This is a genomic window from Pseudomonas sp. GW823-FHT05G12, from assembly GCF_058795575.1.
In genome coordinates this window covers 5055510-5110644 of sequence record NZ_CM179501.1, presented here as the reverse complement: position 1 = coordinate 5110644, position 55135 = coordinate 5055510, and the positions used below count along the sequence as shown (strand labels likewise).

Sequence of the window (55135 nt, the reverse complement as noted above, 5' to 3'; positions counted from 1 at the left end):
GTATTTCGAGGGTGAGTCCGATGGCCGCCTGCGCTTGCTGCGGGCGGTCAAGAACCGTTTTGGCGCGGTCAACGAGCTGGGCGTGTTCGGCATGACCGATCGTGGCCTCAAAGAGGTATCCAACCCGTCGGCGATCTTCCTCAACCGTACTCAGGAAGAGGTGCCGGGTAGCGTGGTGATGGCAACCTGGGAGGGGACCCGGCCAATGCTGGTCGAGGTGCAGGCGCTGGTCGACGATAGCCATCTGGCCAACCCGCGGCGGGTGACCTTGGGCCTGGACCAGAACCGTCTGGCCATGTTGTTGGCGGTGCTCCACCGCCATGGCGGTATCCCGACCCATGATCAGGATGTGTTTCTCAACGTGGTCGGCGGGGTGAAGGTGCTGGAAACGGCTTCGGACCTGGCGCTGCTGGCGGCGGTGATGTCGAGCTTGCGCAACCGGCCACTGGCCCATGGTTTGCTGGTGTTTGGCGAGATCGGCTTGTCGGGCGAGGTACGGCCGGTGCCCAGTGGCCAGGAGCGCTTGAAGGAAGCGGCCAAGCACGGCTTCAAGCGTGCCATCGTACCTAAGGGCAATGCGCCGAAAGAAGCGCCTGCGGGGTTGCAGGTGATTGCCGTTACCCGGCTGGAACAGGCGCTGGATGCATTGTTCGAATAGCGTGCAGGAGCGAGCAAGCTCGCTCCTGCAACCCGTCAGTGCTCGGCAACGGCCGTGCGCCTGACCGTTTCATTGCCGTGCTCGTCCAGTTCCAGCATCGGCACTTCGTTACCCTCGGCATCGAACAGCTTGCCATCTTTGAAGTAGTCCCCATCACGCAGCGCGGAAATGTCCGAATACTGGATGGTGCGCTCGTAGGCTGCAGCGAACACTGACTGGTTTTCGGAGTTGCCGGTGGTGAAATGGTTGAAGATCAGGTTCAGCAGGATGGCCATGATCGCCGCCGAGCTGATGCCGGAGTGGAAGATGGTCTCGAACCAGTTCGGGAAGTGGTGGTAGAAGGTCGGCGCGGCAATCGGGATCATGCCGAAGCCCAGCGAGGCCGCGACGATGATCAGGTTGACGTTGTTCTTGTAGCTGACCTTGGACAGGGTGCGGATACCGCTGGCCGCCACGGTGCCGAACAGCACGATACCGGCGCCGCCCAGTACCGGGGTAGGCACGGCGGCAATCACCCGGCCCATGACTGGCAGCAGGCCGAGTACCACCAGAATCACGCCGCCGGTAGCCACCACGTAGCGGCTCTTGACCCCGGTCACGGCCACCAGGCCAACGTTCTGGGCGAACGCGCTTTGGGTGAACGAACCGAAAATCGGCGCCAGGATGCTCGAGGCCATGTCGGCGCGCAGGCCGTTGCCCAGGCGCTTGGAGTCCACCTTGGTGTCGATGATCTCACCCACGGCGAGGATATCGGCCGACGTTTCCACCAGGGTGACCATGATCACGATACACATCGACAGGATCGCGGCGATGTGGAACTCCGGCATGCCAAAGTGGAAAGGCGTGGGGAAGGCGAACATCGGGCCTTCGCTGACCTTGCTGAAATCGGTCATGCCCAATGCCCAGGCGATCAGCGTGCCGACCACCATGGCCAGCAGGATCGACAGGCGTGAGATGGTGGCGCTGCCAAGCTTGCTCAGCAGCAGCACGATGGCGAAGGTCAGCCCGGCCAGGCCGATGTTGGCCACGCTGCCGAACTCCGGCGAGGCGCTGTTGCCACCCATTACCCAGCGTGCGGCAACCGGCATCAGGGTCAGGCCGATGGTGGTGATGACGATACCGGTCACCAGCGGCGGGAAGAACTTGGTGATGCGCGAGAACACCGGTGTGATCAGAAAGCCGATCAGCGACGCAGCCATGACCGCGCCGAGCACCCCAGGCAGGCCACCGCCCCCCTCGCTGCTCAGGATCGCACCCATGGTCGCCACACCGGCGAACGACACGCCTTGCACCAGTGGCAACTGGCAACCGAAGAACGGCAGGCCAAGGGTCTGCAGCAGGGTAGCAAGGCCACCGGCGAACAGCGAGGCGGCGATCAGCATGCCGATTTCGGCACCATTCAGGCCCGCGGCCTGCCCCAGGATCAGGGGTACTGCGACGATCCCACCATACATGGTCAGCACATGCTGCAGACCATAGGCCAGGTTGGCACCAAGGCCGAGGTTTTCATCCTCGGGTCGCTTGGCGGGAGACGTGCTAGGGGACGTAGTCATGGAGCAGGCTCTCTGTTTATTGTTGTGCCGCTACTGTAGACACTTCCTACAAATGATTGCCACAAGAATTGTATACAATATTTTGATCGGAGCGCGAACAGGTCTGGCTGCAGGGTGTGCTAAAACCCAATGCAGAAGGCGTACCAACTTGGCAGAAGCTGTATTAGAAGGGTGTGTACAAAGCATCGCTACCCAGGCTTAAAGCTGTCTGGGTAGACAAGAAACACCAGGCGGGAAGGCTATTAGCTAGCTAAGAGATTTTATTATTCGATGAGTTCGCGCAGCTCACGCATCATTTCGGTGCTGTCAGCCACGTTCAATTCCACAAGACGGTGCAAATGGGTCATCGAATCGACGTCGATGTACAGGCAAATGAAGCCCAGGCGGTCCGGTTCTTCGTGGCGCAGTTCGACCTGCATCTGCACACGGACCTCGTTGTCCAGGTCGATGATGGCGTCGAAGTCCTGGGTCAGGTCGGCATCCCAGTCTGCCGGGCGTTCGATCAGCAAGCCTTTGAGTGAAAGGTCCAGCAGTTTTGCAGGCCAGCGTTTCAGCCCCTGGCGCAGCTCGGTGGGGGCATCGAAGTCGATGCGTTGAAAGCGGCGGCGTTCGTCATGATCGCTCATGGCATGGATCCTCGAATAGGTCATCAGGTGTCATCCTGACTATAGTTAGAGTTGCATGTGCATCAGGTACTGCAATCTGGCCGCAGAGGCTCTAGAACGAAGCAAGTGTGGCAATGCCGCTTGACTGGCCCTAGACTCGGTGGGCGGTCTTTCCAATCCACCAGCTGGAAGCTAACCATGAACAACAATAATAGCCTGCTACGCCATATTCCGTGGCTGGCGCTGGCAGTCATAGGCGCCTGCGCACTGGGTGTGGTTGCCCTGCGTCGCGGCGAGGCGATCAACGCCTTGTGGATCGTGGTCGCGGCAGTGGCCATCTACCTGGTCGCCTATCGTTACTACAGCCTGTTCATCGCCACCAAGGTGATGCAACTCGACCCCCGCCGTGCCACCCCGGCGGTGCTCAACAACGACGGCCTGGACTACGTCCCGACCAACAAACACATTCTTTTCGGTCACCACTTCGCTGCCATCGCCGGCGCAGGTCCCTTGGTCGGGCCGGTACTCGCCGCGCAAATGGGCTACCTGCCCGGCACGCTCTGGCTGATCGCCGGCGTGGTGCTGGCCGGTGCGGTGCAGGACTTCATGGTCCTGTTCCTGTCTACCCGCCGCAACGGGCGCTCGCTGGGCGACATGGTGCGCGAGGAAATGGGCAGAATCCCGGGCACCATCGCCCTGTTCGGCTGTTTCCTGATCATGATCATCATCCTCGCGGTGCTGGCGTTGATCGTGGTCAAGGCCCTGGCCGAAAGCCCATGGGGCATGTTCACGGTGATGGCGACCATCCCGATCGCGATGTTCATGGGCATCTACATGCGCTACATCCGTCCGGGCCGTATTGGCGAAATCTCGGTCGTTGGTGTGGTACTGCTGCTGGCCTCGATCTGGCTGGGCGGCGTGATCGCTGCGGACCCGGTGTGGGGCCCGGCGTTCACGTTCACCGGCGTGCAGATCACCTGGATGCTTGTGGGCTACGGTTTTGTCGCCGCCGTGCTGCCAGTGTGGCTGGTGCTGGCACCGCGTGACTACCTGTCGACCTTCCTCAAGATCGGCACGATCCTTGGCCTGGCCATCGGTATCCTGATCATCGCACCTGAGCTGAAAATGCCGGCGCTGACCCAGTTCACCGACGGCACCGGCCCGGTGTGGAAGGGGACCCTGTTCCCGTTCCTGTTCATCACCATTGCCTGTGGTGCGGTGTCCGGCTTCCACGCGCTGATTTCCTCGGGGACCACTCCCAAGCTGCTGGATAACGAAACCAACGCCCGCTATATCGGCTACGGCGGCATGCTGATGGAATCGTTCGTTGCCATCATGGCCATGGTTGCGGCCTCGGTGATCGAACCGGGCGTGTACTTCGCCATGAACAGCCCGGCTGCAGTGGTAGGTACCGATGTCGCGTCGGTGGCGCAGACCGTCAGCAGTTGGGGCTTCCTGATTACACCCGAGCAGCTCGAAGCCGTTGCCCGTGACATCGGCGAGCACACCATCCTGGCCCGTGCCGGCGGTGCGCCAACCCTGGCGGTCGGTATCGCGCAGATCCTGCACCAGGTGTTGCCAGGTGAAAACACCATGGCCTTCTGGTACCACTTCGCGATCCTGTTCGAGGCGCTGTTCATCCTCACGGCGGTAGACGCTGGTACCCGTGCCGGGCGCTTCATGCTGCAGGACCTGCTGGGCAGCTTCGTGCCTGCACTCAAACGCACCGAATCGTGGGGGGCCAACCTGCTCGCCACCGCTGGCTGCGTGGCACTCTGGGGCTATCTGCTGTACCAGGGCGTCATCGACCCACTGGGTGGCATCAACACCCTGTGGCCGCTGTTTGGTATCTCCAACCAGATGCTGGCCGGTATCGCCTTGATGCTCGGTACTGTGGTGCTGATCAAGATGAAGCGTCAGCGCTACATCTGGGTCACCCTGCTGCCGGCCGTATGGCTGCTGATCTGCACCACGGCTGCAGGCCTGATCAAGCTGTTCGACCCCAACCCGGCTGTCGGCTTCCTGGCCTTGGCCAAGAAGTACAGCACTGCGCTGGACGCCGGCCAGGTACTGGCCCCGGCCAAGGACATCGGGCAGATGCAGCACGTGATCTTCAACGCCTACACCAACGCGGGCCTGACGATCTTGTTCCTGCTGGTGGTCTTCAGCATCCTGTTCTTCGCCATCAAGGTCGGCTACGCCGCCTTGGGCCGCAAAGAACGCAGCGACAAGGAAACCCCGTTCCAGGCGTTGCCTGACGCGTAATCGAGAGGACTGCAATCATGTTCAACGACTTGGGTCGACTGGGCAAATACCTGGGGCAGGCAGCCCGCCTGATGGTCGGCATGCCCGACTACGACAACTATGTCGAACACATGCAGAAAACGCATCCGGACAAGCCGGTGATGAGCTACGAGGCGTTCTTCCGCGAACGTCAGGAAGCACGTTACGGTGGCAAGTCCGGGCCCAAGTGCTGTTGAGCCTGCGGTACGTGTAAACCTGTGGGAGCCTGGGTAACCGGCTCCCACAGTCATTTTCAGATTCAGGAGTATTTTGCGTGCAGACGCCCATTCCCGTAACCGTCCTTACAGGCTTCCTCGGTGCCGGCAAGACCACCTTGCTCAAGCACATGCTCAAGGCCGAGCATGGCCTGAAGCTCGCCGTGATCGAAAACGAATTCAGCGAGGCCGGCATCGACAGCCAACTGCTGGGGGACCAGCCGGTGCAGGTCATGACCTTGGCCAACGGGTGTGTATGCTGCAGCATCCATGGCGACCTGACTCGCGCTCTTTACCTGCTGCTTGAACGCCTGGATGCGGGGGAAATCGCCTTCGATCGCCTGGTGATCGAATGCACCGGCCTGGCCGACCCGGCGCCGGTCGCGCAAACGTTCTTCATCGACGAAGAGCTGCGTGAGCGCTACATCCTCGACGGCATCATCACCCTCGTCGATGCCGCGCATGCCGAACTGCACCTGACCCAGACCATCGCTCAGGCCCAGGTCGGCTTTGCCGACCGTCTGCTGCTGAGCAAGACCGACCTGGTCGAGCCGGCTGCTGTTGAAGCCCTGCGCGAACGCCTGGCCCGCATCAATAGCAGGGCTGCGATCCGTGTGGTCGAACACGGCTGCATCGACCTGGCTGAGTTACTGGATGTGCGAGGTTTCAACCTCAACCCTGACCTTGGGGTGAACCTGAAACCGATGTTGCGACCGGTGCTCAAGCCTGCCACCCCGGACCGTATCTCCACGATGGTGCTGCGTACCGAAGCCCCGCTGGATATCGACCGCCTCAGCAGCTTCATGAACGAGCTGCTGGAAACCCACGGCAAACAGCTGCTGCGCTACAAGGGCGTGCTGAACATTGCCGGCGAGGAGCGCAAGCTGGTGTTTCAGGGCGTGCTCAAGCTTTATGGCTTCGACTGGGACGCCGAGTGGGCTGCAGGCGAAGCGCGCGAGAGCGTGATGGTGTTCATTGCCGATGAACTGCCCGAGGCTACGATTCGGGCTGGCTTCGAGGCAATGGCTGCGGGCTGAGCCGCTGCGGCGCCTGCCCTGCGAACCACTGCGGCCATGAGCTGCGGTGGCGGGTTTCGACCTCGATGCACGGGATCAGGCGTTCGGTCAGCACAGCGGTTTGCCGCACTGCTTTGGCGGTGCGGTACTTGACGCTGTGGATGCACTCGCGGTCGCCGAACTCGCAGCGGTTCAGGGCGGTTCCGCCGCAAGGGCCATTGGCCAGGCCTTTAGGGCAGGTTTCCGGGCAGATATACAAGGTGTCTTCCAGGCGGCAACGGCCGCAGGTGTCGCAACCCACCAGCGGGCGCTTCACACTGCGCTCCAGCGTGTGCAGCACGTGTGCGCCGACGCGTGTACCCCACAGAGGCTGGCGCACCGCCCAGCCGAAGGCCTTGCTCAGGCTGTTGCGCCGGCTGAACAGCAGTGCGTGCATGCCATGCATCAGATGATAGCGGGCTTTTTCCTTGAATGAGGCATCGACCCGTGACTCGTCCAGGCGCCAGCCAGCCTGTGGCGGATGGAAGGTCACCGCCGGCAGGCCAGGCATCTGCCAGCTGGCGTGCCAGGCCGGTGCCCATTGCTCCAGGGACTGAACCTGGGTTTGCCAGTACTCGATACGGGCCTCCAGGGCCAGCAGCTGTTCGAGCGTGTGAACCCCTGACAGGTGCACACCGGCGTAGCCCATCAGCTTTGTACCGATAATCTGCAAGGCCAGGCGGTCAACACTGCGCGCCTGGGCAAAGGCCTTGGACTGCGCCGTCTCCGCTTCGAGCATGTCGCGCATGGATGGCGTGACAGTGACGCCGGCCACGTGGTCGAGCATCGCCGCGCGCCCGTGGGTGAGGCTCATGAGGCAGGCCAGCATGGGCTTGGGTGAGGCCTGACGGCGCATCCAGTGTATGGCTTCCTGATGCTTGGCGGCATCGAAGCCCAGCTGCAAGGTGAGGAAGTCAGCCCCCGCTGCCAGCTTTTTCTCGGCCTTGAAGTACTGGGCGCCGCCTTCTTCCTCGTGGTACTTGAACGGGTTCAGCGCCGCGCCCAGCAGCCAGTGCGGGCAGGCCTGGCGGGCAACCTGCAGGGCGGCGACCGATTCCAGATAACGCACCGGGCGCTGGCCTGGTTCATGGCCGGGCAGGCGGTCGCCAGTCAGCAGTAACAGCTGGTCGAGGCCGGCGGCGTCCATGCGCTGCAGTTGGGCGAGCAGGTGGTGGCGTTCGCGATCCTTGCCTGAAAAATGCGGCAGGGCGGGCACCGGGTTGCTGAACGAGGCGAGGGCGTCCAGCGGTGACATGTCCAGCGGGCTGCCGACACGATCACCGATGGCCACGGTCATGGGCCAGCCGCACAGGTGCGTACGGGCCATGATCGCTTCCATGGCGGCAAAGCGTTCTGCGGAAGGCTTGGGGACGAACTCCATTACGCAGACGAAGTTCTGTTCGCGCAGGGCGGTTTTCAGCAGGCTCATATTGGCCGGGCACCTGGTGTGGTCAGGGTGGCATTGTGCGGCAGAAGGCGAGCTGGGTCATGTCCGGATGCGCAAGGTGGTGATCTGAATGAGACATGGGGGCGTGAAGATCATGACAGTATGATCATGAAGATTTCTTGGGTTCATCTCAAATTTAATGAGTTTGTCTCAATACCCCGCCAGCCGGAGAATCCCCCTCATTCATTCAAGCATGCTGAAGGGACAAGACATGGCACTGGCACATAACCTGGGCTTTCCACACATCGGCCGTGACCGCGAGCTGCGTGCTCGCCATTGGCAGGTGCAGAAAGACGCCGGCATCGAGCTGGTGCCGGTCGGTGACTTCGCCTGGGACAGCCACGTGCTTAGCGCAGGCGATCAGCCGTTCGTTCTGAACTGGGAACCACTGTTCGAAGAAGTGGAGCACGCCAAGGCCCTGGGCCTTGCAGTCAAGCCGGTGGTGATCGGCCCCTTGACCTATCTGTGGCAGGGCCAGACCCTGGGCGGTGACTTCGACAAGCTGGAGCTGCTTGACCGCCTGCTGCCCGTGTATGACCAGCTCCTCAACCGCCTGGCCGCGCTGGGCGTTGAATGGGTGCAGATCGATGAACCCATCCTCGCTCAGGCGCTGCCCCAGGACTGGAAAAACGCCTATGAACGTGTCTACAACATCCTTCAACGCGCACCGTTGAAGAAGCTGATCGCCACGTACTTCGGCGGCCTGGAAGGCAACCTCGGCCTGGCCGCCAACCTGCCGGTCGATGGCCTGCACGTCGATCTGGTTCAGGCGCCCGAGCAGTACCAGACCATTCTCGATCGCCTGCCGGCCTACAAGGTACTGTCGCTGGGCCTGGTCGACGGTCGCAACGCCTCGCCTTGCGATCTGGGCAAGACCTTGGGGCTGCTGCACGAAGCCCATGAACGCTTGGGTGAGCGGCTGTGGTTGGCGCCGGCTTGTTCGTTGCTGGAGAGTCCAGTGGAACTGGCCGTGCAGAAGTGCCAGGAAGTGGCGGTGCTGGCCGCGTCGCTGGAGCAGGACCGAGCCGCGGCTTGATCAGATGCTGCCTGTGCCGGCCTCTTCGCGGGTAAACCCGCTCCTACGACGGCCTGCGCCCGATCACCGATGAGTGTCCACCACCAGTGTAGGAGCGGGTTTACCCGCGAATACGGTGGCAGCTGCAACGGTGAACGGCTGGTGGAAATTGGCCAGCAGGCCCGGCCCTTTCGCGGGTGAACCCGCTCCTACACGCGGCCTGCGCCCGATCACCGATGTGTGTCCGCCACCGATCAGTGGTAGGAGCGGGTTTACCCGCGAATACGGTGGCAGCTGCAACGGTGAACGGCGGGTGGAAATTGGCTAGCAGGCCCGGCCCTTTCGCGGGTGAACCCGCTCCTACACGCGGCCTGCGCCCGATCACCGATGTGTGTCCGCCACCGATCAGTGTAGGAGCGGGTTTACCCGCGAAGAGGCCGGGCCTGCTTGAATCAATCAGCGCTCGATGGCCAGCGCCACCCCTTGTCCACCACCAATGCACAAGGTCGCCAGGCCTTTCTTGGCATCCCGTTTGATCATCTCGTGCAACAGGGTCACCAGCACCCTGCACCCGGAAGCACCAATCGGGTGGCCCAGGGCAATCGCCCCTCCATTGACGTTAACCCGCGCGGCATCCCATGCCAGCGCATTGCCCACGGCCAGCGCCTGGGCGGCAAAGGCTTCGTTGGCTTCGATCAGGTCCAGTTCGGCCAGTTGCCAACCGGCCTTGTCCAGGCAACGCTGGGTCGCCGAAACCGGACCAATGCCCATGATCGCGGGGTCTACCCCGGCACTGGCGTAGGCGGCGATCTTCGCCAGTACCTGCAAGCCCAAAGCCTCGGCCTTCGCTGCGCTCATCAAAAGCACGGCGGCGGCGCCGTCGTTCAGGCTGGAGGCATTGCCTGCGGTGACGCTGCCGTCCTTCTTGAAGGCCGGACGCAGTTTGGCCAGGGACTCGGCGGTGGTGTCCGGGCGTGGTTGCTCGTCACGGGCAAAAACCTTGGGCTCTCCCTTTTTCTGCGGCAGCACGATGGGGGTGATTTCAGCGTCGAAACGGCCAGCCTCGATCGCTGCCACTGCCTTGCGCTGCGATTCGGCAGCGAAGGCATCCTGCTGCTCACGGCTGAGGCCGTACTTGTCCACCAGGTTTTCGGCAGTGATGCCCATGTGGTAGTCATTGAAGGCATCCCACAGGCCGTCCGTGATCATGCTGTCGATCAGTTGGCCATGGCCCATGCGCTGGCCGGTGCGGGCCGAGGGCATGACGTAGGGGGCAAGGCTCATGTTCTCCTGGCCACCGGCAATCACCACTTCGGCATCACCACAGCGGATCGCCTGGGCGGCCAGGTGCAGGGCCTTGAGGCCCGAGCCGCAGACCTTGTTCAAGGTCAGGGCCGGTACGCTGAAGGGTAGGCCAGCCTTGATCGCTGCCTGGCGTGCCGGGTTCTGTCCGGCACCGGCAGTGAGCACTTGGCCGAGGATGACTTCGTCGACCTGCGCCGGGTCCAGCCCGGTTTGTTTCAGCAGTTGCTTGATCACGGCGGCGCCGAGGTCAACTGCAGGCACAGTGGCCAAGGCGCCCTGGAAGCTGCCGATGGCGGTACGGGTTGCGGCGACGATCACCACGTCGTTCATGTTGTTGTTCTCCGTGCAATGGGCGTAGTGCCGCCAGCATCGGCGGGTTTGGCTTATTTGTTAAGTTTGTTTTTCTTTCTGATTGATGTGAAAAGCAAATCAATGGCTGGCGAAGGTTCTAACCAGCCAATCTGGATTTCCTGCAGCCATGACCCTCCTGCACAGACGAACTCTGGTTTTGCATCCCTCTGATCACCCCGTAATATGTGTCGGATAACCTGCGGGGGTAGTCTCACCCTCTGATCAATCGGAATCGCCCCAAGCGGCGCTTTCCTGGCATAAACCTGACGAGGTACAGACATTGGCCATCATTCATCCTAAGGTTCGCGGTTTCATCTGCACCACGACTCACCCGAAGGGCTGCGAGCTCAACGTCCGTGACCAGATCGAAGCCACCCGCAAGCTGGGCGTACGCGAGGATGGCCCGAAGAAGGTCCTGGTCATCGGTGCTTCCAGCGGCTACGGCCTGGCTGCCCGCATCACGGCGGCCTTCGGCTTCAAGGCCGACACCCTGGGCGTGTTCTTCGAAAAACCAGGCACCGAGACCAAGGCCGGCACTGCTGGCTGGTACAACGCTGCCGCCTTCGACAAGTTCGCCAAGGCCGAGGGCCTGTACAGCAAGTCGATCAACGGTGACGCCTTCTCCGACGAAGCCCGCGCCAAGGTCATCGAGCTGATCAAGAACGAAATGGGTGGCAAGGTCGACCTGGTCATCTACTCGCTGGCTTCGCCCGTGCGCAAGCTGCCGCAGACCGGTGAAGTCATTCGCTCGGCACTCAAGCCGATCGGCCAGCCATACAAGTCGACCGCCATCGACACCAACAAGGACACCATCATCGAGGCCAGCATCGAGCCGGCCACCGAGCAGGAAATTGCCGACACCGTCACCGTCATGGGTGGCCAGGACTGGCAGCTGTGGATCGATGCGCTGGCTGGCGCCAATGTACTGGCCGAAGGCGCTCGCACCGTGGCCTTCAGCTATATTGGCAGCGATATCACCTGGCCGATCTACTGGCACGGTGCTCTGGGCCAGGCCAAGCAGGACCTGGACGAAACCGCCCTGCGTCTGAACCAGAAGCTGGCCGGTGAAGTGAAAGGCGGCGCCAATGTGGCGGTGCTCAAGTCGGTGGTTACCCAGGCCAGCTCGGCCATCCCGGTGATGCCACTGTACCTGTCGATGGTCTTCAAGATCATGCAGGAGAAAGGTGTTCACGAAGGCACCCAGGACCAGCTCGACCGCATGTACCGCGACCGTATGTACCGTACCGACGGTGCGCCGGCAGAGGTCGACGAGAAGGGGCGCCTGCGCCTGGACGACTGGGAACTGCGTGACGACGTGCAAAACGCCTGCAAGGCCCTGTGGCCACAGGTGACCACCGAGAACCTGTTCGAGCTGACCGACTATGCCGGTTACAAGAAGCAGTTCCTCAACCTGTTCGGCTTCGAGCGCGCTGACGTCAACTACGACGAAGACGTGGCCACCGATGTGAAGTTCGACTGCGTCGAGCTGTAATCGGATCAGCCTGCACTGGCCTTTTCGCGGGTGAACCCGCTCCTACGGGTTCCCCACCCCTGTAGGAGCGGGTTCACCCGCGAAGAGGCCGGTACAGGCTACAAAATATTTGCTAGTTTTGGCGCACAACGACAGGGAGTGCGCCATGAGTAGCCTCACCCAACCTGCTACCCCGTTTCGCCACCCCGCGGCCGACGGCTACCGCCTCGGCGGCTTCTGCTGGCGCCACGCCCAACCTGACCCCCAGCGCCCGCTGGTGATCATCAACGCTGCCACTTCGGTACGCTGCCGCTATTACGCCCGCTTTGCCGACTACCTGTTCGCCCACGGCTGCGATGTGCTGACCTACGACTACCGTGGCATCGGCGAATCCCGGCCGGCGTCGCTGCGTGGTTTCCAGGCCTCCTGGAGCGACTGGGGCCGGCTGGATTTCGAAGCCATGCTGGCGCATGCGGCAGCGCATTTTCCAGGTCAGCCGGTGGACGTGGTGGGGCACAGTTTCGGCGGTTGTGCAGTAGGCCTGGCACCGTCGGCTGGCCTGATCCGTCGGGTCGTGATGGTTGGCGCGCAGTTCGCCTACTGGCGCGACTACGCGGCCAACCAACGCTGGCAGCTGTTCGGCAAGTGGCATGTGGTCATGCCGCTGCTGACCCGGGTATTCGGCTATTTTCCCGGCAAGCGCCTGGGTTGGCTGGAAGACACGCCATCCGGCGTGGTGCACGACTGGACCACGCGTACCCCACGTTATGAGCACCGCCCCAGCGGGCGGGCGTTGGCGGCGCTACCGTTCGCCCAGGTGCGTGCGACGACGCTGGCCATCAGTCTGACGGACGACCCTTTCGGGACCGTGGCGGCGACCGAGCGTTTGTTGGGTTATCTACAGGGTGCCGAGCGAAAGCACCTGCGCATTGCACCTGTGGATATCTCGGCCGAGGAAATTGGCCATTTCGCGTTTTTCCATGACCGGTTTCGCGAAAGCCTGTGGCCGGTGGCCTTGCAGTGGTTGCGGCAGGGGAGGCTGGAAGGCGGGGGGCCTGGCACCATCATGGATTGAGGGTGGGCGCGGGATCGTGGGGCCGCAAAGCGGCCCCGGCAATCTCAAGCCTTGCGCGCAAGCGGCTGCGCAGCAAACTTCACACCCGCCAGACCGTGTTTGATCAGTGCACGGATGTTGCCATGGTCGCTGCCCTCAGGCGTGGCCAGCACATCACGGTAGTGTTCGCCGAAGGCCAGCAGTGCTTCCTGGTCGCTCAGCCCTTCAAGCAAGGCCAGGCCCAGGGTTTTGCACGAACCTTCGTTCTGCCCTGCCGCATTCTCTACGCCGCCGTTGTTGAAGGCCTGCGGCTGGTAGCTGTAGTTGTCGGCAATGAACGCCAAGGTATCGGCAAATACATGTTGGCCGCTGGCCAGGCTTGCGCGCAGGGTATTCAGGTCAGTCACGAGGTTTTCCTTTTTCGAACGCCGCTTGTTGTTCGGCGCTGGCTTCTTTCTGGTATTGGGCTTTCCACTCGGCGTAGGGCATGCCGTACACCGCTTCGCGGGCATCATCCAGGCTCAGGTCCAGCTGACGCTCGTCAGCGGCGGCCTTGTACCACTTGGACAGGCAGTTGCGGCAGAAACCGGACAGGTTCATCAGGTCGATGTTCTGTACATCGGTGCGCTTTTGCAGGTGTTCGATCAGGCGCCGGAACGCGGCGGCCTCGAGCTCGAGCTGTTGCTGTGGGGTCATGGTCTTCTCTCAAGTCATGCGGTTCTTCAGGTGGCGGCCACCGTTGATGACCACCTGGCTGCCGGTGCTGTACTGGCTGGCGAGCAGATACTTGACGGTCTCGATCAGCGGGCCGGCGCCGGGTTCGAACTCCAGCAGGGCCTTTTTCAGGGTTTGCTGACGGTAGGCGTCGTCACCCCCTTCCTTGAGGATCAGCAGCCCAGGCAGGATACCGTTCACACGCACCTTGGGCGCATATTTTTCGGCGAATGACAGCACCATATTCTGCAGCGCGGCCTTGGTGGCGGCGTAGCCGATGTGGCTTTTACTGCCGCGCGAGGAGGTTTCGTCGCAGATGTGGATGATGTCGGCCTTTTCCACCTTGGCCAGCAGGTCGCCCAGGGCCAGGTTGAGATGGTAGGGCGCTTCGACGTGCAGGCGGAACATGGTCTCGAGGTTGTCGAGGCTGTCGTCGAGCCATAGCGAGGCGTTGTGGATGATGGCGCGCAGTCCGTCGTAACGATCGTGCAGGTGATCGATCAGCGCCTGGCGGTCGCCCGCCTGGCACAGGTCGGCCTGAAACTGCACGATGTTGGGGTGGGCTGCCTGCGGCTGGATGCTGCGGCTGGCACTGACCACCGTATGGCCGGCCTGTGCCAGTTCGAGGGCCAGGGCCAGCCCGACGCGCTGGCTGGCTCCGGTAACGAGAATGGGGCTGTTCATGTTCGGGGTGGTCAACTTGTCTGTCCTTTGGTTGCCACCCAGCATACCCGAACTGTTTCCCTGTTGTATGGCCTGGCCTCAGCGGCTGCGCAAGGCGCCGGCAGTGGCCGGGGAGGCATGCAGCCAACTGGCTAGCAGGCGGGTGGACAGCGGGATGAACAGGTACACCATGACCGGCGTCAGGGCCAGGGTGCTGAGCAGTACCCGGGGCACGAGGTCGAGTGCCGTCAACCAATGGCCGAACAGCAGGTTGAAGGCCAGCGAAACTGGGAAAAACGCCAGCCAGATGGCCACGGCCTGCTTCCAGCGTGGCGGTTTCCGCACCGTGTTGGTGCCGAACCAGTCGTCGATACCGCTAACGCGCGCCTCTTTGGGGCGTTCGAACAGACCGTTGCCGCGTTGTAACCATGCGCGGCGAGAGGCGGAGTGCTCCCAGGCATGCAGCGTCGGCTCGTCGCTGAAGCGGAAGATGATCTGAAATTCGTCGCCATCCCGGGGCGGGGCAAGGATGCCCGAGCCGAGGTAGCCAGGGAAGTCGGTGGCCAGCTGTTCGCCTTCGTGCAGCCAGGCCAGCAGGTCCTGGTAGCGGCCATGGGCGGCGCGGCGCGACACCATGAGGGTGACGGGTGGGGTAGACATTGTGTATCTCCTGGCAACGGGGCTGGCGGGTAGCTGGCCCTTTGGCTGTGTGGCCCGGGGTGGTGGGCGACGCAGTCGTGCATGCAAGAATCGGGCACGCATTATCGCGAAGTTGCGTTCCTCGGCAACTATCAGCTGGCAAACGGTGGGTCCAACAGACCGACACGGTCGTAGTAAGCTATGTGCACAGTTTTTACGCACTCAGGGTACTTCGTGCAGATGAACGAGCAGGGACGTAAACCGGTGATCGATGCGAGTTTCGAGCAGCAGGAGCTGTTTCCGATTCGTGAAGTGTCACGCTTGACCGGTGTCAACGCCGTGACCCTTCGCGCCTGGGAACGCCGTTATGGGCTGATCCAGCCCATCCGTACCGACAGTGGCCACCGCCTGTATTCCCTGGCTGATATCGATGAAATCCGCCGTATCCTCGGTTGGCTGGAGCGCGGCGTGGCGGTCAGCAAGGTGGGCAGCATTCTCGCTCGCGACAATGCGCTCTCCGGGCAGGCTGGCGGCGCGGTGGACGCCTGCCTGCGCTGGCAAAACCAGATTCGCCTGGCGGTACAACACTTCGATGTGGCGAGCCTGAATCGCCTCTATGACGAGGTGTTCGCGGCCAGCACCCTGGACCAGGTTTTCGCCGATGTGTTCATGCCGGTTTGGCATGACATGGTCGTTCGGCAAGGCGGCTATGGGCAGGCCAGCGAATGGCTGTTCTATGACCAGTTCCTGCGCGGTCGGGTTTTCGCCCGCTTGCAGCTGGCCCGTGTGCCGTGTAGCCGCACCGTGCTCTTGGCGCCATTGTCGGGGCAGTGCCATGAGCTTGAGTTGCTGGTAACCAGCCTGATACTGGGCAGCGACGAAACACGCGTGATCCCGCTGGCTAACGGGCAGCCGCTGCAAGAGCTTGCGCTGGTCTGCGAACGGCTGAAGCCGGACGCCCTGGTGCTGTTTTCTCATCAATCGCCCACAGCAGAACTCGCGCGGCACTTCAAGCGCCTGGCATCGATGCTGGAATGCCCATTGTTACTGGCCGGTGAAGCGGCGGAAGCGGTACAGGACAGCCTGGCTGGCAGCCCTGTAGCCTGCCTGGGCGCGCAGGGCAGTGTGATGCGCCAGCGCTTGCGGCAGTTTCTGGCCCGTCAGCTCGATACTTGAGTGTGCAGTTCGGGGTGGGCGTGGCGGTGGGCCTGGAGGATGTAGTCGCGCAGGCGTTCGATTTCTTCGGCCGGGCTTTGGCCGAGGTCGTAGGCAGCCAGGTCCGTGCCGATGCGCCGGCCCAACACACCATGCAGTTCGATCGGGGTGATGCCGCCGGGGGCGAAGCGCAGCTCGAAGCGGGTGGGGGCTGTTGGCAAATCACGGACTTCCAGCAGCACGCCTTTGAAGGAAATCTCGCGCACCCACAGGCCGCTTACCTCGTCATGGGCATCGAGCAGTGCGCTCGGCTGGTCCAGCGACAAGCGCCATGGGCGCAGCATGGGGCCGTCTTCGTAGATTTCCGGTGAGCCCAGCTGCAGGTGCAGGGCATGGAACTCGTCCTCTACCAGCTGCAGGGGAAAACTGATCTGCTGGTTGTTGAACTGGGCCTGCAAGGTCACCTGCTCGTTAGCCACCAACCGGGTGAGCAAGCTTTGTATGCGGCGGTCGCCATTGACCAGCAGGCTCGACATGGTGTCAGCCAGGTTAAGTTGCGGCGAATGCTGCATGTTCTGTATGAAATCCAGCTCGTCCTGGGTCAGGAGCGCGTCTGCTTGCATGATCGAACTCGGTGGTGGCGATTTCTTCAACGGAATTGACCGTGCGTGGCGGACTTGGTTCAGGCGCGTTCGTCGGGTTTCGGACGAGCGCGCAGTTCTGCCAGCTCCCGTTCCAGTTCGACCTGGCGGCTGACGTCCTTCTGGATGCCGATGAAGTAGGTGCGCTGGTCGAAGTCGCTCTTTACCGGCGTGATCGACAGCTCGTTCCAGAAGGCGCTGCCATCCTTGCGATAGTTGCGCAGTACCTCGCGGCATGGGCGGCCTTCGGCCATGGCCTTGCGGATGCGTGCGCGGCCAAGCTGGTCACGGTCGTCACCCTGCAGGAACCGGCAATCCTGGTAGAGAATCTCGTCACGGCTGTAGCCAGTGAGGCATTCGAAAGCGGCGTTCACGTAAATCAGGATGGTGTCGTCGCCTTCCTTTTCGGCAACCACGATGCCGTCATTGGACGCATCGACCATCGATTGCAGCAATTGCGCGTTGATCATGTCCGGGCCATTGGTAAAGAAAAACGGAAGATGGCGACGTGGGTAACGGCGGCCTTTTGCCAGCGTTGAATGCTAGTATCCTACGTTTTCACTCAGTTTCGGAATCCTCTACCCGATGAAAGTCGCCATTATTTCCGGCTCGGTCTATGGCACCGCCGAAGAAGTCGCCCGTCATGCTGAATCGCTGCTCAAGGCGGCGGGGTTCGAGGCCTGGCATGCTGCGCGTGCCACCCTTCAGGATCTTCAGGGCTTTGCCCCCGACGCCTTGCTGGCCGTGACCTCTACCACCGGCATGGGTGAGCTGCCGGACAACCTCATGCCGCTGTACAGCACCCTTCGCGACACACTGCCCGCGGCCTGGCGCGGCCTGCCTGGCGCGGTGATCGCCTTGGGCGACTCCAGTTACGGCGATACCTATTGCGGGGGTGGCGAGCAGATGCGTGAGCTGTTCGCCGAACTGGGCGTGCGCGAAGTGCAGCCAATGCTGCGCCTGGATGCGAGCGAGACGGTGACCCCGGAAGCGGATGCCGAGCCTTGGCTGGCTGAGTTGGTGAGCGCACTGAACGCCTGACCCGGCACCTGTGCAGGCGTGTTAGCCGTGGGGCTCGCGCAACAAGGCCAACCACGCCTGCGCCGCCCGTGACAGGTAGGCGCCGCGCCGCCAGATAAACGCGATATCCCAACGCAAATCCTCCTGCGCATGCAACGGCACACGCACCACCCCGGGGCGCTCCAGCGCTTTTGCCACCACCCGGGGCAGCATCACCACGCCCTGGCCCGCCGCCACCAGCGCCGCCAAAAAATCCGCCTGGCCGCTGCGCCCGCCTTCCTTGGGGGTGAAGCCCTGCTGCTGGCACGCCTTCAGCAGCCGGTCGTTGAGCACGAAACTGCGCTGGTACAGCAGGAACGGTGTATCGGCCAGTTGCCCCAGGCCCACGGCGTCCAGGCCCGCCAGGGCATGGCCAGCCGGCAGCAAGGCATCCAGCGGTTCGTTGCAGAAGGGCTGGTAGTCGAATGCCTCGTCGGTGGGCGTCAAACAGCCGCCCAGTTCCAGTTCGCCACTTCTGACGGCCTGTTCGACGCTGCGGCTGCCGCCTTCGAGCAGCTGGATGGCGATGTTCGGATGGCGTCGCCGGTACTCGGCGAACAAGCCGGCGAACAACGTGTCGCTGCCAAGCATCGGCAAGCCCAGGCGTAGTTCGCCACGCTCCATCTGGCTGAGATCGTCCAGCTCGTTGAGCAGCGCCTGGCGCTGGCGCAGCAGGGCTTCGCCACGCTCCAGCACGATGCGCCCGGCAGCGGTCAGGTGCAGGTGCGACGCCTGGCGCTCCAGCAGCGGCTGGCCCACATCTTGCTCAAGCTGGGCCACCTGCTTGCTCACGGCCGACTGGCTGATGTGCAGGGTCTGTGCCGCCTGGGTAAAACCGCCACGGTGCACCACTTCGATGAAGCTGCGCAGTTGTTTGAATTCCATGCTTCGAATTCCATTTTGGAATGGTGAGCAGTCTAACAATTCGCTTCTGGCCTAGGCAGCCAAATCTTAAAATGAGGGCCTGTCGAGGAACCCCGCCATGAAACCTGCATTATTGAAAAAAGCCCTGCGCCTGCTTGTCGAGCTGGCGGTTCTCTGTGCCCTGTTCCTGCTTGGTGGCCAGATTGCCAGTTGGCTGGGCTGGCCGATCCCCGGTGGTGTGATGGGCCTGGCACTGCTGTTGATACTGTTCGCTTCGGGTGTGCTCAAACCGGCCATGCTGCAATTGGGGGCCGGCTGGCTGATGGCTGAGATGCTGCTGTTCTTCATCCCGGCGCTGATGAGCCTGCTCGACTATGGCGCATTGATCCGTGAAGAGGGCTGGCGCATCTTGCTGGTGATCGCCGTGAGCACGCTGATGGTGATGATAGTGACCGCCATGACTGTTGAGATGGTGTGCCGCTGGAGGCTGCGCCGTGAGCCTTGAACCCATGCCGCTGTTCTGGTTGGCCTTGACCTTGCTGGCTTACCTGGGCAGCCGTTGGTTGTATCGGCGTAGCCAGCGCTACCTGCTGTCGCCGTTGATCCTGGTGCCGGTGTTGCTGCTGGCTGTGGCCGTGCCGCTGCATACGGCCTATGCCGAGTATGCGCGCAACACCCACTGGTTGATGGGCGTGCTCGGCCCGGTGACTGTCGCCTTCGCGGTGCCGATCTGGCAGCAGCGGGCCATGCTGGCGCGTCATTGGCCGGCCCTGATGGTGGGCATGGTCGCCGGCAGCAGTGCCTCGATCGCCAGCTCCTGGGGGCTGGCGCACCTGTTGGCGCTGGACAGCGCAACCAGCCTGTCGCTGGTGCCGCGCTCGATCACCACGCCATTTGCCATGCCCCTGGCCCATGACCTGGGTGGAGTGCCAGAACTGACCGCGGTGTTCGTGATGTTCACCGGCGTGCTTGGTGCCATGTTCGGCGGTGTGCTGTTGCGTTGGCTGCCGCTGCGTACGCCGCTGGCACGGGGGGCGCTGTTCGGTGTTGGCGCGCATGGTGCCGGGGTCAGCCGGGCGCAGGAAGTGGGCCGTGAGGAAGGCTCGGTGGCCGGCCTGGTGATGGTCCTGACCGGGCTGCTCAACCTGTTCGCGGCGCCGTTGTTGGCCTTGCTGCTCTGACCGTTCGCGCCACTGACTCGCTCAGTCATCAAGCTGGCTGGCAACGCAAGTTCCAGCCAATGGGCTGCTGGCTAGACTTTGCCTCGACATAGAGAGCACATGTAAGTGCCGAGGTGACATGCAATGACCGCAGCCTTGCCCTATTCCGCCAATACCACTACACCGGGACCCATCTGATGCCTATGGCCGAGATTCCATTGTGCGTCTGGCGTACCCGGGCACAGAGTTTCATGTTCCGGGGCCAGAGCATCCGCTACTGGACCGCAGGGCAAGGAGAGCCTCTGCTTCTGTTACACGGTTTCCCCACCGCCAGTTGGGATTGGCACTACCTGTGGGGCCCTCTGAGCCAACGTTTCCGGGTGATCGCTTGCGACATGCTCGGCTTTGGTGATTCGGACAAGCCCGTCGATCACACTTACAGCCTGATGGAGCAGGCAGACCTGCAGCAGGCATTGCTTGCCCATCTGCAGGTCGCGCAGCCCGTGCACCTGCTGGCCCACGACTACGGCGGCAGCGTGGCTCAGGAACTGCTGGCGCGACACCATGAGCAGCGTGCCGACATCGCCAGTTGCGTGTTTCTCAACAGCGGGCTGTTCCCCGAAAGCTGCCGCATGCTACTGATCCAGAAGCTGCTGCTCAGCCGCTTTGGCTGGCTGGTCGGGCGCTCGTTCGGGCGTGACGACCTGGTGCGTAATGTGATGCAGGTGTATGGCCCTTGCACCCATCCCAGTGAAAGCGCGCTGGATGATTTCTGGAGCCTGATCGCTGCCAACCGGGGCACGCGCATCCTGCATAAGCTGGTGGGCTACATGCCGGAGCGCAGGTTGCACCGCGAACGCTGGGTCGGGGCGATGCAACGTAAAGGCGTGCCGCTGCGCTTGATCAATGGCGTGGTCGACCCGCTTTCCGGCGCGCACATGCTTGAGCGCTACCGGCAACTGGTGCCGGAGCCGGACACCGTGCAGTTACTGGGCATTGGCCATTACCCGCATACTGAAGCGCCGGTGCAGGTGCTGCGCCACTACCTGGCCTTTCGTGAGCAGCCGCTGAGCTTCTACCCGCCAAAAGTGGCGTGGTCATGACGAGGCTTCAGCGCCGGCCACCTGGCAGCCAGGGTGCATGTTCAGACGCCAAAAAAAAGGCCGCTGCAAGCCGCAGCGGCCAATCGAGACGTCAGATCAAGGAGCTTCAAAATCTACGTCGGTGAACCTGGCAGGCTTGAAAGGCGGGGGGGAGAGCCCTTCAAGCCGGCCAGTGAGTCAAGAATAAGCGCTTGATCCGTCAGGAAAAATAGCTTCTGTCGACATTCACCGTTACGTATCAGGCAACAGTGCCAAGTGCGGGGTAAGCTTCCCAGCGCTATTGCCTTTATCATCCGTTCACTCTGCTGCTTCGGTAATTTTGGAGCACAGTTCATGTCTTTCGATTTCAATCTCGGCAGCCCTGATTTCGGTGAAGGGTGCACAGGTGCACGCTCTGTGAAAGAACAGGTGAAGGCCATGATGGCTCACGCCCAGGAGCTGCAACAACTGATGGCTACGGTTGCGCAACTGGCCAGCCTGATCCCGGAGGCTCATCGGCAACAGTTCACCGAGCAGAAGCGTTTACCGTTGGCGGTTGTCGAGTCGCTCGTGCCGCAAAGGCAGGCGGTGCTTGACCAGTGGTGGGAGCAACAGTCCAGATTAAGTTTGAAACCACTTACCCTGGCGTCCCGTTTGATCCAGCTGATGTTTGCCGAAACGCGCCTCAAGGCCCTTACGTTCAAGGCCTGGGAAGCCGGTATCGAGGCCCTCGAACAGGACGGGGACGCAAACAAGCATGAGGTGTACCTGGTTGCCGGAGATTTGCGTTTTCGTTTGCCGGGTGTCGTCGCCAGCCGTCATGACCTCGAACAGAACCCGGACGCACCTGCGGATTTTCTGATTTACAGCCTGGCCAGCGGTTGCTGGTTCGACACTGAACGCGCGCGCGCAGCCAGCGCACTCGCCCCTGCCTTTGCTGAAGGCAGCCCGTTGCGTTGGCTGTTGTCTTCGCAAGAGCGAGCGGCGTTGTCTACGGAGGGTTTGACACTCGATTTCGTGCCGCTGCAAGTGCCACTTCACAGGTATTTCATCCGTGATCTGCAGGCTATCCAGCTTAAGGCCACCCAGCGCAGCCTGAGGATCAAGGTCGATGACGCCCGGCGTCTGGCCCAGCTCGACAGTGCGGCTCGGCTTGAGCCTCTGGTGGCTGCGCTGCAGAAACGTGCGACGCGGCATGTGCGAGCGTACCGCACCAGCCTGCTGCCCGAATGGCGGCGGTTCATGCAGGGCGAGGAACTGCAAGCCTATCGACAACTGGAAGATGACCTGCAGGTGAAGGAGCAGCGTTGCACCGAGCGTCTGGCGCAATGGCGCGACCTGCGCAGCTTCGCCAAGAAACAGGTCAAGCAAGCCCTTGGCCTGGATATCGACCCCGAGCAGGTACGACTGCGTGTCAGTCACGTCGATGACCCTGAGCAGGCGATGAAACACACCCTGCTCGATTGGGCGCTGAGTGGTGGCTACAGCGGGGGCCAGCTCAAGGTCGAAGTCCTGGGGGAGCGGCACCGTTCATTGTTGGGGAGTACCTCTATCCAGAGCATGATCGAAAAACTGGATTTGCGCGTGAACTACGTCAAGCAGATCCGTACGCTCTATGACGACACTCTGACCATGGCCGCACTGTGTGAGGTGCTTGATGCACGCCTGGCGCTGGCCAATCAGGCCGCTCGTCATCAGGGTTTTCACCCGGCGGCGTTCGATCTGTTGCACCACGCACGCCTGGGGAAAATGCAGGCCAATGTCATCAGCGCCGGTCTGGTTTGCCTCGATGGTGCGCAAACGCCCTTGAAGGACCTGCTGTGCCTGGTGCAGGGCGATCAGTACTTGCTCTACGCCCCTGGTGCACCAGGAGGCGATTTTCATCTTTTCGACTCACTCGAAAAAATGGCGCTCGAAATCGGTAGCTGGACCTTGTGGCCGGTAGGCAGTGAGTACCTGCTGGGGCAATGCTCGCGGGCCCAGCATGATTCGCTCAAACGCCATTTGCGCAAGGTCGAGATGCTGCCCACCGACTGGTCCATGCACAGCGTGACACTCGCGCCGATCACGTCGCAGCAGTGGCCGGATGTGCTCAAAGCTCTGGCCAAGCGCAAGATCCTTGCCCTGATCGAGGATCAACAGGCCACCACGCCAAGCTGGTTCATCAAGGCCAGTCGCACCGAGCAGCAGGCACTGGTTGATATCGACCAACTGCTCAAGCTGGCGCAGGCCAGGTATCAGTCGCTGATGAATATGCCGAGCTTTCGCACCTTCGCCCATCGACAGGTGACGGAAAAGATCAATTCATACCCGGGCAATCGCGGCGGCCCAATCAACCCGGATCAGGTATTGATAGCGCTGGAAGAGGATGCTTTTCGCACACTGACGCAGACCGTCATCAAAGGGTACCCCACGTATTACAATTTTTCCGGCTTTGCCCGCATCACCTCGGCTATCGGCCAGGATATCTCGCACCTGAGCCCGGCGCTGCTGGGGAGCTACATCCGTGCTGCCGACCTGGGCAACAAGTACATCGAAGAAGTGAAAGCCCAGTTACTTGACCGCTCCAGGCCGGAATATGAAAGGCTCAGGCAGTGTTATCGCACGCTCTTTGCTTTGAAGATCAGGCGTGCCGTGCTCAGCGAGAAACTTCAGGGCAGTTTGTCGCGCCGCCATGCGCAGTGGCTGGAGTCGGTGAGCGACAGCTTTTCGGGGACCTCGATCGACGCGGCGTGCAACCTTTATCCGTTGTGGATGGACGATTGCCCCGTCCAGGGTGCCTACCTGCTGAAACATGCTTGGGACCGCGAGCTTGAGGCCTTGGTCTATCTGCCAGAAATCGAGCAGGGGCCCACGCTGCGGACCCTCAGCGAGCTGGCAAGGACTTGGCGTGAGCACGACTTGGCAGGTTATTGCCAAGACCGCGTGCCGTTATCGAACCAGGCGCGCCTGAACGTATTGATCGAAGAGCAACTGCGCGCCGGGGATGGCATTGAGGTGGTGCTGGACGCCGTTGCCCGAGGCAGGGGCGTGCGGCCGCCGATAGGCGAGACCGGGCGTATCGGGGATCCTGTCCAGGACCTGGAGAAACGTATCAGGCGGATGATCAACGAAGCCGCTGAAGACAGCGCCGACGCTGCCGAGCGTATTTCGGCCGTGGTGGTGGAGTGGGGGATCGTACTGGCCGGCATCCTCACCGTGCCGTTTCCGCCGGCGGCTATGGCCGTCGGGCTGTTCTGTGCAGCCAGGTCCTTTGTCACCGGGGCCATCGCGTGGAGCGATGGCGACCGTTCCGCCGCCTTGCTGTCGTTCGCGGCGGGGGTTGCAGGAACGGTGGCTTCCACGGGGGTCTTGGTGCGGCTGTTCGGTGCCGCACAGAAATACATCACCGTGCTTTCCCGGGCAGAGGTGTCTCAGCCCACGGCATTCTCGCGTGTGATCGGGCGGCTATGCGATGACTACGGCGATTTGGTGAGTGAGGTGGCGCCCGCCCTTTATGACGGCTTCTCTCAGGAACTGCTCTGGCTCGTCGAGGAGGAAACGCTAGACGTCGAAGCGCAGTGTGGGTTGCCCGCGTAACCCATGCGCCAGCTCACGGTTCGTGCGGCCGTGAGCAGGCGCTGCGCCGCCGGCCCATGTTCATCGGCATGGAAGATCGACGTCGGCCCGACCACGGTCATCACCGCGGCGATCTGCCCCATGGCGTTGAATACCGGCGCCGACAGCGCATCCACCCCCGGCATCAGCAGGCCATGCACATGGTGCAGGCCCTTTTCGCGGATGCCGGCCAGCAGTGTGTGGTAGTCACTGGCGGTTTGTTGCAATGCGGCCAGTTCCCTGTCGCGCAGTTCCTGGGTTTCTCGCTCGGGCAGGTAGGCGGCGAATACCAGGCCAGTGGACGAACTGAGCAACGGCAGCACCGAACCGATCTGGGTCACCACGGTGACCGCGCGCACGGCAGGTTCGATGCTTACTACCGTGGCCCCCTGGTTGCCCCACACGGCGATGAAGCAGCTTTCGTTGAGCTCATCTCGCAACTGCGACAACGGCATCGCCGCCACCTTCAGCACATCGATGCTGCCCAGCGCCGCCAGCCCCACCCGCAGTGCCTCGCGCCCCAGCCCGTAATGGTTGGTGGCCGTATCCTGTTCGGCAAAACCACTGGCAATCAGCGCCTGCAGGTAGCGATGCACTTTGCTCGCAGGCATCTGCACGTGCTCGGCCAGGCGTGATAGTGACGTCGAGGGTGAGAGTTCAGCGAGGGCCTTGAGGATGTCGGTGCCGACTTCCGCCGAGCGGACCTTCTGCTTGCCGGTGTCGGTGGAGGCGTTGGCTTTGGCCATGGGAGGGGAGGTTCCGGGTTTATCGTGTCGCCTTTATAGCTTGACGCCTTGAACGGAGCAAATTACGTTATTCGTAATCTGATTACGATAAAAACAAAACCCGGAGGCATCGATGAACCGCGACACGTCGCCCGACCTTCACTACCTGAGCGGCTTCGGCAACGAATTCGCCAGCGAAGCATTGCCCGGGGCGCTGCCTGTCGGGCAGAACTCCCCGCAGAAGGCCCCGTATGGCCTGTATGCCGAGCTGCTGTCGGGCACGGCGTTCACCATGACCCGCAGCGAGCTGCGCCGTACCTGGCTGTACCGCATTCGCCCTTCTGCCTTGCACCCACGCTTCGAGCGCCTGGCGCGCCAGCCGCTCGGCGGGCCACTGGGTGGCATCAACCCCAACCGCCTGCGCTGGAGCCCGCAGCCGATTCCTGCTGAACCGACCGATTTCATCGAAGGTTGGCTGCCCATGGCTGCCAACGCCGCAGCGGAAAAACCGGCTGGCGTGAGCATCTACATCTACCGCGCCAACCGGTCCATGGAACGGGTGTTCTTCAACGCAGACGGTGAGCTGCTACTGGTGCCGGAACAGGGCCGCCTGCGTATCGCCACCGAGCTGGGCGTGATGGAGGTCGAACCGTTGGAAATTGCGGTGATCCCACGTGGCATGAAGTTCCGCGTCGAACTGCTCGACGGCCAGGCCCGTGGCTACATCGCGGAAAACCACGGTGCGCCGCTGCGTCTGCCGGACCTGGGCCCGATCGGCAGCAACGGCCTGGCCAACCCCCGCGACTTCCTCACGCCTGTGGCCCACTACGAAGAAACCGAAGGCCCGGTGCAACTGGTACAGAAGTTCCTGGGTGAGCACTGGGCCTGCGAGCTGCAGCACTCGCCACTGGACGTTGTGGCCTGGCATGGCAGCAACGTGCCGTACAAGTATGACCTGCGCCGCTTCAACACCATCGGCACGGTCAGCTTCGACCACCCGGACCCCTCGATCTTCACCGTGCTCACCTCGCCAACCAGCGTGCATGGCATGGCCAACATGGACTTCGTGATTTTCCCGCCACGCTGGATGGTGGCCGAGAACACCTTCCGTCCGCCATGGTTCCACCGCAACCTGATGAACGAGTTCATGGGGCTGATCAATGGCGCCTACGACGCCAAGGCCGAGGGCTTCCTGCCGGGTGGTGCCTCGTTGCACGGGGTGATGAGTGCCCATGGCCCCGACGCCGAAACCTGTGAAAAGGCCATTGCCGCTGACCTGGCGCCACACAAGATCGACAACACCATGGCCTTCATGTTCGAGACCAGCCAAGTGTTGCGCCCGAGCCTGCAAGCCCTTGAATGCCCGCAATTGCAGGCCGACTACGATAGTTGCTGGGCGACTTTGCCGAGCACCTTCAACCCGAACCGGAGATAACCCATGAACCACTCTGCCAATGCCCGTAGCTGGGTCGAGCACGCCAACGGGCACAGCGACTTCCCCCTGCAGAACCTGCCATTGGGCATCTTCAGCCGGCCGGGTGAAGCCAGGCGCTGTGGCGTGGCCATCGGCGACGCGATCCTCGACCTGGAGGCGGTGCTGGCCGCCGGGCTGTTCGACGGGGCGGCCAAGGCCGCCGTTGAAGCCACCCGCGGCGGGGCTCTGAACGCATTCTTCGCTTTGGGCCGCAACGCCCGCGTAGCCTTGCGCGAGCGTTTGCAGGTGCTGCTGGGCGAGCACAGCGAACACCAGGCAGCCCTGAAGCCGGCGCTGCTCCCGGCCAGCGACTGCCAGCTGCACGTGCCAGCGCAGATCGGTGACTACACCGATTTCTACGTTGGTATCGAGCATGCGAAGAACGTGGGCAAACTGTTCCGCCCCGACAACCCACTGCTGCCCAACTACAAGTACGTGCCGATCGGTTATCACGGCCGCGCCTCCACCATCCGCCCGTCCGGCACCGACGTGCGTCGGCCCAAGGGTCAGACCCTGCCGGCCGGGCACACCGAGCCGAGCTTCGGCCCTTGCGCTCGTCTGGACTACGAACTGGAACTGGGTATCTGGATTGGCCAGGGCAATGACATGGGCCAGGCAATTCCGGTAGGCGATGCCGCCGAGCACGTAGCCGGCCTGTGCCTGCTCAACGATTGGTCGGCGCGCGATATCCAGGCCTGGGAATACCAGCCACTGGGGCCGTTCCTGTCCAAGAGCTTCATCACCACCATTTCGCCCTGGGTGGTCACCGCCGAAGCGTTGGAACCGTTCCGCTGCGCCCAGCCGGAGCGCCCGGAGGGCGACCCGCAGCCACTGTCGTACCTGCTGGACAAGCGCGACCAGGCCAGCGGTGCATTTGATATCGAACTCGAAGTGCTGCTGCTGACCGAGCGCATGCGTGAGCAGGGCATTGCCCCGCACCGCCTGACTCTGAGCAACACCCGCAGCATGTACTGGACCGTGGCACAGCTGGTGGCGCACCACAGCGTCAACGGCTGCCAGCTGCAGCCGGGTGACCTGTTCGGTTCGGGCACGCTGTCGGGCGCCACGCCGGGATCGTTCGGTAGCCTGCTGGAGATCACCGAAGGCGGCAAACTGCCGGTCGAGCTGGCCAGCGGCGAGGTGCGCAAATTCCTTGAAGACGGCGACGAAATCATCCTGCGTGCCCGCTGCACACGTGACGGCGTGGCCAGCATCGGTTTCGGTGAGTGCCGCGGCACGGTCATCGCAGCCAACTGAGGAGGCAGGGGTATGGAGCTGTACACCTATTACCGTTCCACCTCGTCCTACCGGGTGCGCATTGCCCTGGCACTGAAGGGGCTGGCTTACCAGTCCCTGCCGGTCAACCTGCTGCAGGGTGAGCAGCGTGGCGAGGGCTATGTAGCCGTCAACCCGCAGGGCCGCGTACCGGCCTTGCGCACCGACGGTGGTGAGGTGCTGGTGCAGTCGCCGGCGATCATCGAGTACCTGGAAGAGGTTTATCCACAGCCTGCGTTGCTGCCGGCCACAGCCGAGGCACGGGCCAAGGTACGTGGGGTGGCGGCCATCATTGGTTGCGACATTCATCCGCTGCACAACGTCAGTGTGCTCAACCGGCTGCGCCAGGCCGGTCAGGATGAGGGGCAGGTCAACCAGTGGATCGGCCACTGGATCAGCCAAGGGCTCGCGGCAGTGGAGCAACTGATTGGCGATCACGGCTTCTGCTTTGGCGACACGCCTGGGCTGGCGGATGTGTACCTGATCCCGCAGTTGTACGCGGCCGAACGCTTCAACATCGACCTCGACAGCTTCCCGCGCATCCTGCGGGTTGCCGCACTGGCGGCCGCGCACCCGGCGTTCGCCAAGGCCCATCCCGCCCAGCAGCCGGACAGCCCGGCTCAGTGAAGTGAACGGTTCGCCGCCGGAAGCTTGCCGATTCGCTCGGACAGCTTCAGGCGCTGGACCGGGTCTTCCGTCAGCAGCAATGCATGCTCCAGGTCGAAGCGCTCGGCCTGTGGGCAATCCAGATGATGGTAGAGCGAGGCGCGAGTCATGTAGTCGCTCACCTGCACCGGGCCCAACTGCATGATCCGCTCTGCATCGATCAACGCCGCCAGGTGGTTGTCGTTACTGATGTGCAGTTGGCGCAGGTTGCGTGACAGGCGTTGCAGTATCTGCAGCGGGCTGGCGCTGCGCAGGTGCTCGGCTGTCAGCGCCAGGTGCGGGCCGAACTGGCGCGCCAGCAATTCGCGGCAGTCGCTGGGATACAGGCGCCGGCCGCCACAGGGATCGAGCAGGTGGTCGGCACCCGGCACGCGCAGCAGGAAATGGCCAGGGAAGCCCACACCCTCCAGCGGTATGGACAGGCGTCTGGCCAGTTCCAAAGCGAGGATGGCCAGGGTCAGTGGTTGGCCGCGGCGGCGCTGCAGTACCTTGTCCATCATCGCCGCATGGGGGCGCAAGGGGTGATATTCATCCTGCTGAAAGCCCAGCGCATTCAGCTGGCGCAGCAGTGGCTGGGCCAGTTCGCTTAGGGGAAGCATCGGCAGGTTGGCGCTTATCTCGCGCTGCAGGTCGTGCAGCGCAGCAAGGCTGGCCGCGGGCTCGACACCAGGGTCGTGCTCGGCGGCAATCCACAATGCGGCTTCCAGCAGGTCGACAGGCTCGCGTTCCAGGCAGGCCAGGCAGGCTTGACGTGGCTTCATGGGGCATCTCCACACACGTTTGAGTATTAGCCGTGGCGCGGGGTTTCGTCCAGTGGTCCGGCGGCGGCGTCAACGCTGATGCCGTGCCTATACTGGAAGGAGCACCTCTTAGGGGAGCCGGTCGATGTTCGCGCTGATGCAAAGCACCCGTACCCAGTCACTGCACCTGTTCAATGACCCGTCTACGGGCCTGAAAGCCGTTGTGGCAATCCACAGTGAGCATTTGGGCCCGGCCATGGGGGGATGCCGCTATCTACCTTACGCCGATGACGAAAGCGCCATGACCGACGCTATTCGCCTGGCCCAGGGCATGAGCTACAAGGCAGCACTGGCCGGCTTGCCGATGGGGGGCGGCAAGGCGGTGATCATGCGCAACCCGCATGTGGAAAACCGCGCCGCGCTGTTCGAGGCCTTTGGCCGCTTCATCGATACCTTCCATGGCCGCTTCATTATCGCCGTGGACAGTGGCACCTCGACCTTGGACATGGACTGCATTGCCCACAGCACTCCCTACGTGACCAGCACCACTGCGTCGGGCGATCCATCGCCACATGCGGCGATGGGGGTGTTCGCGGGCATACGTGCCACAACCTCGTTCCGGCTGGGCAGCGATGACCTGAGAGGCTTGCGGGTAGCGGTGCAGGGGTTGGGCAATGTCGGTTATGCACTTGCGGAGCAATTGCATGCGGTGGGCGCGGAGCTGCTGGTCAGCGACCTGGACCCGGGGCGGGTGCGGCTGGCGATGGAGCAGTTCGATGCCAAACCGGTGACCAACGATGCGTTGATCAGTACCCCTTGCGATATCTTTGCACCCTGCGGCGTGGGCCCGGTACTGAACGGGCAGAGCGTGATGCAACTGCGTTGTGCGGCAGTGGCGGGGGCGGCCAACAACCAGCTGACTACCTTGCAGGTGGCAGACCAGCTGGAGTCGCGCGGCATATTGTATGCACCTGACTACGTGATCAATGCCGGTGGGCTGATCTATGTGGCACTCACCCACCGTGGCGAAGACCAGCGCACCATTACTGCGCACCTGGCGCGGATCCCTTCACGGCTGACCGAAGTGTTTGGCCATGCGCAGGCGGAGAAGCGTTCGCCGGCAAGGGTGGCGCAGATGTTGGCGGAGCGGTTGTTGTATGGCTGAAGGTTGATGATGGCGTGGTGGGCCACTTCGCGGGTAAACCCGCACACCTCCGGCGATATCACTCGGCAGCAGTACCCTCAAGCAATTCAGCCAACGCATCCGGCTGGCTTTTGAACGCCCGGGCGAACACATCGCGGTTCTTCGCCATGTAGATACCGGCTTCCTCGACCTGCTGCTCGGTCAGCGACGGAACCGCCTTGTGCAGCACTTCGGCCAGGCGCTCGGCCAGTTCGAGCATTTTGTCGTGACGGTCTGCTTCGGCCTTATCCATGAACAAGCGCTCCGGGTCGCGGCTGCTGCGGTACACCACTTCGACGGCCATTCATCACCTCTATGCCTTTTTGCTGGTTGCTTTGCGATTTACTGTATCTATATACAGTAATGGCAATGCTGGTTGGTTCGCAAGCAGAAATTGTAGCGTGGTACAGACCGAGCGCTGCGGGTGCGCCTTTGCCAGGAACAATGTATGACCGGGGGATATTGGCCAGCAGGTCCGGCCTATTCGCGGGTAAACCCGCTCCTACAATGGTACGCCGCGCGGGCGGGGCTCGATCTCACAGGCGCTGAAACTGCTGCGGCAAACACATAGAGGCCTTCATCCAACCTGAAGCGAAATCCTCATTGCTTCATGCCCAGCTCGGCATCATCCATCAGCGCCTTGGCCATGGCACTCAGATAATGGGCGGCCCAGATCATCATGGGCTTCTCCTCCATCAGGCCAGTAATGGTCAATTCACGCACATAGCCCATCAATTCCGACGACTGCTCGCGGGCGTCCCTGCAGGGGATGCCGGGCTCGATGCGGAACAGTGGATGGGTGCTGTTTTCGCCTTGATAGAAAGTGGTCTTGCCGACGGTGAATTGGGTGTCTTCTGTTGTCATTGTTCAATTCCCTGAAGTTTCTCGAGTGCCTGGCCGACCCTTTCGCGGGCATGCCCGCTCCCACAGGTACAGTGCAAGTCTTGAAGACTGTGGTGATCCTGTGGGAGCGGGCGAGCCCGCGAAGAGGCCGGCCCTCCCGGCGCATTAACCAGCCTTAGTGCGAAGTCCTGGGCTCAGCGGGCATCTGCACCTGAACCAGTGCCGACTCAAGCAGAGCCCGCAGCGCCTCCAGCTCATGCATCGAGGTCATCATCAGGATCGAAACCGGTGATTTGGGCTGAAGCAGCAACGCCTGATGCACCACGGTGGCTGCGCACAACGCGTAGTCGGTGGCCTGGATCAGGGTGTCTTCGAGGGAATGGGGGTAATGGGGTGGATCGGGAACTACTTTCAGCATGGTGAAGGCCTGTTCAAAGTTGGGGCCACCACCTCCTGCTGTCAAACAATGAGGCGGCAGCTGTACATGGGTTGACAGACCGGTGAACAGAACCAAAAGCCGGCGCACACGAGGTGCCCCATGACAGCTGCCATAAAGGCAAAGCCATGTGGTTAGTTCAGGGCGGCCTGTCAAAGCCGGTCGCTGATTGGCAGCGACGACCCCAGACTAGTGCGCATGCCCGAACGCCACAATGGCAGGGAGTATCTTTGGGAAATGCCCTACAAGGAAGGGGTTAAATCTGATTCTTCCCCAAGCACGGCGTGCTTTTTTGCAATGCGCCACGCCTCAAGGTGCCTTGCGGCAATCGGTCGCCTTCCAAGACAGGGGCTTGGCCCTTTAACTGCATGGCACAAGCGTCACATCAGCGACGCATCATCCTTAAAGACGTATCGGGGAATGGAACATCGTGAACATCAAATGGGCAGAAAAACTGCGCAAGGGCCTGCACGGCTCGGCCGACTCGCTGGGCAACCTGTGCGTCGAGGCGTTCCATTACCTGGCGCTGTTCGGCATTGGCGCCATCACCGCCTACGCGGCAGTGGTGACGTTCCTGGACATGCTGGGCAAGGGCGGGATCAGTGTCGATGACATCCTGCTGTTGTTCATCTACCTGGAGCTGGGGGCGATGGTGGGGATCTACTTCAAGACCAACCACATGCCGATCCGCTTCCTGCTGTACGTGGCAATCACCGCGCTCACTCGCCTGCTGATCGGCGATGTTTCGCATCACAAGGCACCGGATGAAGGGCTGCTGTACCTGTGCGGCGGCATCCTGCTGCTGGCGTTCTCGATCCTGGTGGTGCGCTACGCTTCGTACCGCTACCCCTCGACCAAGGTGCTGGACGCCAACGGCAAGGCAGTGGAGGAGGGTAAGTAAAGGGGCTACTTACCCAGTGCCAAGGCCTGCGGTGCAGGTTGTTGAATCCTGGCTGGCGCTCGGGAAAGAATCGCGACATTGGGTTGCGGTCATTGGGTGCCAAAGGAGACAGCAATGAGTGTGACCACCGAACAAGTACATGCCCATCTCAAGACTGCGCTGAAGCTCGACCCCGATGCTGTGCATGTCACCGAAGTTGCCGATATGATCGGACTGGACGTGATACGTAGCCGCACGCTGCTCGAAGAGTCGCTGCACTGGTTGAAACAGAATCAGGAACCGACCTACGACCAAGGCCTGTTCGGCCTGTTCGATAAACCCAGTACCTTCGACCCGGCGCATCGGGTAGCTGGTTTGCGCCTGCCCGACCTGGAGCGTGAAATCGGGCGGATGCTGGGGAGGTTGGGCTGAGTCAGTTGGTCATGCTTACTGCCGCGAACGGTCGGGCGTTTGTGCTCGGTTCGCGGGTCAGTGCTGCCAACACCTGCAAAGGGTTCTGCCCCAATTCGATGGCCAAGCCCAAGCGGATGCTGTCGATCACCCGCTGCAGGCGCACCGGGTCGTTGCGTTGGGCCGGGGTGATGAGGCGCTTGGCGACCACGCCGGCGTCGTCGGACAGGGTCAGCATGATGCTGCCGTCGAGGTTCGCAATGCTCAGGTTCACCCGGTATTCGGGGGCGAATGCAGCACTGATTCGTTCGAATGGGTTGTTCATGGTCTTGCTTCTGCGGTGAGTGATGCAGAGGTTGACCGGGACGTTCGCACGTTGGTTCAGCGCCATTGATCGGCACAAACGAAAACGCCCGGCTCAAGGCCGGGCGTTTTGCATTGCCGATCAGGCGTCCGGGTCACTCAGTTCCAAGGCGCCGCGCTTGCTGCGCAGCTTGCCGTAGAAGTGCTCCAGCGCGTGATTGAGCTTGGTGGCGGCACCGTCGACTGCCTGGTCCAGCGAACTGGCGGTGTGGGTCACGGAAATCGGTTGGTGGCCTTTCGGGCGAGCCTCCATCTGGCAGCGTTTGTCATGCGGTCCGGGCTTGACGCCGTTCTCGTCGCGCAGGTGAACCTCGATGCGGGTGAGGTCTTCTTCGTAACGTTCCAGCGAGTTCTGCAGTGTGCTGCGGACCCACTGGTCGAGCCGGGCGTTACCGTCGAAATCGTTGCTGCTGTTGACCTGGATTTGCATGATTCAATCCTTATTCAGCTTGCTCGCATGGAGACGCGCCTAGGCCCTTGAGACCCTTGGAATTTCTGCGCCTCTTGACTCTAAGGTCAGGCAACTGCGGAATGAATTCAAGCCCTTTTTGAAAATAAATTTCTTGTTGCAAAAAGGGGGCTACAAAGCGGCCCCCATTTGCTACCGGTCAGAATTCCACCGACGTCTGCACATACAAGGTACGTGGTTCACCCACATACTTGCCCTTGTTGTTGTCATCGTAAGAACGTGTGTAGTACTCGCGGTTGAACAGGTTCTTCACCCCAACTGCCACCTTGAGGTTCGACAACTGCGGGCCAAAGTCGTACCCGGCACGGGTGCTGACCAGCATGTAGCCCGGAATGCGCCCGGTGCTTCCATCGGCGCTTTCGGTGCTGGTGTTGGCGTTGTCGGCGTACTGGCTGCTCTGGAAGCTGCCGTCCAGGTTCAGCTGCCAAGGGCCCTCGGTGTAGCCCACGCCCAGGTTGCCCTTGTGGCGCGACGAGAACGGTACCTGGTTGCCTTTGTTCGGCCCGTCCTCACGGATGGTGGCGTCGACGAACGCATAGCTGGCGTGCACGTCGAAGCCGGCCAAGGCCGGGCTCAGGCCGTCCAGCGCATAGCGGACGCTGGTCTCGATACCCTGGTGGCGGGTTTCACCACGGGCGATCACCGAGTCGTTGGTCTGGTTGCTTTCATACTGGTTGTCGAAGTTGATCAGGAACGCGCCGATCTCGGCCTGCAAGTCGCCGTTGTCGTAACGGGTACCCACTTCCCAGGTGCGCGCTTTTTCCGGTTTCACTTCGCCACTGCTGACCCGGTTGGGCATCTGGCTGTACTGCACGCTGCCGAACGAGCCTTCGGTGTTGGCGTACAGGTTCCAGCTGTCGGTCAGGTGGTACATCACGTTCAGGGCTGGCAGTGCAGTGTTGTAGCTGCCCTGGTAGCGCTGGCCGTTGAGCTTGTTGCTCTGCTCGGAGTCGATCATCTCGTAGCGCACGCCCGGGGTGATGGTCCAGCGGCCGATGTCGATGCGGTCATCCAGGTAGATGGCATGGGCTTCGGTGCTGCCACGGGTGTCGCGGTCGTTGCGGCTGGCGGTGGTGGGCAGGCTGCCGTTCACCGGCTCGCGGAAGCGCAGTTCGTGGCCGGCTTCGTTGACGTAGCGGTAGCCGATGCCCAGTTCGTGCCAGCTGTCACCCAGGGCCACGCCCTGCGAGAAGCGGGTTTCGATGCCACGCACCCAGTACTCGCGTGGCGACAGCGAGACGAAGCTGCCTTGGTCCAGGTAGCCGCTGCGCAGGGTCTTGGTGAAGAAGCTGTTGACGCTGAACTGGCGGTCATCCTGCTTGTAGTCGTAGCCGAAGTTGAACAGGGTGCGGCGGCCCCAGAACTTGTCTTTCAGGCGCGTGGACTGGTACGGGTCGGCATCGAAATCGGCGGTGCTCAGGCCGCCGGGCATGTCGGCCTCGCCCTCGTAGTACTGGGCCATGGCGTGCAGGCTGTTGGCTTCGTCCAGTTGCAGCTTGCCCTTGAGGATCAGGTCGTCGATCTGCGTGTCGCTGTGTTCGCGCCAGTCACCCCCGCGGGTGCCGGAGTACAACAGGGCGCCGCCCAGGCCGTTGTCGTTGGTGCCACCGACCAGCAGGTTGGCGCTGTTCTTGAAACCGTCGTGGCTCGAAGACGGGCTGATCTGGTTTTGCATGGCGGCCTTGAACGTGGCCTGTTCAGGGATCGCCCGGGTGACGAAGTTGACGATGCCGCCGACGTTCTGCGGGCCGTAGCGCACCGCGCCGCCACCGCGCACTACGTCCACGGCGTCCATGTTGCCCATGCTCAGCGGGGCCAGCGACAGCTGCGGCTGGCCGTACGGCGCGAAGGGCACCGGGATGCCATCCATCAGCACGGTCGAGCGCGATGCCAGGCGCGGGTTGAGGCCGCGGATGCCGAAGTTCAGCGCCAGGTCATGGCTGCCGGTACCGTTGTTGTCGGGGGCGTTGACCCCGGGGATGCGGTTGAGCACTTCGCGGGCGGTGGTAGCACCGTTGCGTTCGAATTCCTCACGGCGCACTACGTCGCGGGCGCCGGGGTGCTCGAATACGTTGTCCTGCTGCGCCTCGGCCAGCCAGTCGCCGACCACGGTGGAGGCGCCTAGCTCGACTGCTGCGCCGGCAGCAGGGGCTGTGATGGGTTGCAGGCTGAACGCGTTGTCGGTTTCCTGGCGTGCTTGCAGGCCGCTGCCGCGCAGCAGGGCGTCCAGCCCCTGGCGCGTGTCGTACTGGCCGTCCAGGCCTTGAGTGCTCATGCCCTGGGTCAGTTGCGAGCCGAACGAGATCAGTGCACCGCTTTCACGGCCGAACTGGTTGAGGGCGTCTTCAAGAGAACCGGCGGCGATGTGGTAGCTGCGGGTTTCGGCCTGGGCGGCGGGCATGGCCAGGCCGAGGGTGGTGGTGAGCAGCAGGGCGTGAACGAACGGGCTGGGGCGCAACGGCATGGGTGGTGTCCTGAGAGAGGGCTTCTGCCATGTCTGTCACGCGAGGTCGGGAAAATGGCTCATTCGATGTGAAAGTATTTCGCCTTTGCTGGCGCTAACTGATTTTGGGCTCGACCGTCACCCAGTAGCGGGTGAACTGCTTCACACGCACCGGCAACGCCACTTCCAGCATTTGCAGGATGCGCTCACTGTCATCCAGCGGATACGACCCGGAAATGCGCAAGTCGGCAACCTGCTCGCTGCACCCCAACTGCCCATGGCGATAGCGCCCGAGTTCGGCAAGGAAGTCTGCCAGGCGCATCTGCGAGGCCACCAGCATGCCGTCGACCCAGGCGCCGACATTGCGGTCGAGTGCCGACACCGAGCGCCAGGCGCCGGTGAAGCGTGCCTGTTGCCCGGCCATGAGCGGCTGCCCATGTGCGCTGGCCCCGCCTTCGAACACCGACACCAGGCTATACCCGTCGAACTGGCGTACGTTGAAGCGCCCGCTGTCCAGGTACAACACACCCTCACCAGTACGTAGCTGCAGCGGCCGTGCTTCGCTGGCCACTTGCAGTGCCAGTTCGCCCTCGAACAGTTGCACCCACCGCTGCTGCCCGTCGAAACGCACATCGGCGGCGCTGCGGGTGTTGAGTTGCAGCACGCTGCCGTCGCCAAGTTGCATGCGTCGGCGCTGACCGACCGGGCTGCGGTAGTCGGCCATCATCCCGGGAAGGGGGTTGTGCTGTTGCAGGCCAAGCCCCGTGGCGCTGGCCACACCGACCAGCAGCAAGGCCTTGAGCGCCCGACGCCGGGCTGAAGATTGCGGGGCTTGCAGCGTTGCGTGCACCACCGGCGAGGACACCCCACGCAAGCGTTGGTTGACCTGTTGGATATGCGCCCAGGCCCGCTGATGCTCCAGGTCGGCCTGCAACCAGTGGTCGAACGCCAGCTGTTGCGCCTGGCCGAAGTCATCACCTTGCGACTCGATCAACCAATGCACGGCCTGTTCCGCCACCAGCGGGGAAAACGAGGCGTTCACAGCGCGAAGTAGCAGCGCATGGCTGCCTTGTTCAGGTAGCGCTTGACCGTGGCCAGCGAAATGCCCAGTTCGCGGGCGATTTCGCCTTGGCCCAGGCCGTCGACCTGGGCCAGCAGGAAGGCGCGTTTGACCAACGGTGGAAGGCCGTCCAGCAAGTGGTCGAGCGCTAGCAATGTCTCGAAGATGATCGCCTTCTGTTCCTCGCACGGCGCGACCTCTTCCGGTACCTGTGCGAGCGCTTGCAGGTAGGCACGCTCCAGTTCCTGGCGGCGGAAGTGGTTACACAATACGCGTTTGGCTACGGTGGCAAGAAACGCACGCGGCTCCACCAACTGGGGCGCCTCGCGCGCCTGGAGCAGGCGCATGTAGGTGTCCTGGGCCAGATCGGCGGCGCTGTGCGGGCAGCCCAGACGGCGACGCAACCAGCCGGTGAGCCAATTGTGGTGTGCGTGGTAAAGGCCTTCGACCGTCGATGTAAGCGCGCTGGTCACCGTGATACTCCGGCGCATGACAGCGCAACTGGTAGTAAGAATTGTTCGCATTGTATGGGTGGCCGTCTGTTTCGGCAATCGTCACCTGTCAGCAGGCTTTGCTTATGAGAATTGAAATCATTAGTATTGCAACCCCGAAAACGCCCGGACCTTCGCCATGACGCGCAAAACCGCCGGCCTCCCGCTCAGTTACCGGCTGGGCGTTGCCTCACGCAGCCTGGCCGCGCTGCTGGGCGGCTACTTGCTGGCGTCGATGGCCAGTGTCTGTATTGCCTTGGTGGCGCCGTTGCCCAAGGTCGATGCCACGCTCACCGGCCTGCTGCTGTCGTTCGTCTTCTACCTGCTGGCGTTCATCTGGTGTTTCGCCTGCCGCAGCGCCTGGCGTGCCTGGTTGGGCGTATTGGCGCCAAGCCTGCTGCTGGGCGTGATCAGCGGCGTTGCCTACTGGATGAAAAACCCATGAAAGAAGGCTTCCGCCAGGCCATGGCCTGGCTGCACACCTGGACCGGCCTGATCTTCGGCTGGCTGTTGTTCGCCATCTTCCTTACCGGCACGTTGTCGTACTTCAAGGAAGAAATCACTCATTGGTCGCAACCTGAAGTGCGCAGCCATGCCCTGGACCCGATCAATAGCCTGGCTGTCGCTCAACGTTACCTGCAGGACAATGCAGGGCATTCGAGTACCTGGTTCATTCGCATGCCGAACGAACGGGAGGCCGCCTTGAGTGTGGGGTACCGCGACCCCAGTGGCGGCCCGCGTGGCTTCGTCAGGAAAACCCTCGATACCCAGACCGGCCAGCCGGTGGAAGCACGTGACAGCCGCGGTGGTGAGTTCTTCTACCGCTTTCACTTCCAGCTTCAGATGCCTTATCCGGTTGGCCGTTGGCTCTCGACGTTCTGCGCTTTCATCATGCTGCTGGGGTTGGTCACCGGCATCATTACCCACAAGAAGATCTTCAAAGAGTTCTTCACCTTTCGCCCTGGCAAGGGGCAGCGTTCCTGGCTGGACGGGCACAACGCCATCGGCGTGCTGGTGCTGCCGTTTCACCTGATGATCAGCTACAGCAGCCTGGTGCTGTTCATGTACATGGTGATGCCGGCGGGCATCATGGCCAGCTACGGCAATGACACCGACAAGTACTTCAACGACCTGTTTGGCCGCAACGATGCGCCCAAGGCGGCCCAGGTGGCCACACCGCTGGTAGCGCTGCCGAGCCTGTACGCCAAGGTGCAGGAGCTGCAGCCGGGGGCGCGTGTCGGCAACATCCAGGTGCAGAACCCGGGCGACAGCAATGCCCGCGTCACCTTCACCCAATCGGCAGCCGACCACGTGGCTTATCGGCGTAGCGCCAACTGGACATTCGATGGGGCCAGTGGTGCGCTGTTGAGCCAGGGCAAGCCAGAGAGCGGGGTAATGATGACCGCCTTCAGTTTCGCTGGCCTGCACATGGGTAACTTTGCCGGGCCTTGGCTGCGCTGGCTGTACTTCTTCTTTGGCGTGGCCGGTACTGCGGTGATTGGTACCGGGTTGGTGATGTGGTTGGGCAAGCGCCAGCTCAAGCACGCCAAGAGTGGAGCTGTGCCAAGTGAGCTGCGCCTGGTCGAAGTGCTCAATATGGCCAGCATGAGCGGCTTGTTGCTGGCGGTGGCGAGCTTCTTCTGGGCCAACCGCCTGGTGCCCATGGCTGTCGAAGGCCGGGCCGACTGGGAGGTGAATGCTTTCTTCATCGCCTGGGGCCTGTCGCTGGTGCACGCCGTGCTGCGTAGCGGGCGCAAGGCCTGGGGCGAGCAACTGGCGCTGGGGGCGCTGGCCTTCGCCCTGCTGCCGTTGCTCAATGGCCTGACGACTGACCGGGGCTTGAACCATTCGGTACTGGAGGGCGACTGGGCCATGGCCGGCTTCGATCTGACAGCCCTGGGGACCGGCCTGTTTCTGGCCTGGCTGGCTCGCAAGATGCTGGCCAGCCCCACGCCCGTAGCCAAGCGCGCCGCGCGTGCGACAAAAAAGCCGAGCATTGAAACGCTGGGGGCGAGCTGATGCTGGGTAACGCACTGATCGCCTTTGCAGGCTTCGTTGCCCTGTGCCTGGCGATGGAAAAGCACTTCAGCGACTTGCTCGGGCGCAAGCCGCGCCCGCGCCACTTGCACCTGTTGCGTGTCGCAGGTTGGCTGCTGCTGATACTGTCGCTGGTGCTCAGCGTGCACCAGCGTGGCTGGGCCCTCGGCCTGGTGGAGTGGACCGCGGTGATGATGGCCGGGGTAACACTGTGGGTGTTCGGCCTGCCGTACCAGCCTCGTCTGCTGCTGGGCCTGGCCGCCGCCAGCGTGGTGCTGGGCCCGATGCTCGCCGTGTTTGCCGTGTGACCCCCGTGAGCGAGCCAGGGGATATCATCGAGCCTCACGCTGACAGCGCAGGCGCACGTGCACGTTTCGTCCAGGTGTTCCAGGCCCAGCGTGCGCGTATGGAGGCGTTGGTAAGCCGTCGTGTCGGCTGCCGCGCCACCGCTTCGGACCTGGTCCAGGAGTTGTTCCTGCGTTTCTGGCGTCGCCCCGAGGTCAAGGTCGAGGCGCTGGACACTTACCTGCTGCGTTGCGCGGGCAACCTGGCCATAGACCACCTGCGCAGCGAAAGTAGCCGCGAACGCGTGGCCGATGCTGCTGTGCCGGTGAGCGAGGCGAGCCTGGCCCAGGCCCCTGAGCAGGCCGTGGAGGTTGACCACGACTTGCAGCGTATCGAGGCCACCTTGCGTGCCTTGCCCGAGCGCACCCGGCAGATCTTCCTGCTCAACCGCATTCACGGCTGCAAGTACAGCGAAATCGCCAAAGCCATGCAGCTGTCACAGAGCGCCGTGGAAAAGCATATGATGCGCGCCCTCGAAGCGTGCAAGGCGAGTGTTGCCGAGCCCGCGTCCACCCCACGCCGGCCAGGGAGCGCCCGTCGATGAGCCGTTTACCGCCGATCACCGAAGCGCAGTTTCAGGCTGCCCTGCAATGGTTCAACCGGATCAACGAGCAACCCGGGCAAGCCGAAGGGGCGGCATTCAAGCGCTGGTTGCTGGCCGACCCTGCACACCGCGCAGCCTACGAACAGGCCCAGGTGCTTTGGCAGAAAAGCGCCGCCCCTGCAGCGCGGCTGGCGGACGAAGAACAGGACGCCCTGCAGCGCTACCTCGATGCCATGGCCAGACCACCGGCTCGTGGCGGCTGGCGGCGGGTGGCAGGGCTGGCGTTGGCAGCCTGCCTGGTGCTGGCCGTGGGCGTCGCGGGTGGTTGGCACCCAGGGTACTGGTTGCAGGACCTGCAGGCGGACTACCGCAGTGCCGGGCAGATTCGCCAGGTGACCTTGGCCGACCAGTCGCAGGTGACGCTTGATGCAGGTAGCGCCATTGCGGTCGATTTCGCCCAGGGTGAGCGCCGTGTGCGGTTGCTGCATGGCGCGGCGTTCTTCGAGGTTACCCATACCGGTGAGCCGTTCCTGGTGGAAGCTGCCGGCGGCGAAGTGCGGGTGCTCGGCACCCAGTTCGAGGTGCGTGAGCAAGGCGAGGGTGCCCAGGTGACGGTGCGCAGTGGGCGTGTGGGCGTCAGCCCCGCGCAGGGCACTGTGGCGCGAGAACTGACTGCCAACCAGCAGGTGACCTACCGCGCAGGCAGGGTAGGCGACACCCTGGCGGTGGACAGTGACAACCGTCTGGCCTGGCGCCAGGGGTGGCTGAACTATTACCAGGTGCCGCTGGCGCAGGTGATCGATGACCTTGGGCGTTATTACCCGGGGCGTATCCTGTTGCTCGATAGTGACCTGGGGCAGCGCAAGGTCAGCGGCAGCTTCCCGGTGGCCGAGCCGCTGCTGGCGCTGGATTCGCTGGGCAAGGTGATGGGTTTTTCAAGGCAGACCGTATTGGGGCGTTTGACCCTGGTTCGGTAGTTGCCTGTGCCGGCCTCTTCGCGGGTAAACCCGCACCTACACCGTTGCGCGCCCCCCTGTAGGAGCGGGTTTACCCGCGAAGAGGCCGGCACAGCAAAAAATATTTCCAGGCACAGGTGAGGTAACAGCACGTGGCATCCGTGTAATGAGTGAAAGTGCGATTCATTCGCAGTAATCACCCTCTCACAGGTCAGCGTCCATGAAGTTCTCCCCGCGTTGCGTCCCTCTCTGGTTCGGCCTTGCTGCGCTCCCGGCCTTCGCTGTCGCCCCCCTGGCAACCGCGGCCGAGCAGTTGCAGGCCTATGCCTTCGCCCAGCAGGCCCAACCCTTGGCCCAGGCCCTGAACGCCTTCAGCCGCACCACTGGCCAGAGCGTGGTCTACACCCTCGAGTTGCCGGGCGTGCAAGCGCCAGCGCTGAATGGCCGGTTCAGCGCCGAGCAGGCGCTGCAACAACTGCTGGGCAACGCTGGGCTGGCCTGGCGCCGCGTCGACGCACGTACCCTGACCCTCGAACCTGCAGACACCTCCGGTGCCCTCAACCTGCAGGCCACCACCGTGACCTCGCAACAGGACGACTACAGCTACCAGCCCCCGGCCAGCGCTTCGATCATGCGCGGGCAGGGCCCGAACCAGGACATCCCCCAGGCAATCAACGTGGTACCGGCCCAGGTCATCCGCGACCAGGCCCCGCGCAACCTCGATGATGCCCTGGCCAACGTCAGCGGCATTACCCAGGGCAACAACTTCGGCGGCACATCCGACACGGTGATGAAACGTGGCTTCGGCGACAACCGCGACGGTTCGATCATGCGCGATGGCATGCCCGTGGTGCAGGGCCGCAACCTCAACGCCAGCACCGAGCGGGTCGAAGTGCTCAAGGGCCCTGCCTCGCTGCTGTACGGTATCCAGGACCCGGGTGGGGTCATCAACGTGGTCAGCAAGCGTCCGCAGTTGCAGCAGTACAACGCCCTGACCGTGCGCGGCTCGACCTATGGCAGCGGCAAGAACGGCAGCGGTGGCGGGTTCGACAGCACGGGCGCACTGGGTGACAGCAACTTCGCCTACCGCCTGATCGTCGACCACGAAGACGAAGACTACTGGCGCAACTACGGCGTGCACCGCGAATCGCTGGTGGCGCCGTCGCTGGCCTGGCTGGGCGAAGACACCCAGGTGGTGCTGGCCTACGAGCACCGTGAATTTCTCTATCCGTTCGACCGTGGCACCGCTTTCGGCAACAACGGCCACCCGCTGAACATCCCTGCCACGCGCCGCCTGGACGAGCCGTTCAACGACATGGAAGGGCGCTCCGACCTGTATCGTCTGGAAGTCGACCATCAGCTGGCCGATGACTGGAAGCTGCACTTCGGCTACAGCTTCAATCGTGAGACCTACGATGCCAGCCAGGTTCGCGTGACCGGCGTCAACGAAACCCAAGGCACGCTGACACGCAGCATCGACGGCACCCACAACGCCATGAGCCGTGACCAGTTCGTGACCCTGAGCCTCAATGGCAATGTCGAGCTGGCGGGGATGCAGCATGACCTGCTGTTCGGCATCGACCATGAAGACCGCAAGATCTTTCGCGGTGACCTGATTCGCCAGACACCACAGTCCACGTTCAGTTATCTGGACCCGGTCTACGGACAGGAAGTGGAGGGCACCAACGTACGAGCCAGCGACAGCGATCAGACCGACAAGCTGCGCACCGATGCGCTGTTCGTGCAGGACGCGCTGCACCTCGATGAGCACTGGATCCTTGTTGCAGGTGCGCGTTTCCAGCAGTACGACCAGTACGCTGGCCGCGGTCGCCCGTTCAAGGCCAATACCGACATCAGTGGCCAGGCCTGGGTACCCCACGCCGGTATCGTTTACAAAGTCGACGACCAGCTCTCGTTCTATGGCAGCTACAGCGAGTCGTTCAAGCCCAACTCGACCATCGCGCCGCTGACCGGCAATGTCGTGCTCGACTCCTCGGTGGCGCCTGAGGAGGGCAAGGCGTGGGAGCTGGGCGCCAAGCTCGACATGCCAGGCCGCATCACAGGCACCCTGGCATTGTTCGATATCACCAAGCGCAATGTACTGGTCTCGAACTTTGACGCCGTCACAAGCGAGACGGTCTACAGCAATGCGGGTGAGGTCAGTTCACGCGGTGTGGAACTCGACGTAACCGGCCAGCTCAGCGAGCGCTGGAGCCTGATCGGCAGCTATGCTCTGACCGATGCCAAGGTCACCAAGGACCCTGATCTTGAGGGCAATCGCCTGCAGAACGTGGCCCGGCACAGCGGCTCGCTGTCGGCGGTGTATGACTTTGGCAGCCTGTTCGGGGGGGACCGGCTGCGCTTCGGTGCCGGCGCCCGTTATGTGGGCGAGCGTTCGGGTAACGCGACCAACACCTTCGACCTGCCGAGCTATACCGTTGCCGATGCGTTTGCCACTTATGAAACCAAACTCGACGAACACAACGTGCGCCTGCAACTGAACGTGAAGAACCTGTTCGACAAGGTGTATTACAGCTCGGCGGTGAACCAGTACTTTGTGGCGATTGGCGATGCGCGGCAGGTCAGTTTGTCGAGCACCTTCGAGTTCTAGGTAAAGGGGGCCGCAGAGCGGGCGCTTTTTCAGGTGAAAAAGGCCTTGCGGTATTCGCCAGGTGTGGCCCCCAGAGCTTGGCGAAACCGGTTGCTGAAATGGCTGGCACTGGCAAACCCGCACAACAAGGCAATCTCCCCCAGCGGTAACACGCCCAGCCGCAACAGCTGGCATGCCCGGTGCAGCCGCCGGGCCAGCAGATACTGGTGCGGCGGGAGCCCGAAACTGGCGCGGAACATGCGCGCAAAGTGGTATTCGGACAGATTGCAGCGCAGCGCCAGCTCGTCCAGGGTGATGGGCTGGTCCAGGTGTGCCTCGAGGTAGTCGACCAGCTGCCGGCGCAGGTTTGGCGCCAGCCCGCCTTTCAGGCGCAGGCCTTGGCGCAACCCGACCTGGCTGAGCAGCGCATGGTCCACGATCTCGTGCGCCAGGCTGCTGGCCAGCAGGCGCTCGCCGGGCTCGTCCCAGTCCAGCTGGATCAATTGACGGAAGCGGGCAGCCTGCTGCGGGTCGTCCAGAAAGGTCGCTTCCTGCAGTTGCAGCTCGCGCGGTTCCCGGTCGAGCAGGCGTACACAGCCTAGGGCGAACTGTGCCTCGCTGACATACAGGTGTGCCAGGCGGATCGCGCCATTGACGACCCAGTTCGATTCCTGCCCGGCCGGCATCACGCACAGCTTGTCGGGCGCACCTTTGTCGGCCGGGCGCTGGCGGCGGAAGGTGCCGGTGCCGTCGGCGATGTAGCACGACAGGGTGTGATGGCTAGGCGCCTGGTAGTCGCGCGCATCGTCACGGTTGCTCCACAAGGCCGCCGCCAGTCCGTCGCCCAGGTGCGCGCTCAGCTCCAGCCTGGCGTTGGGCGAGGCATGCATGGCGTTGAACACTTGCAACTGGGTGAGTGGCGTCATTGGCGGGTCCTCTTGCCTGCCATCCTACTGCGCCCAGGATCGAGTGACATCCACCGGCGCAAGAAAAGCGCAAGTTCGTGCAAGCAGCCAGAGGCCGATCGAAAGAACACTGGTGATCCCTGTTGGAGCGGGTTTACCCGCGAAGCGCCGGGCACCGATTTCCAAAGGCCCAAGGAACCGCCACCATGAACCTGTCACTCTACCTGCTCACCGTCCTGATCTGGGGCACCACCTGGATCGCCCTGAAACTCCAGCTAGGCGTGGTCGCGATCCCGGTTTCGATCGTCTACCGCTTCGCCCTGGCCGGCCTGATCCTGTTTGCTTTCCTGTTGATTACCCGCCGGCTGCAACCCATGAACCGCCGTGGCCACCAGATCTGCCTGGCCCAGGGCCTGTGCCTGTTCTGCGTCAACTTCATCTGCTTCCTCAGCGCCAGCCAGTGGATCGCCAGCGGCCTGATCGCGGTGGTGTTCTCCACTGCCACACTGTGGAACGCGCTTAACGCCCGCATTTTCTTCGGGCAGAGAATCGCCAGCAATGTGCTTGGCGGTGGAGCCTTGGGCCTGCTTGGCCTGGGCCTGCTGTTCTGGCCGGAGCTGTCGCATCACGCAGCCAGCCGCGAAACCCTGTACGGCCTTGGCTTGGCCCTGTTGGGCACGCTGTGCTTCTCGGCCGGCAACATGCTGTCGAGCATGCAGCAGAAGGCCGGGCTCAAGCCGATGACGACCAATGCCTGGGGCATGGTCTATGGGGCGGTGATGCTGGCGGTGTTCTGTGTGGTCAGTGGCGTGCCGTTCAGCATGGAGTGGAATGCGCGCTATATCGGATCGTTGCTGTACCTGGTGGTGCCGGGGTCTGTGATTGCGTTTACTGCCTACCTGACCTTGGTCGGGCGCATGGGGCCGGAGCGGGCAGCTTACTGCACGGTGCTGTTCCCGCTGGTGGCGTTGAATGTGTCGGCGGTGGCCGAGGGTTATCAGTGGACGGCGCCGGCCTTGCTCGGCTTGGTGGCGGTAATGGCGGGGAATGTGCTGGTGTTTCGCAAGCCCCGGGCCAGGGGGGCTGAGGGTGTTGTGGTCGCCAAATAGGTGATGGGTTGCCTGGGCCGGCCCTTTCGCGGGTAAACCCGCTCCTACAGGGCAGTGCACACCCGTTGTAGGAGCGGGTTTACCCGCGAAGAGGCCAGCACAGGCATTCCAAATCGTAGGGGCGGGTTTCCCCGCGAAGAGGCCACCACAGGCACTCCAAATCGTAGGAGCGGGTTTACCCGCGAAGGGGCCAGCACAGGCACTCCAAATTGTAGGAGCGGGTTTACCCGCGAAGAGGCCAGCACAGGCACTCCAAATGGTAGGAGCGGATTTACCCGCGAAGGGGCCAGCACAGGCACTCCAAAACGGTCAGCCCTTCCACACCTGCGGGTTCACCAGGTCCCGCGGCCGCTCGCCCAGCAGCGCCGCACGCAGGTTGTCGATCGCCCGGTTGGCCATGGCCTCACGGGTTTCGGCAGTAGCCGAGCCAATGTGCGGCAAGGTCAGCGCATTGGGCAGCTTGAACAGCGGCGAGTCGCTCAGCGGTTCCTTCTCGTACACATCCAGGCCTGCGCCGCGAATGGTGCCCGCCTGCAGCGCCTCGATCAGCGCCGCCTCATCCACCACCGGCCCACGGGCAATGTTGATCAGGAACGCACTCGGCTTCATCAGCTTCAGCTCGCGGCTGCTGATCAACTTGCGGGTGGCATCGGACAACGGCACCACGATGACCACGAAGTCGGCTTCGGCCAGCAACTGATCCAGGCTGCGGAACTGCGCGCCCAGCTCCTGCTCCAGCGCGGTCTTGCGGCTGTTGCCGCTGTACAGGATCGGCATGTTGAAGCCGAAGCGGCCACGGCGTGCCACAGCTGCACCAATGTTGCCCATGCCGACGATGCCCAGGGTCTTGCCATGCACATCGCTGCCGAAGTGGGCCGGGCCCACGGTGGCCTGCCAGTTGCCGGCCTTGGTCCAGGCATCCAGCTCGGCGGTGCGCCGGGCGCAGCCCATGATCAGTGAGAAGCCCAGGTCGGCGGTGCTTTCGGTCAGCACGTCGGGGGTGTTGGTCAGGGCGATGCCGCGCTCGTTGAAGTAGTCGAGGTCGTAGTTGTCATAGCCGACCGACACGCTGGACACCACTTCTAGCCTGGCCGCACCTTCAAGCTGCGCCCGGCCGAGCTTGCGGCCAACGCCGATCAGGCCATGGGCTTCGGGCAGGGCTTCGTTGAACTGGGCGCTGATGTCGCCGAGCTTGGGGTTGGGCAGGATCACGTTGAAGTCTTGCTGCAGGCGTTCGGCCATGGCCGGGGTGATACGGCTGAAGGCCAGGACGGTCTTTTTCATCGGGCAACTTCTCTGCAAGGCGGGGTGGGGCTGTGCTGGTCCCTTCGTGGGCAAGCCCGCTCCTACGGGGGGGCGCGGTGCCTTGTAGGAGCGGGCTTGTCCGCGAAGGGGCCGGAACAGGCGAAATCAATGGTTAGCAACCTACCATTGTCCGCCCCCGCAATGCAGCAGCTTTTTAGTTGGCGATCAGCACCTGATGGGTTTTCAGGTCTGCCTCATGCGCGGCAAGAATCTCTGGCAGCGAGTTGCGCAGGTACTCGACCCAGGTCTTGATCTTGGCATCCAGATACTGCCGCGATGGATAGATGGCATACAGGTTCAGCTCCTGCAGGCGATATTCGGGCAGCACCCGTACCAGGCTACCGTCCCGCAGGCCCTCGATAGCCGAATAGATCGGCAGCACGCCTACGCCCATGCCACTGCGAATCGCAGTCTTCATGGCATCGGCGGTGTTCACCATGAACGGCGAACTGGTGATGTTGACCATCTCTTGGCCTTCCGGGCCATCGAACAGCCATTTCTCCAGCGGTATCACCGGGCTGACCATGCGCAGGCAGGCGTGCTTGAGCAGGTCGGCAGGCTTGTGCGCCACGCCATGCTGGGCGATGTAGGCGGGCGAGGCACAGACAATGCTGTAGGTGATGCCCAGGCGCTGCGAAACGAACCCCGAGTCGGGCAGTTCGGTGGCCAGCACGATGGAGACGTCATAACCCTCGTCGAGCAGGTCGGGCACGCGGTTGGCCATGGTCAAATCGAAGGTCACGTCCGGGTGCGTTTCGCGGTAGCGGGCGATGGCATCGACCACGAAGTGCTGGCCGACCCCGGTCATCGAATGCACCTTCAACTGCCCGGCCGGGCGCGCATGGGCGTCGCTGGCTTCGGCCTCGGCTTCTTCGACGTAGGTAAGAATCTGTTCGCAACGCATCAGGTAGCGCTTGCCGGCTTCGGTCAGCGCAATGCGGCGGGTGGTACGGTTGAGCAGCCTTGTTTGCAGATGGGCTTCCAGGTTGGAGACCGCCCGCGACACGTTCGCGGTGGTCGTATCCAGTTGCGCCGCAGCGGCAGTGAAGCTGCCGAGTTGGGCTACGCAACTGAAAGCACGCATGTTTTGCAGGGTGTCCATGGGTCACTCTCGAGGTAGAGGACAAAATTGTGTCACGAAGTAACTTGGAAAAGAGAAAAAGTTGCCTTCGACCAAAGGCGGATTATCGCTGTTTTGGTAACAAAGATTCGCAGGAATCTGTGCTTATCGCCAGTGCTGCCGCCCCCTAGAATTGCCCGGCCCCCTTCACCTCTTCCTCGGGAAATCGCAGCTGTGCCGCGTCGCATCATCAGAACGCTCAAGGCGTTCAGTGCCAGTGCCCTTGCCCTCACCTTGAGCGGCTGTATCGGAACCTGGGGCATTGCCCCGCAAAGCAAGACGCTGCAAGCCAATACCTTGACCACCGACGCGGCCATTCGCGAAGCCGCGACCGACGCCCACTGGCCTGACCAGCAGTGGTGGCACGCCTATGGCGACCCGCAGCTGGACCGCTGGATTGCCCTGGCCGTGGCCGGTAGCCCGAGCCTGGCCATGGCTGCGGCGCGGGTGCGCGAAGCCAAGGCCATGGCCGGTGTGGTCGAGTCGGCGGAAAAGCTCCAGGCCAACGGCCAGGCCACGCTCAAGCGCCACAACTGGCCGGAAGACCAGTTCTATGGCCCTGGCGCGCTGTCCGGTGCCAACACCTGGGACAACAACGCTGCCATCGGCTTCAGCTACGCCCTCGACTTGTGGGACCGTGAACGCAATGCCAGCGAGCAGGCCGTGGACCAGGCGCACATGAGCGTGGCCGAAGCCCGCCAGGCGCAGCTGGAACTGCAGAACAATGTGGTGCGTGCCTACATCCAGTTGAGCCTGCATTTTGCCCAGCGCGATATCGTCAAGGCCGAGCTGGAGCAGCAAGAACAGATCCTGGCCCTGGCCAAGCGCAGGCTGGATGCCGGCATCGGCACCCACTTCGAAGTCAGCCAGGCCGAAGCGCCGCTGCCGGAAACCCACCGCCAGCTCGACAGCCTGAACGAAGAGATTGCCCTGACCCGCAACCAGCTGGCGGCACTGGCAGGCAAGGGCCCGGGCGAAGGCGCCCAGTTGCAGCGCCCGACCCTGGCCCTGGCTGCACCGCTGAAGCTGCCGTCGAACCTGCCGGCCGAATTGGTTGGTCAGCGCCCCGACGTAGTTGCCAGCCGCTGGCAGGTGGCCGCGCAGGCGCGGGGTATCGACGTCGCCCACGCCGGCTTCTTCCCCAACGTCGATCTGGTCGGCAGCCTGGGCTTCATGGCCACCGGCGGTGGCCCGCTGGAATTCCTGACCGGGCGCAAGTTCAACTACAACGTCGGCCCGGCCATCAGCCTGCCGATCTTCGACGGTGGCCGTTTGCGCTCGCAGCTGGGCGTGGCCTCCGCCGGCTATGACGTGGCCGTGGCGCGCTACAACCAGACTGTGGTCGGTGCGCTGAAAAACATCTCCGACCAGTTGATCCGCCGCGAGTCGATGAAAGAACAGTCGCACTTCGCCGCCGAATCGGTTGCTGCCGCGCAGAAAACCTACGACATCGCCATGGTCGCGTTCCAGCGCGGCCTTACCGACTACCTGAACGTACTCAACGCGCAGACCTTGCTGTTCCGCCAGCAGCAGGTGCAGCAGCAGGTGCAGGCCGCCCGCCTGATTGCCCATGCCGAGCTGGTCACCGCCCTGGGTGGTGGCCTGCAGGCTGGTCAGGATGTGCCGAAAGAGGAACGCCAGGCAGCACCTAAGACCCCGGCCACCCTGGCCATTTTCGACAAGAAGCCGGATAACGCCGAATGAGCACTTCCAGTTTGCCCGTGCGCTGGCTGCAAAGCCTGGAATGGCGCCGGGGCTTCTTTGCCTGGGCGCGCACCGACGGCGTGACCTGGGTGTACATCTTCAAGGTGCTGGCCGCTGCGTTCATCACCTTGTGGTTGGCCATGCGCCTGGAGCTGCCGCAACCGCGTACAGCGATGATCACTGTTTTCATCGTCATGCAGCCGCAAAGCGGGCATGTGTTCGCGAAAAGCTTCTATCGGGTGCTCGGCACCCTGGCCGGCTCGGCGATGATGGTGGCGCTGATTGCCATCTTTCCGCAGAACACCGAACTGTTTCTGCCCAGCCTGGCCCTGTGGGTGGGCCTGTGCTCGGCCGGTGCCATGCGCTACCGCACCTTCCGCGCCTATGGTTTCGTGCTGGCCGGCTACACCGCAGCGATGATCGGCCTGCCGGTGCTGCAACACCCCGACCAGGCGTTCATGGCAGCGGTATGGCGGGCGCTGGAAATCGCCCTGGGTATTCTGGTGTCGACCTTCGTCAGTGCCGCGATCCTGCCGCAGTCGGCCAGTGCCGCAATGCGCAACGCCCTGTACCAGCGCTTTGGCGTGTTTGCCGGGGTGGTGGTCGAGGCCCTGCGTGGCGACAGTCAAAAGGACCGCTTCGAGAGCAGCAACGTGCGCTTCGTGGCAGAGGCAGTGGGCCTCGAGAGCCTGCGCAACGTCACCGCTTTCGAAGACCCGCACATGCGCCGTCGCAGTGGCCGGCTGGTGCGCATGAACAGCGAGTTCATGGCCATCACCACCCGCTTCAATGCCTTGCACCGCTTGCTGGAGCGCCTGCGTGCCCGTGGCCCGCTGCAGATCGTCAGTGCCATCGAACCAGGCCTGAACACCCTTGTGGAGTTGCTGCAGCCCTATGTGGACCGGGCGTTGACTGACGCCGATGCGCTGCGCCTGACCCTGGAGCTGGCCGCCTACAAGGAAGGCCTGCAGGCCCAGGTGCGGGGGCTGCGGGCTGAGTACCTGGCAACGGACCCCAGCGAGTCCGACCTGCTCGATTTTCATACCGCGTTCGAGCTGCTGTACCGCTTCGTCGACGAGATGTTGAGCTACGCCGAAACCCATGCCTCGCTGGCCGCCCACAAGCACGAGCGCGAGCAGTGGGACGAGCCCTACGTGGCGCAGACCAGCTGGCTGGTATCGCTGGCCGCCGGTGTGCGCGCCTCGGCAGTGCTGTTGCTGCTGGGCAGTTACTGGCTGCTCAGCGATTGGCCCAGTGGTGCCATGATGACCCTGATCGCCACGGTCACTGTATGCCTTTCGGCAGCGTCACCCAACCCCAAGCGCATGTCGTTCCAGATGGCTTGCGGCACGGCCATCGGCGCTTTTGTCGGCTTCTTCGAAACCTTCTTCGTGTTCCCCTGGATCGACGGTTTCCCGCTGCTGTGCATGGTGCTGGCGCCCGTGTTCGTGCTGGGCGCGTTTCTTTCGTCGCGCCCTGCCTACGCCGGTTATGGCATCGGCCTGCTGGTGTTCTTCGCGATTGGTTCGGTGCCGAACAACCTCACCGTTTATGACCCGTACACCTTCATCAACGACTACATCGGCATGGTGATCGGCATGTTCGTCTGTGCCGCCGCCGGGGCGATCATCCTGCCGCCCAACAGCCGCTGGCTGTGGAGCCGCCTGGAGCAGGCGTTGCGCGAGCAGGTGCTGTTCGCGATCAGCGGCCGCCTGCGCGGTCTGGGCTCGGCCTTCGAAAGCCGCACCCGCGACCTGCTGCACCAGGCCTATGGCCTGGCGGCCGGCAAGCCGCAGGTGCAAAGCCAGCTGATGGGCTGGATGTTTACCGTGCTGGAGATCGGCCACGCCGTCATCGAGCTGCGCAAGGAGCAAGCCCGCGCCCCGGTGCACCCGGCCTATGCCGAGTCGCAGCCCTGGCGCCAGGCAATCCGTGTCATGGGCCGTGCGCTGACCCGGCTGTTCCTGCAGCCCAGCGCCAGCAACCACGAGCGCGCACTGGTGGCAGTGGACCACGCCATCGCCCGCGTGCAGGCCACCGACGAGCCATTCGCCCGGCACTTCGACACCTCGGTGCTGCGCCGCGTGCAAAGCTACCTGCACTTCATCCGTACTTCCCTGCTGGACCCACAGTCGCCACTGGCACCGGCGAAAGGACTGCACCATGCCCCGTGAGATCGCCTTCCATGGCGTGTACATGCCCACCATGACCTTGATGTTCCTGTTTGCCCTGGGCCTGGCCTGGGGCCTGGACCGTTTCATTGCCAGCCATGATGGCTACCGCTTCTTCTGGCACCCGGCGTTGCTGCGCCTGAGCCTGTTCGTCTGCTTGTTCGGCGCCATGGCGCTGTCTGTCTACTGGTGAGAATCCTTCGATGAAAAAGTTCTTCAGCCTGATCGCCACCCTGCTGGTGCTGGTCGCTGCCGTGGCCATCGGTCGCCAGTTGTGGCTGCACTACATGACCACGCCATGGACCCGTGATGGCCGTGTGCGTGCCGACATCATCAACGTTGCTGCCGACGTGCCCGGCTACGTGGTGGATGTACCGGTCAAGGACAACCAGCGGGTGAAGAAGGGCGACTTGCTGATCCAGATCGACCCTGAGCACTACCAGTTGGCAGTCGACCAGGCCAAGGCACTGGTCGCCTCGCGCAAGGCCACCTGGGAAATGCGCAAGGTCAATGCCAAGCGCCGTGCCGACATGGACAACCTGGTGATCTCCAAGGAAAACCGCGACGACGCCAGCAACATCGCCAATGCCGCCCAAGCCGATTATCAACAAGCCCTGGCCGAGTTGGCCGCAGCCGAACTGAACCTCAAGCGTACGCATATCGTGGCGACGGTTGACGGCTACGTGACCAACCTGAATATCCACAAGGGCGACTATGCGCGTACCGGTGAAGCGGTGATGGCGGTGGTCGACGAGCACTCGTTCTGGGTTTACGGGTTCTTCGAGGAGACCAAGCTGCCGCATGTGAAGGTGGGTGACCAGGCCGAATTGCAGATGATGAGCGGCGAGCGTCTCAAGGGGCATGTGGAGAGCATCGCCCGCGGCATCTATGACCGCGACAACCCACAGAGCCGCGAGCTGATCGCCGACGTGAACCCGACCTTCAACTGGGTGCGGCTGGCACAGCGGGTGCCGGTGCGCATTCACATCGATGAAGTGCCAGAAGGGTTTTTGCTGGCGGCGGGGACGACCTGTACGGTGGTGGTGAAGCCGAGTTCGCCTTGAGAGGCAGGTCGCCAGACTGATTGAGCGCCGCTCGCGTGGTGCTCGATCTTACAGGCGGCACATCGCTCCAATCATGCACTCGCCGCCCCCACCAACACCGGCACTTCGACCTGATCAATCACCTTCGCGCTGATCGACGGGTCGAGTAACCGCCCCAGCCGCGACAGGTGGCGGTGGCCCATGATGATCAGCTCGCAGTTCAATTCCTGCGCCTTGGCCACAATCGCTTCAACCGGCAGCCCGGCCACCATGCAGCCCTGGCTGGCGAAGCCGGCTTGCTGCAGTTCGCGCACGGCCTCGGCTACGGCATGGTCGGCATGCTGCTGTTCCATGCAGGCGGCGGGGTATTCTTCCAGTTCCTCGGCGGTGTAGGGCGCGGGTTGCTCGTGCACCGCGAAGGTCGAATCGATGGCCAGCAGCACGTGCAGTTCGTGCTCGCCCGGGCGGCAGTAGCGGCGGGCGAGGGCAAGCAGGGCGGCAGATGCGGGGGAGGCGTCGATGGCGATCAGGACGGGGCTGGGCATGCAGAATCCTTGATGTATTTGGGGGGCTGGGGCGGCCTCTTCGCGTAGACCAACGTAGGAGCGGGTTTACCCGCGAAAGGGCCAAACCTGCCATGCATCATTCTTGACCCAACCCTTCCCCTGAATAAATGGCCCACCACGCACAAGCGCATTGCGTCCGGTGCAATCCATCTACCTGATACCATCGCATTCCCTACAGCTGTAACGGAAAACGGCCATGCAACTTCCGGACATGAACCTGCTTGTCGCCCTCGATGCCTTGCTCGACGAGGGCAGCGTGGTTGGCGCGGCGCAACGCATGAACCTGAGCCCGGCAGCCATGAGCCGAACCCTGGGGCGTATCCGCGAAGCGCTGGGCGACCCGATCCTGGTGCGCGCCGGCCGTGGCCTGGTGCCGACGCCACGTGCGCTGGCCCTGCGCGAGCAGGTGCATGGCCTGGTGGAGCAGGCCGGGCAGGTATTTCGCAGTCGCGACGATGTCGACCTGGTGAACCTGGACCGTGCCTTCAACATCCGCACCAATGACCTGTTCATCGCCCTGTATGGCGCTCAGTTGTTGCGCATGATGCTGGCCCAGGCACCGCATACGGTGCTGCGTTTTGTGCCGGAGGGCAGCGGCGACGATGATGCGGTGCTGCGCAATGGGCAAATCGACCTGATCATCAGTTCAGCCATTGATCTGGGCCCCGAAATCAAGGCTCAGAGCCTGTTCAACA

Annotated in this window: 56 protein-coding genes (2 of these 56 only partly in view); 31 read left to right on the top strand and 25 right to left on the bottom strand. The window is 62.9% G+C overall.

What is annotated here, in order from left to right; genetic code table 11:
* Positions 1-658: the final stretch of a DNA repair protein RadA gene (gene radA, locus AC3RCM_RS23395; protein WP_003251626.1), read on the top strand. 713 nt of this gene lie to the left of the window's left edge; only the last 658 of its 1371 coding nucleotides appear in the window; the start codon falls outside the window, past its left edge; it ends in the stop codon at positions 656-658.
* Positions 659-693: 35 nt separating this feature from the next.
* Here radA and AC3RCM_RS23390 read toward each other — a convergent pair whose 3' ends face one another.
* On the bottom strand, positions 694-2211 hold the full coding sequence (locus AC3RCM_RS23390) for a nucleobase:cation symporter-2 family protein (protein WP_012053706.1): 1518 nt from the start codon (positions 2209-2211) through the stop codon (positions 694-696).
* Between the two features lie 263 nt (positions 2212-2474).
* A complete protein-coding gene (locus AC3RCM_RS23385; RefSeq protein ID WP_029615590.1) occupies positions 2475-2837 on the bottom strand; it encodes a PilZ domain-containing protein in 363 nt (120 codons plus the stop codon).
* A gap of 177 nt (positions 2838-3014) precedes the next feature.
* On the opposite strand from AC3RCM_RS23385, the gene AC3RCM_RS23380 reads away from it, so the two are divergent.
* The 3 genes from AC3RCM_RS23380 to yjiA all read left to right on the top strand — a co-directional run bounded on the left by AC3RCM_RS23380 (position 3015) and on the right by yjiA (position 6351).
* Positions 3015-5081 carry a carbon starvation CstA family protein gene (locus AC3RCM_RS23380; RefSeq protein WP_004577217.1) on the top strand — a complete coding sequence of 689 codons (2067 nt, stop codon included), beginning with the start codon at positions 3015-3017 and terminating at the stop codon, positions 5079-5081.
* A 17-nt stretch (positions 5082-5098) separates the two neighbouring features.
* Positions 5099-5296, top strand: a complete 198-nt coding sequence (locus tag AC3RCM_RS23375) for a YbdD/YjiX family protein (protein ID WP_003251633.1) — start codon at positions 5099-5101, stop codon at positions 5294-5296.
* Positions 5297-5373: 77 nt separating this feature from the next.
* Positions 5374-6351 carry a GTPase gene (gene yjiA / locus AC3RCM_RS23370; protein WP_064491637.1) on the top strand — a complete coding sequence of 326 codons (978 nt, stop codon included), beginning with the start codon at positions 5374-5376 and terminating at the stop codon, positions 6349-6351.
* On the opposite strand, the gene AC3RCM_RS23365 is transcribed toward yjiA, so the two are convergent.
* Positions 6311-7798 carry a methylenetetrahydrofolate reductase C-terminal domain-containing protein gene (locus AC3RCM_RS23365; RefSeq protein ID WP_198748243.1) on the bottom strand — a complete coding sequence of 496 codons (1488 nt, stop codon included), beginning with the start codon at positions 7796-7798 and terminating at the stop codon, positions 6311-6313. The genes yjiA and AC3RCM_RS23365 overlap by 41 nt on opposite strands.
* Positions 7799-8027: 229 nt before the next feature.
* On the opposite strand from AC3RCM_RS23365, the gene AC3RCM_RS23360 reads away from it, so the two are divergent.
* The gene (locus AC3RCM_RS23360) at positions 8028-8852 is read left to right on the top strand and encodes a 5-methyltetrahydropteroyltriglutamate--homocysteine methyltransferase (protein ID WP_104887058.1); all 825 of its coding nucleotides are present in this window, start codon (positions 8028-8030) and stop codon (positions 8850-8852) included.
* 435 nt (positions 8853-9287) lie between these two features.
* Here AC3RCM_RS23360 and AC3RCM_RS23355 read toward each other — a convergent pair whose 3' ends face one another.
* Complete coding sequence (locus tag AC3RCM_RS23355; protein ID WP_409312772.1) at positions 9288-10466, bottom strand: acetyl-CoA C-acetyltransferase; 1179 nt, start codon at positions 10464-10466, stop codon at positions 9288-9290.
* Between the two features lie 301 nt (positions 10467-10767).
* Between AC3RCM_RS23355 and fabV the strand changes: the two genes are divergently transcribed.
* Together fabV and AC3RCM_RS23345 are read left to right on the top strand one after the other, a co-directional pair.
* Positions 10768-11979, top strand: a complete 1212-nt coding sequence (gene fabV / locus AC3RCM_RS23350) for an enoyl-ACP reductase FabV (protein WP_003251642.1) — start codon at positions 10768-10770, stop codon at positions 11977-11979.
* Positions 11980-12124: 145 nt separating this feature from the next.
* Entirely contained in the window at positions 12125-13033 is a 909-nt protein-coding gene (locus tag AC3RCM_RS23345) for an alpha/beta hydrolase family protein (RefSeq protein WP_064491634.1), read from the top strand.
* 44 nt (positions 13034-13077) lie between these two features.
* On the opposite strand, the gene AC3RCM_RS23340 is transcribed toward AC3RCM_RS23345, so the two are convergent.
* From AC3RCM_RS23340 to AC3RCM_RS23325, 4 genes are read right to left on the bottom strand one after another with little or no spacing between them, the layout of a single operon-like run.
* Positions 13078-13419: a HopJ type III effector protein gene (locus AC3RCM_RS23340; RefSeq protein ID WP_014592347.1), complete on the bottom strand. Its 342-nt coding sequence runs from the start codon at positions 13417-13419 to the stop codon at positions 13078-13080.
* On the bottom strand, positions 13412-13708 hold the full coding sequence (locus AC3RCM_RS23335) for a DUF1244 domain-containing protein (RefSeq protein ID WP_158666133.1): 297 nt from the start codon (positions 13706-13708) through the stop codon (positions 13412-13414). Before AC3RCM_RS23335 ends, AC3RCM_RS23340 begins: the two co-directional genes overlap by 8 nt.
* A 9-nt stretch (positions 13709-13717) precedes the next feature.
* Positions 13718-14455: a dihydromonapterin reductase gene (gene folM, locus AC3RCM_RS23330; protein WP_492629170.1), complete on the bottom strand. Its 738-nt coding sequence runs from the start codon at positions 14453-14455 to the stop codon at positions 13718-13720.
* A gap of 33 nt (positions 14456-14488) precedes the next feature.
* Positions 14489-15049 carry a putative antibiotic biosynthesis monooxygenase gene (locus AC3RCM_RS23325; protein ID WP_064491633.1) on the bottom strand — a complete coding sequence of 187 codons (561 nt, stop codon included), beginning with the start codon at positions 15047-15049 and terminating at the stop codon, positions 14489-14491.
* A gap of 219 nt (positions 15050-15268) precedes the next feature.
* On the opposite strand from AC3RCM_RS23325, the gene AC3RCM_RS23320 reads away from it, so the two are divergent.
* Positions 15269-16204, top strand: a complete 936-nt coding sequence (locus AC3RCM_RS23320; RefSeq protein WP_492629169.1) for a MerR family transcriptional regulator — start codon at positions 15269-15271, stop codon at positions 16202-16204.
* Here AC3RCM_RS23320 and AC3RCM_RS23315 read toward each other — a convergent pair.
* Positions 16189-16806 (bottom strand): hypothetical protein, encoded by a 618-nt coding sequence (locus tag AC3RCM_RS23315; RefSeq protein WP_492629168.1) that lies wholly within the window; start codon positions 16804-16806, stop codon positions 16189-16191. The two genes, AC3RCM_RS23320 and AC3RCM_RS23315, sit on opposite strands and share 16 nt — an antisense overlap.
* Positions 16807-16865: 59 nt before the next feature.
* Positions 16866-17294: a PAS sensor domain-containing protein gene (locus AC3RCM_RS23310; RefSeq protein WP_014592344.1), complete on the bottom strand. Its 429-nt coding sequence runs from the start codon at positions 17292-17294 to the stop codon at positions 16866-16868.
* Between the two features lie 115 nt (positions 17295-17409).
* On the opposite strand from AC3RCM_RS23310, the gene AC3RCM_RS23305 reads away from it, so the two are divergent.
* Positions 17410-17865 carry a flavodoxin gene (locus AC3RCM_RS23305; RefSeq protein ID WP_064491630.1) on the top strand — a complete coding sequence of 152 codons (456 nt, stop codon included), beginning with the start codon at positions 17410-17412 and terminating at the stop codon, positions 17863-17865.
* A gap of 21 nt (positions 17866-17886) precedes the next feature.
* Here the strand turns inward: AC3RCM_RS23305 and AC3RCM_RS23300 are convergent, their stop codons facing one another.
* Positions 17887-18768: a LysR family transcriptional regulator gene (locus tag AC3RCM_RS23300; protein WP_064491629.1), complete on the bottom strand. Its 882-nt coding sequence runs from the start codon at positions 18766-18768 to the stop codon at positions 17887-17889.
* Between the two features lie 97 nt (positions 18769-18865).
* On the opposite strand from AC3RCM_RS23300, the gene AC3RCM_RS23295 reads away from it, so the two are divergent.
* From AC3RCM_RS23295 to AC3RCM_RS23280, 4 genes are all read left to right on the top strand, one after another.
* A complete protein-coding gene (locus AC3RCM_RS23295; protein WP_020192814.1) occupies positions 18866-19252 on the top strand; it encodes a CidA/LrgA family protein in 387 nt (128 codons plus the stop codon).
* Positions 19242-19928, top strand: a complete 687-nt coding sequence (locus AC3RCM_RS23290) for an LrgB family protein (RefSeq protein WP_010955287.1) — start codon at positions 19242-19244, stop codon at positions 19926-19928. Before AC3RCM_RS23295 ends, AC3RCM_RS23290 begins: the two co-directional genes overlap by 11 nt.
* A gap of 176 nt (positions 19929-20104) precedes the next feature.
* Positions 20105-21010: an alpha/beta fold hydrolase gene (locus AC3RCM_RS23285; RefSeq protein WP_020192813.1), complete on the top strand. Its 906-nt coding sequence runs from the start codon at positions 20105-20107 to the stop codon at positions 21008-21010.
* Between the two features lie 333 nt (positions 21011-21343).
* Complete coding sequence (locus tag AC3RCM_RS23280) at positions 21344-24568, top strand: hypothetical protein (protein ID WP_492629167.1); 3225 nt, start codon at positions 21344-21346, stop codon at positions 24566-24568.
* Here the strand turns inward: AC3RCM_RS23280 and AC3RCM_RS23275 are convergent.
* Entirely contained in the window at positions 24499-25332 is an 834-nt protein-coding gene (locus AC3RCM_RS23275; RefSeq protein WP_064491627.1) for an IclR family transcriptional regulator, read from the bottom strand. The genes AC3RCM_RS23280 and AC3RCM_RS23275 overlap by 70 nt on opposite strands.
* 112 nt (positions 25333-25444) lie before the next feature.
* Here AC3RCM_RS23275 and hmgA point away from each other — a divergent pair, with 112 nt between their 5' ends.
* The 3 genes from hmgA to maiA are packed head-to-tail and all read left to right on the top strand — an operon-like array spanning position 25445 to position 28687.
* Complete coding sequence (gene hmgA / locus AC3RCM_RS23270) at positions 25445-26746, top strand: homogentisate 1,2-dioxygenase (protein WP_064491626.1); 1302 nt, start codon at positions 25445-25447, stop codon at positions 26744-26746.
* Between the two features lie 3 nt (positions 26747-26749).
* Entirely contained in the window at positions 26750-28042 is a 1293-nt protein-coding gene (fahA, locus tag AC3RCM_RS23265) for a fumarylacetoacetase (RefSeq protein WP_064491625.1), read from the top strand.
* Between the two features lie 12 nt (positions 28043-28054).
* Positions 28055-28687, top strand: coding sequence for a maleylacetoacetate isomerase (gene maiA, locus AC3RCM_RS23260; protein WP_003251674.1), 633 nt, complete (start codon positions 28055-28057; stop codon positions 28685-28687).
* Here maiA and AC3RCM_RS23255 read toward each other — a convergent pair.
* Positions 28681-29487 (bottom strand): SirB1 family protein, encoded by an 807-nt coding sequence (locus AC3RCM_RS23255; RefSeq protein ID WP_064491624.1) that lies wholly within the window; start codon positions 29485-29487, stop codon positions 28681-28683. The genes maiA and AC3RCM_RS23255 overlap by 7 nt on opposite strands.
* 124 nt (positions 29488-29611) lie before the next feature.
* Here AC3RCM_RS23255 and AC3RCM_RS23250 point away from each other — a divergent pair, with 124 nt between their 5' ends.
* Positions 29612-30631 carry a Leu/Phe/Val dehydrogenase gene (locus tag AC3RCM_RS23250; protein ID WP_020191462.1) on the top strand — a complete coding sequence of 340 codons (1020 nt, stop codon included), beginning with the start codon at positions 29612-29614 and terminating at the stop codon, positions 30629-30631.
* Positions 30632-30689: 58 nt separating this feature from the next.
* Here AC3RCM_RS23250 and AC3RCM_RS23245 read toward each other — a convergent pair whose 3' ends face one another.
* The 3 genes from AC3RCM_RS23245 to AC3RCM_RS23235 all read right to left on the bottom strand — a co-directional run bounded on the left by AC3RCM_RS23245 (position 30690) and on the right by AC3RCM_RS23235 (position 31910).
* Positions 30690-30953, bottom strand: a complete 264-nt coding sequence (locus AC3RCM_RS23245; RefSeq protein WP_003251679.1) for a YebG family protein — start codon at positions 30951-30953, stop codon at positions 30690-30692.
* A gap of 296 nt (positions 30954-31249) precedes the next feature.
* Complete coding sequence (locus AC3RCM_RS23240; protein ID WP_003251681.1) at positions 31250-31513, bottom strand: DUF3077 domain-containing protein; 264 nt, start codon at positions 31511-31513, stop codon at positions 31250-31252.
* 154 nt (positions 31514-31667) lie between these two features.
* Positions 31668-31910 (bottom strand): hypothetical protein, encoded by a 243-nt coding sequence (locus AC3RCM_RS23235; protein WP_064491623.1) that lies wholly within the window; start codon positions 31908-31910, stop codon positions 31668-31670.
* A gap of 448 nt (positions 31911-32358) precedes the next feature.
* On the opposite strand from AC3RCM_RS23235, the gene AC3RCM_RS23230 reads away from it, so the two are divergent.
* Together AC3RCM_RS23230 and AC3RCM_RS23225 are read left to right on the top strand one after the other, a co-directional pair.
* Entirely contained in the window at positions 32359-32829 is a 471-nt protein-coding gene (locus AC3RCM_RS23230; protein ID WP_003251685.1) for a phosphate-starvation-inducible protein PsiE, read from the top strand.
* Positions 32830-32943: 114 nt separating this feature from the next.
* Positions 32944-33240 carry a hypothetical protein gene (locus tag AC3RCM_RS23225; protein ID WP_064491622.1) on the top strand — a complete coding sequence of 99 codons (297 nt, stop codon included), beginning with the start codon at positions 32944-32946 and terminating at the stop codon, positions 33238-33240.
* Between the two features lies 1 nt (position 33241).
* Here the strand turns inward: AC3RCM_RS23225 and AC3RCM_RS23220 are convergent, their stop codons facing one another.
* The 5 genes from AC3RCM_RS23220 to AC3RCM_RS23200 form a co-directional block, all read right to left on the bottom strand.
* The gene (locus AC3RCM_RS23220) at positions 33242-33544 is read right to left on the bottom strand and encodes a DUF3509 domain-containing protein (protein ID WP_064491640.1); all 303 of its coding nucleotides are present in this window, start codon (positions 33542-33544) and stop codon (positions 33242-33244) included.
* 120 nt (positions 33545-33664) lie between these two features.
* Positions 33665-34012 carry an HPF/RaiA family ribosome-associated protein gene (locus AC3RCM_RS23215; protein WP_014592331.1) on the bottom strand — a complete coding sequence of 116 codons (348 nt, stop codon included), beginning with the start codon at positions 34010-34012 and terminating at the stop codon, positions 33665-33667.
* A gap of 178 nt (positions 34013-34190) precedes the next feature.
* Complete coding sequence (fecA, locus tag AC3RCM_RS23210; protein ID WP_064491621.1) at positions 34191-36515, bottom strand: TonB-dependent Fe(3+) dicitrate receptor FecA; 2325 nt, start codon at positions 36513-36515, stop codon at positions 34191-34193.
* A 94-nt stretch (positions 36516-36609) separates the two neighbouring features.
* The gene (locus AC3RCM_RS23205; protein ID WP_064491620.1) at positions 36610-37536 is read right to left on the bottom strand and encodes a FecR domain-containing protein; all 927 of its coding nucleotides are present in this window, start codon (positions 37534-37536) and stop codon (positions 36610-36612) included.
* Positions 37533-38045 carry a sigma-70 family RNA polymerase sigma factor gene (locus AC3RCM_RS23200; protein WP_010955275.1) on the bottom strand — a complete coding sequence of 171 codons (513 nt, stop codon included), beginning with the start codon at positions 38043-38045 and terminating at the stop codon, positions 37533-37535. Before AC3RCM_RS23200 ends, AC3RCM_RS23205 begins: the two co-directional genes overlap by 4 nt.
* Before the next feature lie 139 nt (positions 38046-38184).
* Between AC3RCM_RS23200 and AC3RCM_RS23195 the strand changes: the two genes are divergently transcribed.
* The 6 genes from AC3RCM_RS23195 (at position 38185) to AC3RCM_RS23170 (ending at position 44538) form a co-directional block, all read left to right on the top strand.
* Positions 38185-38490 (top strand): DUF3649 domain-containing protein, encoded by a 306-nt coding sequence (locus AC3RCM_RS23195; RefSeq protein WP_020191458.1) that lies wholly within the window; start codon positions 38185-38187, stop codon positions 38488-38490.
* Entirely contained in the window at positions 38487-40064 is a 1578-nt protein-coding gene (locus AC3RCM_RS23190; protein WP_492629166.1) for a PepSY-associated TM helix domain-containing protein, read from the top strand. The genes AC3RCM_RS23195 and AC3RCM_RS23190 overlap by 4 nt, the downstream gene beginning before the upstream one ends.
* A complete protein-coding gene (locus AC3RCM_RS23185) occupies positions 40064-40390 on the top strand; it encodes a DUF3325 domain-containing protein (protein ID WP_014592328.1) in 327 nt (108 codons plus the stop codon). The genes AC3RCM_RS23190 and AC3RCM_RS23185 overlap by 1 nt, the downstream gene beginning before the upstream one ends.
* A gap of 5 nt (positions 40391-40395) precedes the next feature.
* The gene (locus tag AC3RCM_RS23180; RefSeq protein ID WP_492629165.1) at positions 40396-40971 is read left to right on the top strand and encodes an RNA polymerase sigma factor; all 576 of its coding nucleotides are present in this window, start codon (positions 40396-40398) and stop codon (positions 40969-40971) included.
* Positions 40968-41948, top strand: a complete 981-nt coding sequence (locus AC3RCM_RS23175; RefSeq protein ID WP_064491615.1) for a FecR family protein — start codon at positions 40968-40970, stop codon at positions 41946-41948. Before AC3RCM_RS23180 ends, AC3RCM_RS23175 begins: the two co-directional genes overlap by 4 nt.
* 199 nt (positions 41949-42147) lie before the next feature.
* On the top strand, positions 42148-44538 hold the full coding sequence (locus AC3RCM_RS23170; protein WP_492629164.1) for a TonB-dependent siderophore receptor: 2391 nt from the start codon (positions 42148-42150) through the stop codon (positions 44536-44538).
* 29 nt (positions 44539-44567) lie between these two features.
* On the opposite strand, the gene AC3RCM_RS23165 is transcribed toward AC3RCM_RS23170, so the two are convergent.
* Complete coding sequence (locus tag AC3RCM_RS23165; protein ID WP_198748430.1) at positions 44568-45443, bottom strand: helix-turn-helix domain-containing protein; 876 nt, start codon at positions 45441-45443, stop codon at positions 44568-44570.
* 185 nt (positions 45444-45628) lie between these two features.
* Between AC3RCM_RS23165 and AC3RCM_RS23160 the strand changes: the two genes are divergently transcribed.
* Positions 45629-46531 (top strand): DMT family transporter, encoded by a 903-nt coding sequence (locus AC3RCM_RS23160; RefSeq protein WP_064491613.1) that lies wholly within the window; start codon positions 45629-45631, stop codon positions 46529-46531.
* A 309-nt stretch (positions 46532-46840) separates the two neighbouring features.
* On the opposite strand, the gene AC3RCM_RS23155 is transcribed toward AC3RCM_RS23160, so the two are convergent.
* Both AC3RCM_RS23155 and AC3RCM_RS23150 read right to left on the bottom strand, forming a co-directional pair.
* The gene (locus AC3RCM_RS23155) at positions 46841-47815 is read right to left on the bottom strand and encodes a 2-hydroxyacid dehydrogenase (RefSeq protein ID WP_020193821.1); all 975 of its coding nucleotides are present in this window, start codon (positions 47813-47815) and stop codon (positions 46841-46843) included.
* A gap of 175 nt (positions 47816-47990) precedes the next feature.
* The gene (locus tag AC3RCM_RS23150) at positions 47991-48938 is read right to left on the bottom strand and encodes a LysR family transcriptional regulator (protein WP_003251712.1); all 948 of its coding nucleotides are present in this window, start codon (positions 48936-48938) and stop codon (positions 47991-47993) included.
* A 192-nt stretch (positions 48939-49130) separates the two neighbouring features.
* Between AC3RCM_RS23150 and AC3RCM_RS23145 the strand changes: the two genes are divergently transcribed.
* The 4 genes from AC3RCM_RS23145 to AC3RCM_RS23130 are packed head-to-tail and all read left to right on the top strand — an operon-like array spanning position 49131 to position 53895.
* Positions 49131-50660, top strand: a complete 1530-nt coding sequence (locus AC3RCM_RS23145) for an efflux transporter outer membrane subunit (RefSeq protein ID WP_104887069.1) — start codon at positions 49131-49133, stop codon at positions 50658-50660.
* Positions 50657-52834, top strand: coding sequence for an FUSC family protein (locus AC3RCM_RS23140; protein WP_104887070.1), 2178 nt, complete (start codon positions 50657-50659; stop codon positions 52832-52834). The genes AC3RCM_RS23145 and AC3RCM_RS23140 overlap by 4 nt, the downstream gene beginning before the upstream one ends.
* On the top strand, positions 52824-53024 hold the full coding sequence (locus AC3RCM_RS23135) for a DUF1656 domain-containing protein (protein WP_003251718.1): 201 nt from the start codon (positions 52824-52826) through the stop codon (positions 53022-53024). The genes AC3RCM_RS23140 and AC3RCM_RS23135 overlap by 11 nt, the downstream gene beginning before the upstream one ends.
* A gap of 10 nt (positions 53025-53034) precedes the next feature.
* Positions 53035-53895: an efflux RND transporter periplasmic adaptor subunit gene (locus tag AC3RCM_RS23130; protein WP_064491610.1), complete on the top strand. Its 861-nt coding sequence runs from the start codon at positions 53035-53037 to the stop codon at positions 53893-53895.
* A gap of 71 nt (positions 53896-53966) precedes the next feature.
* Here AC3RCM_RS23130 and AC3RCM_RS23125 read toward each other — a convergent pair whose 3' ends face one another.
* Entirely contained in the window at positions 53967-54419 is a 453-nt protein-coding gene (locus AC3RCM_RS23125; RefSeq protein ID WP_064491609.1) for a universal stress protein, read from the bottom strand.
* 217 nt (positions 54420-54636) lie between these two features.
* Between AC3RCM_RS23125 and AC3RCM_RS23120 the strand changes: the two genes are divergently transcribed.
* Positions 54637-55135 carry the 5' portion of a LysR family transcriptional regulator gene (locus AC3RCM_RS23120; protein WP_019752517.1) on the top strand. It continues 407 nt past the right edge of the window, so the window shows 499 of its 906 coding nt (coding positions 1-499); the start codon lies at positions 54637-54639; the stop codon falls past the right edge of the window.

Coding starts and splice junctions, on each gene's coding strand:
- AC3RCM_RS23135 (WP_003251718.1), top strand. CDS start 52,824: ATGCCCCGTGAGATCGCCTTCCATGGCGTGTACATGCCCACCATGACC.
- AC3RCM_RS23190 (WP_492629166.1), top strand. CDS start 38,487: ATGAAAGAAGGCTTCCGCCAGGCCATGGCCTGGCTGCACACCTGGACC.
- AC3RCM_RS23175 (WP_064491615.1), top strand. CDS start 40,968: ATGAGCCGTTTACCGCCGATCACCGAAGCGCAGTTTCAGGCTGCCCTG.
- AC3RCM_RS23385 (WP_029615590.1), bottom strand. CDS start 2,837: ATGAGCGATCATGACGAACGCCGCCGCTTTCAACGCATCGACTTCGAT.
- AC3RCM_RS23130 (WP_064491610.1), top strand. CDS start 53,035: ATGAAAAAGTTCTTCAGCCTGATCGCCACCCTGCTGGTGCTGGTCGCT.
- AC3RCM_RS23225 (WP_064491622.1), top strand. CDS start 32,944: ATGAGTGTGACCACCGAACAAGTACATGCCCATCTCAAGACTGCGCTG.
- AC3RCM_RS23380 (WP_004577217.1), top strand. CDS start 3,015: ATGAACAACAATAATAGCCTGCTACGCCATATTCCGTGGCTGGCGCTG.
- AC3RCM_RS23345 (WP_064491634.1), top strand. CDS start 12,125: ATGAGTAGCCTCACCCAACCTGCTACCCCGTTTCGCCACCCCGCGGCC.
- AC3RCM_RS23300 (WP_064491629.1), bottom strand. CDS start 18,768: ATGGAATTCAAACAACTGCGCAGCTTCATCGAAGTGGTGCACCGTGGC.
- AC3RCM_RS23220 (WP_064491640.1), bottom strand. CDS start 33,544: ATGAACAACCCATTCGAACGAATCAGTGCTGCATTCGCCCCCGAATAC.
- AC3RCM_RS23155 (WP_020193821.1), bottom strand. CDS start 47,815: ATGAAAAAGACCGTCCTGGCCTTCAGCCGTATCACCCCGGCCATGGCC.
- AC3RCM_RS23275 (WP_064491627.1), bottom strand. CDS start 25,332: ATGGCCAAAGCCAACGCCTCCACCGACACCGGCAAGCAGAAGGTCCGC.
- AC3RCM_RS23295 (WP_020192814.1), top strand. CDS start 18,866: ATGAAACCTGCATTATTGAAAAAAGCCCTGCGCCTGCTTGTCGAGCTG.
- AC3RCM_RS23215 (WP_014592331.1), bottom strand. CDS start 34,012: ATGCAAATCCAGGTCAACAGCAGCAACGATTTCGACGGTAACGCCCGG.
- AC3RCM_RS23125 (WP_064491609.1), bottom strand. CDS start 54,419: ATGCCCAGCCCCGTCCTGATCGCCATCGACGCCTCCCCCGCATCTGCC.
- maiA (WP_003251674.1), top strand. CDS start 28,055: ATGGAGCTGTACACCTATTACCGTTCCACCTCGTCCTACCGGGTGCGC.
- AC3RCM_RS23165 (WP_198748430.1), bottom strand. CDS start 45,443: ATGACGCCACTCACCCAGTTGCAAGTGTTCAACGCCATGCATGCCTCG.
- AC3RCM_RS23315 (WP_492629168.1), bottom strand. CDS start 16,806: ATGCAAGCAGACGCGCTCCTGACCCAGGACGAGCTGGATTTCATACAG.
- AC3RCM_RS23280 (WP_492629167.1), top strand. CDS start 21,344: ATGTCTTTCGATTTCAATCTCGGCAGCCCTGATTTCGGTGAAGGGTGC.
- AC3RCM_RS23160 (WP_064491613.1), top strand. CDS start 45,629: ATGAACCTGTCACTCTACCTGCTCACCGTCCTGATCTGGGGCACCACC.
- fahA (WP_064491625.1), top strand. CDS start 26,750: ATGAACCACTCTGCCAATGCCCGTAGCTGGGTCGAGCACGCCAACGGG.
- AC3RCM_RS23320 (WP_492629169.1), top strand. CDS start 15,269: ATGAACGAGCAGGGACGTAAACCGGTGATCGATGCGAGTTTCGAGCAG.
- AC3RCM_RS23140 (WP_104887070.1), top strand. CDS start 50,657: ATGAGCACTTCCAGTTTGCCCGTGCGCTGGCTGCAAAGCCTGGAATGG.
- AC3RCM_RS23250 (WP_020191462.1), top strand. CDS start 29,612: ATGTTCGCGCTGATGCAAAGCACCCGTACCCAGTCACTGCACCTGTTC.
- folM (WP_492629170.1), bottom strand. CDS start 14,455: ATGCTGGGTGGCAACCAAAGGACAGACAAGTTGACCACCCCGAACATG.
- AC3RCM_RS23325 (WP_064491633.1), bottom strand. CDS start 15,049: ATGTCTACCCCACCCGTCACCCTCATGGTGTCGCGCCGCGCCGCCCAT.
- fecA (WP_064491621.1), bottom strand. CDS start 36,515: ATGCCGTTGCGCCCCAGCCCGTTCGTTCACGCCCTGCTGCTCACCACC.
- AC3RCM_RS23335 (WP_158666133.1), bottom strand. CDS start 13,708: ATGACCCCACAGCAACAGCTCGAGCTCGAGGCCGCCGCGTTCCGGCGC.
- AC3RCM_RS23200 (WP_010955275.1), bottom strand. CDS start 38,045: ATGCGCCGGAGTATCACGGTGACCAGCGCGCTTACATCGACGGTCGAA.
- AC3RCM_RS23365 (WP_198748243.1), bottom strand. CDS start 7,798: ATGAGCCTGCTGAAAACCGCCCTGCGCGAACAGAACTTCGTCTGCGTA.
- AC3RCM_RS23285 (WP_020192813.1), top strand. CDS start 20,105: ATGCCTATGGCCGAGATTCCATTGTGCGTCTGGCGTACCCGGGCACAG.
- AC3RCM_RS23235 (WP_064491623.1), bottom strand. CDS start 31,910: ATGCTGAAAGTAGTTCCCGATCCACCCCATTACCCCCATTCCCTCGAA.
- AC3RCM_RS23170 (WP_492629164.1), top strand. CDS start 42,148: ATGAAGTTCTCCCCGCGTTGCGTCCCTCTCTGGTTCGGCCTTGCTGCG.
- AC3RCM_RS23375 (WP_003251633.1), top strand. CDS start 5,099: ATGTTCAACGACTTGGGTCGACTGGGCAAATACCTGGGGCAGGCAGCC.
- AC3RCM_RS23390 (WP_012053706.1), bottom strand. CDS start 2,211: ATGACTACGTCCCCTAGCACGTCTCCCGCCAAGCGACCCGAGGATGAA.
- hmgA (WP_064491626.1), top strand. CDS start 25,445: ATGAACCGCGACACGTCGCCCGACCTTCACTACCTGAGCGGCTTCGGC.
- AC3RCM_RS23185 (WP_014592328.1), top strand. CDS start 40,064: ATGCTGGGTAACGCACTGATCGCCTTTGCAGGCTTCGTTGCCCTGTGC.
- AC3RCM_RS23310 (WP_014592344.1), bottom strand. CDS start 17,294: ATGATCAACGCGCAATTGCTGCAATCGATGGTCGATGCGTCCAATGAC.
- AC3RCM_RS23305 (WP_064491630.1), top strand. CDS start 17,410: ATGAAAGTCGCCATTATTTCCGGCTCGGTCTATGGCACCGCCGAAGAA.
- AC3RCM_RS23255 (WP_064491624.1), bottom strand. CDS start 29,487: ATGAAGCCACGTCAAGCCTGCCTGGCCTGCCTGGAACGCGAGCCTGTC.
- AC3RCM_RS23195 (WP_020191458.1), top strand. CDS start 38,185: ATGACGCGCAAAACCGCCGGCCTCCCGCTCAGTTACCGGCTGGGCGTT.
- AC3RCM_RS23355 (WP_409312772.1), bottom strand. CDS start 10,466: ATGAACGACGTGGTGATCGTCGCCGCAACCCGTACCGCCATCGGCAGC.
- AC3RCM_RS23360 (WP_104887058.1), top strand. CDS start 8,028: ATGGCACTGGCACATAACCTGGGCTTTCCACACATCGGCCGTGACCGC.
- AC3RCM_RS23240 (WP_003251681.1), bottom strand. CDS start 31,513: ATGACAACAGAAGACACCCAATTCACCGTCGGCAAGACCACTTTCTAT.
- AC3RCM_RS23245 (WP_003251679.1), bottom strand. CDS start 30,953: ATGGCCGTCGAAGTGGTGTACCGCAGCAGCCGCGACCCGGAGCGCTTG.
- AC3RCM_RS23150 (WP_003251712.1), bottom strand. CDS start 48,938: ATGGACACCCTGCAAAACATGCGTGCTTTCAGTTGCGTAGCCCAACTC.